The organism is Marinomonas piezotolerans (assembly GCF_003362755.1).
GTDB classification, from domain to species: domain Bacteria; phylum Pseudomonadota; class Gammaproteobacteria; order Pseudomonadales; family Marinomonadaceae; genus Marinomonas; species Marinomonas piezotolerans.
Map to the genome: position 1 here is coordinate 1 of NZ_QKRA01000012.1, position 57671 is coordinate 57671.

Below are 57671 nucleotides of genomic sequence, written 5' to 3' on the forward strand. Positions count from 1 at the left end.
ACAACCGTAAAGCGAATTGACGTGTTCACTCATCTAAGACTTCAATCTTTTTTGACCTCTAAGAGGTCTGCTGAAGTCTCCAGCGAGCGCCCACACAAATTATCTGATTATCTATTTTAAAGAGCGTTGCTAACCGCTGAGTTGTTTAAGCTTGGTCAGTTACTTCGTTGTTTTGAAGCCCTGTCCGTGTCAGCGAGGGCGTATATTAAGGATCTACAGATTTAGTGCAAGTATTTTTTGAAAAAAAACACTTATTTTTTTCTGTTGCCTTAATGCAGCGTCGATATTAATTCACTTCTACGATACGAAGCTCTTTTGGCATTGAAAACGAAACATTCTCTTCTCTGCCAGCTAACTCTCTCGGTGCTTGACCACCTTCTTGCTTTAAACGCTCTATAACTTCATTAACTAGAATCTCAGGCGCAGATGCTCCCGCTGTCACACCAACGGCTTTAGCTTCTTTTAACCAATCGCTCTCAATCTCTGATGCGTTATCAATAAGGTAGGCTTGCGTCCCCATTCTGCCAGCCAACTCACGAAGGCGATTAGAATTGGAACTATTAACTGATCCGACGACCAATACTAGATCACATTCCTGCGCTAAGGTTTTCACAGCATCTTGGCGATTCTGCGTTGCATAACAAATATCATCCTTTTTAGGACCTTGTATCTCAGGGTAGTGTTTCCGTAACGCATCGATCACAACAGAGGTATCATCCATAGACAATGTCGTCTGCGTGACAAAAGCCACTTTCGACGGATTTAGCACCTTTAGTTTGGCAACATCGGCAGGGGTTTCGACCAAGTAAATAGCGCCACCATTCGAGTCGTCATATTGCCCCATTGTCCCTTCTACCTCGGGGTGCCCATCATGACCAATCAATACACACTCCATACCATCACGTGAGTATCGAACCACCTCCATATGGACTTTAGTCACCAAAGGGCATGTAGCATCAAATACTTTGAGTCCGCGCTTCTCTGCCTCGTTACGAACCGCCTGAGAAACACCATGCGCACTAAAGATAACAATGTGATCGTCTGGCACTTGGTCCAATTCATCCACAAACACGGCACCTCGGTCTTTCAAGGCTTCCACAACAAATTTATTGTGGACGACTTCATGGCGGACATATATCGGTGCTTCGAAAATATCTAAGCAACGGTTTACAATATCAATTGCACGGTCTACCCCCGCACAAAAGCCACGCGGATTTGCCAATTGAATAGCAAATGACATTATGCCTCCTCTACCGCCACTATTTTTACGCGGTAGGTTAATGTGTGCCCAGCAAGAGGATGATTAAAATCCACTTCTACCTTACTCTCTCCGATATGCTTTATCACACCAGGTAACTCATTTTTGGCTGAATCTGCAAATGAAACAACCATACCTTCTTCAAGGTCCATCGCAAACGAGTTACGAGGTAGTGTTTGAACATTGCTTGGATTATGCGCACCAAAAGCCTTCTCAGGAGGCATTTGATAGCTCGCCTCTTCCCCTGCATTCATACCCAGCAAGGCCGCTTCAAAGTCCGGCAATAAACTACCATCGCCATATACAAACTGCGCAGGCTGACCATTAAAATTTGAGTCAACCAGCTGTCCATCTTCCAGAGCCAATTCAAAATGCAACGTGATTCGGCTTTGCTCATTAATCATCATTCTGCTTTACCTTTGGAGTCTTTATGAAAAACCCCTTCAACCAACATTAAAACGACGCCAACTGTAATTGCGCTATCCGCGACATTAAACGCTGGAAAATACCAAGTGGATTGCCAATGCACCTGAATAAAGTCGATTACATGACCATATACAAGACGATCATAGAGATTACCAATGGCACCTGACATAATCAGCGTCAGTGACAAAGCCTCTAGTTTATGACTGTGTCCAATTTTCGCCAGCCGCCAACTAATGCCCACTACAACTGCCATCGCTATAAGTGAAAAGAACCAACGTTGCCATCCGCCTGCCTCAGCCAAAAAACTGAATGCAGCACCGGAATTATAACGCAGCGTTAGGTCAAAGAAAGGCAGGAGTGGAATCTCCTGCCCATAGTGTAAATTTACTTCTATCGCTTGTTTAGTCACCCAATCTAAGGCGAAAACAGCAATAGCCAGCGCCCACCAGCGCTGGACTCGTCTGAGAGTGACTGACATATGCATTAAGCAAAGAGGCGCTCTTCGCCTTCACCCTCTGGCAAGTTTGCAATACAGCGATCACACAATTCAGGATGCGCTTCTCGTGTACCAACTTCTTCACGATGATGCCAGCAGCGAGCACACTTCGCACTGCCGCTCACTACCACTGCGACTTTCAGCCCCACAAGCTCTGTGTCAACTGCGTCGCTAGGTGCATCACCAATGGATGCAACTTTTGCTTCGGAAGAAATCAGCACAAAGCGCAATTCGTCTCCCAGTTGCGCTAACGTTGCCTGCAACTCAGCATCACAGTATAGGGTGATCTCTGCACTCAGACTTGCTTTGATCTTGCCTTCCTTACGCACGGCCTCAAGCACTTTGTTGGTGGCCATTTTGACATCTAACACTTGTTTCCAGAATTGACGCCCCAGTACTTCATCACCGTTTAACTCAAACAAGCCTTCATACCAAGTATCTAAAAACACTGATTCTGAATGCTCACCTGGCAACTCTTGCCAAATCTCGTCTGCCGTGAAGCTCAAAATTGGAGCGATCCAGCGAGTGAAGGCTTCAGCTATGTGGTACAACGCTGTTTGCGCTGAACGACGCGCCAGGCTGTCTTCTTGGGTCGTGTACTGACGATCTTTGATAACATCTAAGTAGAAGCCACCCAAATCTAGGGAACAGAAGTTTTGAATTTTCTGCACCACCGCTAGGAACTGGTACTCGTTATACGCTTCGTCGATTTCTTTTTGAAGCTGTGCTGCACGGTCTACAATCCAGCGATCTAACGCAATCATATTCGTAGGCGCTACTAAATCTTTGGCTGGGTCAAAACCAGTCAGGTTAGCAAGCATGAAACGCGCAGTATTACGAATACGGCGATAGCTATCCGCAACACGCTTTAAAATCTCATCTGAAACCGTCATTTCACCCGTGTAATCGGTCGCAGCAACCCACAATCGAATGATGTCCGCACCTAAGGTTTGCATCACTTTTTGCGGTGACACAACATTACCAAGAGACTTAGACATTTTTCGACCATCACCATCGACGGTGAAGCCGTGAGTTAAAACGCCTTTGTATGGCGGTACGCCACGGATCGCAATCGACGTTTTTAAAGATGATTGAAACCAGCCACGATGTTGGTCCGAGCCCTCAAGATACAAATCCGCTGGAAAGCTCAACTCGTCACGTTGGTCAATCACCGAATAATGCGTCACGCCAGAGTCGAACCATACGTCCAACGTATCGGTCACTTTACTGTACTTTTCAGCATCGTCACCTAACAGCTCTGCTGCATCCAACTCAAACCACGCATCCATTCCTTCTTTTTCGATACGTTGCGCGACTTCTTCTATCAGGCGAGGCGTCTCAGGATGAAGCTCTTGTGTTTCTTTGTTCATAAACAAAGCTATTGGCACCCCCCAAGTACGCTGTCGAGATACGCACCAGTCAGGGCTATTATTCAACATGCCTTCCATACGGTTTTGGCCCCATGAAGGCGTCCATTTAACACCTTTCACCGCCTCTTTCGCATCATCGAGTAAGCCTTCCTCATCCATACTCACGAACCATTGAGGTGTAGCACGGAAGATCAGCGGTGTTTTGGTGCGCCAGCAATGTGGGTAGCTGTGGAAAATTTTCGACTGGAAAACTAGGGCACTGTTACGACTCAATGCTTCCAATACCGCATCGTCAACTTTGTAAACATGCAAGCCAGCAAATTCGCCGGCGGCTTCAGAATACACACCATTATCTTGAACTAGGTTAATCGTACCAATACCGTTCGCGCGGCCGACATTAAAGTCATCAACACCATGGTCTGGTGCAGTATGGACACACCCCGTACCCGCCTCAGCCGTTACGTGATCACCAAGAAGGACCGGAATGTCACGTTCCATAAATGGATGATTTAACACCAAACCACCCAGATCTTCCCCCAATACGCGACCGACGATGCGGTACTCTTCTTGTCCGTAACGCTGCATGATGCTTTCGACCATGTCTTCAGCAAATACTAGGCGCTCTTTACCCTCGCCCATGTCGACTTCGACTAATGCGTAATTAAACTCTGGATGGATCGACACAGCTTGGCTCGCTGGCAGAGTCCAAGGCGTGGTTGTCCAAATGACAACTGACACTTTGCCCTCGCCCTCAACATCAGAGAATTTACCTAAAAACGCGGTTTCATCTTGAGGTGCGTAACGCACATCCAACGATAACGACGTTTTATCTTGGTATTCCACTTCCGCTTCAGCCAATGCCGAACCACCAACAACACTCCAATAAACTGGCTTGAAGCCTTTTACAAGATGGCCATTTTCAGCGATTTTTCCCAAAGCTCTAACAATGTTCGCTTCGGTAACAAAATTCATCGTCAGATAAGGGTTTTCCCAGTCTCCCATCACGCCAAGCCGGATAAAATCTTTCTTCTGTTCTTCGATTTGCGTGTAGGCATACTCGCGACACTTCGCACGAAAATCTTTAAAAGAGACCTTATCACCAGCTTTGCCGATCATTTGCTCAACTTTATGCTCGATTGGCAAACCATGACAATCCCAGCCTGGAATATACGGCGCATCGAATCCACTAACGGTTTTAGATTTAACAATAATATCTTTGAGGATTTTGTTTACCGCGTGACCAATGTGAATGCTGCCGTTGGCATATGGAGGGCCGTCATGAAGTATAAAAGACTTACGTCCTTTGCTCACTTCACGTACTTTGTTGTAAAGGTCCATATCTTGCCAGCGTTTTAACATCGCTGGCTCACGTTTTGCCAGATCTCCCCGCATCGGGAATGCAGTCTCCGGCAAATTCAGCGTTGATTTATATTCACTCATGGTTTTTCGATTTATCCTCAAAGATCATCGGTCACAGATTGGAAAAGAAGCGAACTGCTTCTTCTTTATCACATTGAATTTGTTTTTCCAGTTCGTCCAGGCCGCTCATCTTACGTTCTGGGCGAATAAAATGGCGAAACGTCACATCCAAATAATGGTTGTACAAGTCACCAGTAAAGTTGAATAAATGCACTTCTAAAATCGGCGTCTTTCCTTCAACCGTCGGACGCACGCCAATATTGGCCACTCCTTCATACCGCTTGCCTGAAATTGGAACGGTAACGGCATATACGCCAGACAACGCTGGTGTCACCCCTTTTAGAAATACATTTGCAGTTGGAAAGCCTAGTTTACGAGCAAGACGCTGCCCTCCCACAACTCGGCCACTCATCACCATTTCATGCCCTAGCGCGGCCTCCGCAGACACCATATCACCACGTTCTAGGTGCTGTCGCACTAAGGTGCTACTGATGCGCAAACCTTCCGCATTCAAAATAGAAGATGTATTTTCTACATCAAACCCTTGGCTTACGCCAAAAGACTCTAAAAAGTGAAAATCGCCTTGGCGATCACATCCAAAGCGAAAGTCATCCCCTACCACTAAGTGCTGAACACCAAGCCCATCGCTTAATACTTGTTGACAAAAAGCATTGGCATCCAAGTTTCTAAGTCGATTATTGAACGGCATACACAAGACATAATCGATGCCTTGCTCCTTCAGCAAAGCCACCTTGTCCCGCAGCCTAGACAAGCGACCTGGCGCCGTATCAGGCGCAAAGAACTCCCTTGGTTGAGGCTCAAAGATCATGATGCCAGCAGGCGCTTGATACAACTCTGCCAACGCTTTAGTACGCGCTAGAATTGCCTGATGTCCCAAGTGCACACCATCGAAATTGCCAATCGTCAGCACGCCGTATTTGTGCTGCTTTTGGATATTATAAATACCCCGAACCAGTTCCATATCACTCCGTACCAGCACAATCACGCACCAGCGTTGAAAAAATAACCGCGATTATATAGCACTCACTTCAGCAAAGGTAGGGATCAACTCTTGCAAAGCTAATCTTGAGCACGTAAGTGGTGGCCGCGTAGGCCGGATAGCAACAAACAGACGCCATATATAGAGACACCAATCAACACAACAACTAACATATGCTGCACTCGCATCCAATCAGTTAAACTCGTCCAATCAATGCCCTTTTGATGATAAAACCACAACCAAGCAACTAATCCTGCCACCCCTACAATAAGAACGCGTAGCAACAACCACCATTGCTGGGAAAATACGTGATAGCCACCTCGCTTTAGTCCCCACCATAGCAAACCTGCATTTAACGCTGCGGACATACTGGTCGCCAATGCTAAGCCAACATGCCCAAACGGCCACACTAAGATCAAGTTAAACACCATATTAGCAATCATTGCGATCACACCTACCTTCACAGGTGTTTTTGTATCTTGACGAGCATAATAGCCAGGAGCCAGCACCTTAATCAGCATCATAAACACCAAACCAAGAGAATATGCCTGCAAACTATTAGCGGCCATTTGAACGTCATTAACCGTAAGCTCGCCACGGTAAAATATAGTGGCGATCAAAGGCTCAGCTAACACATAGAGCGCAATAGAAGACGGAATAGCGATTAATAATAGCACTCGCAATCCCCAATCAAGAGTGTTAGCAAATCGCTCACCGCTTTGGCCTGCAAAGCTCCGGGACAGCGACGGCAAAATAACCGTACTAATAGCGATGGCAAAAATCCCCAGAGGAAGCTCATAGAGCCGATCAGACAGGTACAACCAAGTAATACTTCCAGTCTCTAAGAATGAGGCCAACACGGTATCTAACAGAAGATTAATCTGGCTCACAGATACGCCAAACAAAGCTGGGCCCATCAATATCAAAATACGCTTCACACCGGGATGTGAAAACCCAAGTCTCGGGCGAGGCAACAACTTCAAACGAGCTAGGAATGGCACCTGAAACAACAGCTGCACCACTCCTGCAAAGAAAACCCCCCAAGCCACGGCAAGTTCAGCTTGTGCCGCAGTCTGCGCAAACCCAAGTGTCGCAATGAGTAGAACAATATTTAGAAAGATCGGAGTAATCGCTGGAACACCGTATTCTCCGTGAGCATTCAAAATGCCGCCGGCTAATGCAGTAAGAGAAATGAACAACAGATACGGAAATGTCACCGTGAGTAATGTCGCCGCTAGTTGAGATTGTTCAGGGTTATCCACAAACCCTGGCGCAAATACAAATATAACCCACGGCGCTGTCGCCATAAACAGAGCGGTTACACCCAACAACACCAAAGCGAGTGAACCTGTCACCACCGAGACCAACTCACGCACCGCATCGTGCCCTTGATTCACACGATAGTCACTCAATACGGGGACAAAGGCTTGAGCAAACGCTCCCTCAGCAAATAAACGCCTAAAAAAGTTAGGAATCTTGAAAGCAACAAAAAACGCATCGGCCCCCGCACTTGCACCTAATACAAAGGCCAATGCAGAATCCCGAGCCAAACCTAAGATACGAGATAAGAACGTACAAACAGAAACCAACAGGCCTGAGCGTAAAAGTGATCGAGATTTAACCGACTGAGAGTCAGACATAACATCATGTTCTAACGAAAAATTTGTTCAAGAATAGCATTTCAAGTGCCTACAAACAGCTTAATATTTCACTTTCCCCCACTAATAATCTGTGTTTGGGGTTGTAGCGATGCTAAAAACTGGTAAAATCCGCCGCGAGATTTTCAAGTTAAACTTGACATTCACAAGCGGTAAAGCAACCTGCTATATCGTTTTAATTATCAAAGATTGAAGGAGCCAGACTGTGGCAAACTCCGCCGGTTCAAAAAAACGTGCGCGCCAGGCGATCAAGCATCGCGCTCACAACGGTAGCCTGCGCTCTATGGTGCGCACATACTTGAAAAAAGTAGATGCAGCTATTGAAGCAGGTAACAAAGAAGAAGCTCAAACAGCTTATGTTGTTGCTACGTCTAAACTAGACAAAGCAGCTGACAAAGGCCTATATCATAAAAACAAAGCTGCTCGCCATAAGAGCCGCTTGAGTGCGAAAATCAAAGCACTGGCCTAATCCCATAAAAAAACCGGCGTTAGCCGGTTTTTTTATGTATATATAATTCACGCTAACTGAACAGCAAAAAACACCACACTGTCCCTGCCAAAACCAAAGCCAGCATCACGGCCGCTGAGCCTAAATCTTTTGCCCTGCCCGACAATTCATGCTTTTCGTCACTGATTCGATCCACTACAGCCTCAATACTTGAATTGATGGTCTCTACAACCAACACCAGGCCAACAACAAAAATCATCAATGCTTTCTCAAGCGCTGTTTCACCAAGCCATAACGCGAGAGGTAGCGCCACAATAAAGAGCCACACTTCCTGACGAAATGCTGCTTCATGATGCCATTGAGCTCGTAAGCCTTGCGCTGAATATTGCATTGCATCGGAGACTCGCCCGAATCCAGTCTTTCCTGGCTTTGCCATAACAATCCCACTGCCCTAAATAATCACTAAATCATCTCGATGAATTAACTCTGGCTCACCTTCATAACCTAAAATTGCACCTCGTTCTGAGGACGGCTTACCCAATAGCTTCAGTGTTTCCGCGATACTGTAGTTAACCAAACCGCGCGCCACCAATTGACCTTTCAGGTCTACACACAACACCATATCACCACGCGCAAAAGAGCCTTCCGCATCCTTCACACCAACAGGAAGTAGACTAGTGCCAGATTTTCTCAGAGCACTAACGGCCCCATCATCTAACACTAACGCACCTCGGCTTTTTAGATGCCCCGCTAGCCACTGTTTACGTGACGCCAACCGTCCCTGCTCTGGCAGCAACCATGTACCAAGATTATCACCTCGCGCCACCCGAATGATGACACTTGCCTCTCGACCCGATGCAATCACGGTATGTGCGCCCGCACGCGCAGCCAAACGAGCCGCTCGCACTTTTGTTAGCATGCCACCACTACCCAAAATGCCTGCGCCGCCACTGACCATCGCATCCAGACTTTCATCACTCGCAGAAGCATGTTCTATTAATGTTGCATCTTTATGATCTCGTGGGTTTTTATCAAAAAGACCCTGCTGATCTGTCAAGATAATCAGGACATCAGCTTCAACCAAGTTAGCAACCAGAGCCCCCAACGTATCGTTGTCGCCAAAGCGGATCTCATCGGTTACAACCGTATCATTTTCATTCACAATGGGTACAGCGCCCAGACTCAATAGAGTTCTAAGAGAAGATCGAGCATTTAAATAGCGCCTACGGTTCGACAAGTCATCATGTGTCAGTAGGATTTGCGCTGTACATAAACCGTGTACGTCGAAGTGGCTCTCGTACACTCCCACTAACTCCATTTGACCTACCGCTGCTGCTGCTTGCAGTTCATTGACTTGTGTCGGTCGCGAAGAGAAGCCTAGACGTTTCATACCTGCTGCGATAGAGCCGGACGACACCAACACCACCTCTTTGCCCTGCGCGCGAAGTTCGGCTATCTGAGCCACCCATTCACCGATTCGCGCAACATCTAACCCTTGACCATCATTGGTCAACAGGGCGCTGCCTATTTTCACAACAATTCGTTGTGCGGCTGCTATCTTCTCTCTCGTTTCCATCTACTACTTATCCCACGACTGGTTAACGGACGTATTCGACATCCACATCATAATCATCTTCATCGAAATCATCGTCATCCACAAGCTGACCCGCTTTTCGGCGATTAGCGCGCAACTGCAGAATTCTTTCACGACCCTCTTCATCGATCAAATCACGTGTTGCACGCTCTTGTGCTTGCGCTTCAGGGTCTTCTGCCAATCGCTCTCTTTGCTCTTCTAGCGCGGTCATCAAATCTAAGCACAGAACCTCCGTTCCTTCGCCTGAGATCGCTGAAATTCGATAAGTCTTTCCTTCCCAACCTAGCGCATCGATAACTTTCTGGCAGCGCTCCTCTAACTCTTCTTCAGGCACCATGTCGATTTTATTCAACACTAGCCAACGATCCCGTTTTTCCGCTAACGCTGGCGAGAACTCCCGCAACTCATTCACCGCAATCACCGCAGCCTCATCCGGAGTTATCTCGTCCCAAGGGGCCATATCAACAATGTGCAATAAAATACGATTTCGAACTAAGTGCTTAAGAAAGCGAATACCAAGGCCAGCACCCTCTGCCGCACCTTCAATAATCCCTGGGATATCTGCAATCACGAAGCTTTGATGCTTCTTCACCTTCACGACGCCAAGATTTGGAACTAACGTGGTAAATGGGTAATCTGCCACTTTTGGTTTAGCTGATGACACAGAACGAATAAATGTCGACTTACCTGCATTAGGTAATCCGAGTAACCCGACATCTGCTAACACCTTCATTTCTAACTTTAAGTTCCGCTCTTCACCAACGGTACCTTTCGTTGTTTGGCGCGGCGCTCGGTTCGTACTCGATTTAAAGCGCGTATTACCTAACCCTTTATGGCCACCTTGTGCGACTTTCAGGCGTTGACCAACTTCAACCAGGTCACCCAGCGTCTCACCCGTATCCTCATCAATGACCGTGGTGCCTACTGGTACCTTGATTTCTAGATCTGGCGCTTTTGACCCTGTCATATCTCGACCTTGGCCACCTTGACCATTTTCGGCTATATACTTTTTAGTGAATCGAAAGTCAATCAGAGTGTTTAGCGACTCATCCGCCACCAACACAACGCTCCCACCATCACCACCATCGCCGCCATCAGGTCCGCCTTTTGCTACAAACTTTTCTCGCCAAAAGCTTAAGGCACCATTACCACCTTTACCTGCGCGTACATAAATCGTGGCTTCATCAACAAATTTCACAAAATCACCTCTTAGGTGCGTTATTAGAGTTCAATGACTCTAATTATAGAATTTTTCCAAAAAAAAAGCCCCGCATAGCGGAGCTCTTTTTGATAATTCGCTTAGCGATTAGGCAGCAACGACAGAAACTGTACGACGCTTGAACTTGCCTTTCACTTCGAATTTCACTTGACCTTCAGCAACAGCGAACAAAGTGTGGTCTTTACCAACGCGAACACCTTCACCAGCGTGGAACTGAGTACCACGTTGACGTACTAGAATGTTACCAGGGATAACGACTTGACCACCAAAACGTTTAACACCTAACCGTTTCGACTCGGAATCGCGACCGTTCTTAGTACTACCACCAGCTTTTTTGTGAGCCATGATTTACTCCTAAAATTTTGAATCTTTAAACGCTTAGTTGATGCCAGTGATTTTCACTTCTGTGAACCACTGACGGTGACCTTGACGCTTCATAGAGTGCTTACGACGACGGAATTTCAAAATCTTCACTTTGTCGCCACGGCCGTGAGCAACAACTTCAGCTGTTACTTTTACGCCTTCAACAACTGGAGCGCCAACTTTTACGTCGTCGCCGTTGCTTACAAGAAGAACGTCGTTGAACTCAACAGCTTGACCAGCTTCAATAGCTAGCTTTTCAACTTTAAGAGTTTGACCTTCTTGTACACGGTATTGCTTACCGCCTGTTTTGATCACTGCAAACATGTTTCTCTCCAAATAGATTTGCCCGGCTACTGGATTGTATTTGACCTACTTCTAGTGGCAAATAAAACTAACTCTTTCAAAGACTTAGATTTCACCATATGGTAGGGAGCAAAATGTGGGCAAATCGGACGCCGAATTGTACAAAAGAGAACCAGCAAAAACAAGCCTAATCATTATATGTGAAGGATTTTTACGGTTTTCACTTGACCCCTTATTATAGCTTACCTAGCATGGTCGCCACTTGCTGTTCGGCTTGATTATTTATTAGCTTCGGAAGTTCCATGCAACCTACTCGAATTCATGATGTGGTGGCCGATGAGTTTGGCCAAGTCAATGACTATATTCTTTCGCAATTGAAAAGCGAAATCCCTCTTATAGAGCAAATTGGCTATTATATTATCAGCAACGGCGGCAAACGTCTTAGACCTCTTATGGTCCTCTTAGCTGCCCGGGCGGCCCAGCCAAAAGCGGGATTAACGCCCTCAGCATTAGCCAATACCATAAAAATGGCATCTATCATTGAGTTTATACATACTGCCACGTTGCTTCACGACGACGTAGTCGATGAATCAGACATGCGACGGGGCAAAAAAACAGCCAATGAAGAATGGGGTAACGCACCCAGTGTGTTAGTAGGCGACTTCCTGTATACACGCTCCTTTCAGATAATGGTTGATGTAGGCAGCTTCCGCTGCATGGAAATTCTGTCAGGCACCACCAACATTATTTCGGAAGGCGAAGTCCAGCAACTCATCAACTGCGGTGACCCTGATACAAGCGAAGCCAGCTATATCAAGGTTATCCAATACAAAACGGCAAAGTTGTTCGAAGGTGCCGCCCTCTGCGGCGCGGTGGTTGCAGAAGCAAACAACGATGCACAAGAGGCACTCCGACAATACGGCATGTATGTCGGCACGGCATTTCAGCTAATTGATGACGTAATGGACTATGTTTCAACCGCAGAAGAAATGGGCAAAAGTGTTGGCGACGACTTAGCCGAAGGCAAACCCACACTCCCACTTATCTATACGATGCAACATGGCACAGATGAAGCAAAAGCGAGAGTCAGATCTGCTATTGAAACAGGCGGCTTAGAGAACCTAGAAGCGATCCTGTCGGATGTACGCCTGTGTGGTGCGATTGAGTACACTGAACAAGAGGCTCAAAAGCAATCAGAATTGGCTATTGCTGCGATTGCTCCACTCCCAGACTCCCCTTACAAACAAGCACTTATTGATCTTGCCAACGCAGCAGTCAACCGTCGTAATTAACGATAAACTCGGCATTACTGGAGTCAGTAATGCCGACCTTCCCATGATCAATAATCGATCGAACTAAGCGCGCAGCCTGCTCAGGATATTGCTGCATAAAGCAATGACCGCCCTTTACTTCTACCAAATGGATATTCGGATTCAGTTTTTGCGCCAGCAAGTAAGACTCTCGAAATGTATCGTAAGTATCGGTCCCCCATAATATGTAAGTGGGTGTCTTTAGCCGCCGAATTGTGCGCCATAACTTTTTAGGAGCGGAACCAAATACAGCAGCCTCTAACCAAGGAGGACAACATAGCTCCCGCTCTCCAGATTCCGTTTCTCGAGTGGAATGTTGAACATATTTCCATAAACCGTCGTCTTCCCAACCTGTAAAGGTTCCTCGACCTTTTAAAGCGTCAAAGGCCTCTTCAACGCTTGTCCAAGACGTTCTTCGCCTCAGAGTTTGTCTCACCATCGGCAAATGCCTACCAACCTTCGAAACAGCCATCCCTTTTAACAACCAGATCATCCGTGGCGGGTAAAGCGCCGGGTCCAGCAAAATATTGTACTCAAATAACTCAGGGTCTTTTTCACTCATTAACATTGTCATGCAGCCACCGAAACTATGACCGACACCAATCATTGGCGACAAACCATAAGCGGTACGTTGAGTCGTTAATGACGCTAAAAATCGATCAGCCGATGCATTCCAGCCAATAAATTTATCTCCTGCTGGGGACATTCCATGCCCCGCGGCATCTTGAAGCATCAAACTTTCATCTCGAACAACATTTTCAAGAAATGGTTCATAGGTGCGTACAGCAAATCCGTTACCATGCAAAAAATGCAATGCTTTATCAGCATGCGGAGAGATATGTAGATGACAAGACACTTGAGAATCAGGAGTGTCTACAAGACTTTGATGGAAGGAAAAAACACTCAAAACACAACCCCAATACGGACTGGACCAACTTTATCTATCATCCCAAACATTGCATGAGATTTACCATGAGAGATAGATAGGAATGTAAATTTTCAGTATTGTTTGCCCAAATGAACATAAAAACAACACAAATAGCGGCCTATGATTGGTTTTTTTGCGCACAAACATTCATATTAGATGCTCGAACCGATATAATCTCTTGGATTTTATACTGCTAACTGGACCACACGTTTCGCTCCTTTAGATGACTAAAGTGAGGGCGGTGGAAATAGGACTATAATGACTACAGCTTCATCGTTTGAAAAAGACGAACTTATAAAGTGCGGCTACGGCGAAATGTTTGGCGCAGGTAATGCTCAACTTCCTGTCGGCAACATGCTAATGCTTGACCGAATCACTCGCATATCAACAGAAGGCGGCGAGTTTGGTAAAGGCGAAATTATCGCCGAACTAGACATCACTCCAGATCTTTGGTTTTTCGAGTGCCACTTCCCTGGTGACCCAGTCATGCCAGGCTGCCTAGGCTTGGATGCGATGTGGCAACTTGTTGGCTTCTTCCTTGGCTGGAAGGGCAACAAAGGTCGTGGACGTGCTTTGGGCTCTGGTGAAGTAAAGTTCACTGGTCAAATCCTTCCTACTTCTAAGAAAGTTACGTTCCGTATTGACCTCAAGCGTGTTATCGAACGTAAGCTTGTAATGGGTATTGCAGACGGAAGCGTATCTGTTGATGGCCGCGAAATTTATACAGCGAAAGACCTACGCGTAGGTTTGTTCACTTCAACAGACAACTTCTAATAGATTAAGAGTATAAGAGGCACATTGATTATGCGTCGTGTAGTGGTAACTGGTTTAGGCATTGTTAGTTGTCTAGGCAATGACAAACAAACTGTTCTTGAATCTCTTCGTGAAGGTCGCTCTGGCATTCGCTTTGCGGAAGATTACAAAGAAAATGGCTTTCGTAGCCACGTATGTGGTCGCGTTGATTTAGACGACAGCGCCATTGATCGTAAAGTTCGCCGCTTCATGGGTGATGCTGCGACTTATGCGTACGTGTCTATGCAACAGGCGATTGAAGACTCAGGTCTTACAGAAGATCAAGTATCTAATATTCGCTCTGGTTTGATCGCAGGTTCAGGCGGCGCTTCAGCGCGCAATCTTGTTGAAGCAGCAGACACATTGCGTAACAAAGGTGTTAAACGTGTCGGTCCGTACCGAGTAACACAAACCATGGGCAGTACCGTATCCGCTTGTCTAGCAACACCCTTTAAAATCAAAGGTGTGAACTATTCCATTACTTCTGCGTGTTCTACTAGTGCACATTGTATCGGTAACGCAATGGAGCTTATCCAGTTAGGTAAGCAAGATATTGTGTTTGCTGGCGGTGGCGAGGAAGAGAGCTGGACTCAAACCTGTATGTTTGATGCGATGGGAGCTCTTTCTTCGAAATACAATGACACCCCAGATAAAGCATCTCGTGCGTATGACTCAAATCGTGATGGCTTTGTTATTGCTGGCGGCGGCGGCATCTTAGTTCTAGAAGAACTGGAACATGCAAAAGCGCGTGGCGCCAAAATCTATGCTGAAGTAGTCGGTTATGGGGCAACGTCCGATGGTTATGACATGGTCGCACCTTCAGGTGAAGGCGCTGTACGTTGTATGCAAATGGCGATGAGCACTATTGACGGCAAGATTGATTACATCAACACTCATGGTACCAGCACTCCAGCGGGTGACATGAAAGAGTTGCAAGCTGTGCGTGAAACATTTGGTGATGACATCCCTAAAGTTAGCTCAACCAAATCACTATCTGGCCACTCTTTGGGTGCTGCTGGTGTACACGAAGCGATTTACAGCATATTAATGATGGAAAACAAATTCATCACTGCTTCAGCCAACGTTGATGAACTTGATCCTGAAGCGGGCAATATTCCTGTCGTGACTACACGAGAAGACAATGCTGATCTTAATCTAGTAATGTCTAATAGCTTTGGATTCGGCGGCACAAACGCTAGTCTGGTATTCAAAAAATACGACGCGTAACCGAGCTGTTAATATATGCAAAAAAAGCCGCACAGTATTGCGGCTTTTTTATTATTAAATAACAACAATTAAGGGTGTTGTTGCATAGCACTTCGCATCCAAGCTTCCATTTCCTCATGTATCTCGCTAGTGCTTTTCCCTTCAACCTCAATAAGTGGACCAATCACGACGGTAATTTTCCCTGGATATCGCAACCAAGTGCGCCCGGGCCAAACATGGCCTGCGTTGTGAACCAGTGGCAAAATTGGCGCATTAGATGATGAGGCAAGCATTGCAGCACCTTTATTGAAGGCCCTTTCTGTGCCAACTGGTGTCCGAGTTCCCTCAGGAAAGATAAGTACCGACCGACCCGCTTGAATGCGCTCTTTGCCCTGTTTTAATATTTGCTTTAAAGCCCCTGCACGCTTTGAGCGATCAATCGCTATTGGTTTCACCATGCGTAACCCCCAGCCAAAAAAAGGAATGGCTAACAGCTCTTTTTTTAAAACGGTGGAAATCGGCGTTTTCAAAATTTGCAATAGATACGTTTCCCATTCACTCTGATGATTAGAAGCCAATACTACTGCACGATCAGCAGGTACATTCTCACGCCCAATCACTTCTACTTTTACACCACAGGTAACACGAAACAAAAACAACAAAGCATAATTATGCAGATTCAATAAAGGCTGGCGTAAATTCACTGGTAACAACCAGCCTATAATTGGGGCAAATAACCCAGTAAATCCTGTCAATACACCGTAAATTACAGCGAACAAACTAGAGCCAATCAACGCTCTGAGAGACACTCGCGATTTCATTCAACACTTCTCCGTATTGTGCTCAATAAGCCTAGTTAAGGCCTCTTTCCTGCTGCTGTAGCAATGGATTCGCATACATCGTCAACACGGTCTCACGCAACTCATCAGGACATTCCGCCATGTAACGTTCAAACACTTGATCTCCTGCTGGCTCGCCTTTTAGCAATCTAGCAGCAGCTTGGTTCGTTGATTGAATGGCATAATGACCGATAATCTGTCGGTCAACTTCTGCCACCATCGCGTCGGGGGTATCACAATTGTCGTCAATGACATCACCAAAGGTAACGATCACCTTGCCCTTACGCCCAACAATTCCCTTACGGATACTATCAATGTCTTCAAACTCTGCTTTCTCATAAGCGCCAGTTGTAGACTTCTGATGCAGCTCTTTTGCTTTATCAAACGCACACGGATCATATTCATACGAGATAGAAACCGGGACGATTTTTAAATGCTTCATCGCTTCAGGAAACGCAATTTTTTGTTTCTTCTGACTCATAAAGAACATCTTGATAATGGCAGGGTCTGTCTGATCCAATCCGTCTTTCGCACGCCCCTCTTTTTGCGCAATCCAGATATTACTGTGCTCTTGGGTCAGAGAATGCGTAATATAATCTGACAACTGGCCGAACGCCGCCATCATTTCACGAATACCATTAGCCGAGCGTTTCACTATGAAACTTTTATTTAAGCGCATCAGATCTGAGACAAAAGGGCGACGCAGTAAATTGTCGCCAATTGCAATGCGCACTGTGTCCAAACCATTGAGGTACAAACCGTAGTTCACAAACGCTGGATCCATGGCAATATCACGGTGGTTTGACAAAAACAAATAACCTTCATTCTTTGCCAGCTTTTCAATGCCACGATATTCAACATCGGTCGTCGTCGTTTTGATCATACGCTCCATGTAGCTAGCCACTTGCATTTGAAATGAACGCACATCGCTTATTTTGCCCACTTCCTTGCGTAGAACTCGCTTCACCAGCACCGCCAGCATACCGCGAGTCCATTTTGGCCATTTAGCAAACTTAAACCCGACAATTGTGTCTATAAAGTCTGGCGTGTTCACCAAATTCTCTAACACCCCGGCGACTTCATCGTCGTTGTAAGGGCGTATATCATGAAACTGATCCATTGAATTTTCCATTCAGATTTATTTTCGTTATAAAGTACAAATTTCAAAACCCGCTTGGCTCAGCAACTCTTTATTAGAGCCCGCCGTCACCATAGCCGTATTTTCGTTCTCTTTCGTTAGATAAAGCGTTGCAACTCGCTTCAGGTCATCCAAGGTTACTGACAATACCCTTGCACGAAATTCTTCGCGATAGGCTTTGGTGCGCCCATGCAATTGTAGGAAGAAGTCGCTTTGCGCTTCCCCTGCTGGAGAGCCTGGTTTGTCCATCGCGCCAATCACACCTAAAACTGCCTCTTCAAGCGCGTCTTCAGAATGGTCATTAGTTAATAGCCACTCAATCGATGCATCAAAGTCAGATAACGTTTCCAATAAGCGAGGGTCACGATAAGAAAAGAACCGGAAAGCTCCTGAGCTACCGTCAAATGTTGCTCCGCCACCATAAGCGCCGCCCTGCTCTCGAATTGCGCGGTGAAGAAAACCATTGCGTAAAAAGCCTCCCAAGACCGTTAACGGCGCAACGTCTGGGTGCTCTCCTGCAACTGCTTTAAATGCTTTAGAACAGAAGTTAACCTGGGTTGCTGTAACCCAAGCTTGCTTAACCGTGTCATCTACAGCAGGCAAAGAAAATGTCGTCACCTGCTCATGGTTCTCAACTGCTGTCCAAACCGGTGCAACAACGGTTAACAAGCTTTCTTTATGATGAGGCTCTGCGACTAATAATAGTCGCTTAGATGTCGCTTGCATTTTAGCGTGTATCGATTCAAGCGTCTGACGCAGTGTTTCTAGCGCTTCATCTCCTTGCTTTAACGCATCATCTAAAGCAATTAAGCTACGAATCCCCGTCATACCACCCCATGCTTCTTGTTGGGCAGCTAGGCCTGACATACCGCTGGTCGCAGCACTCATCGCCAGTACATGTCCTTGACCAGTAATCGAACTTTCACGTCGTGCGCGGCGCTGTGCCACCAGCTCTTTAATACGACTGATTTCATCAAACCGTGCCGCGACGAACGTATCAGCCATCAGTTGTGTCATGTCCTGTGCATTCGGCACAAGTGCCTTAGAGCTCAGAACAAAATATCCATTCACTCTTTGTTTATCAATAATCTCTGTGCGGATAGAGGAGTACGCGGAGATTCCACCGCATACTTGTGCCTGACGTGACTGAACAGCTAAGTAATCGTGCTCGCCAACGCCAAGCTCAGTCAACAAAGACGTATAAAACGGTAATACACGTGTTTCTTCATCAGTCAGTTTAGGGAGATCTACAACAAGCTGTTGGTATACCAATCCATTGGTTCCCTGAGGGTAGAATGTGACAGGAAGAGATGCTTCCAAAACCTCAGAGTCATACTCAGGAATCTTTGCCGGCACATCTTCCATACCAACTTTTGGCAGTAGACTCATATCATCTACTTGCTCCTGACGAGCCTTTAACGCTTGGCTACGCTCAACAATGTACTGTTTTTGCTCATCAGACAGGGCGGCCTTGATCGTGCTCAAACGGTCTTTCTCAGCCTGATTTCGTAAACTTTCTAATGCTTCATCTGGACTCAAGGTCAAAGTAATGCGGTGAGCATTGCTCAGCAACAAACCTTTGACCAGATTTGGAATGTAATCTGGCTCACGTACTTTATTTCTCATTCGCTCAATAACAGGGTCCAGATCAAGCTGCGCAATCACATCACCACTGTGTACCGCCGTAGACAAGGCACTGAGAATCAACTGCAAACCATAGGGGTAACTATCACCGCCGATCTCACGCTGGCTTAGCTCAAGCTGGTGCAGCATTGCTTCGACCATGTCTTGATCAACACCCTGTTCGGCGACATTTTCCAATGTGGATAAAATCAGAGCCTCAACCTGAGGCGCGTTTTCGCGACGCACACCTTCTAAGCCACACATAAAGCTCATTTCTTTGTTACTGTCCTCAAGACCACACAAAGGGGAAGGCGATGCCCCTAGGTCAGAGTTTTCTAATGCACGACGTAAAGGTGACGCAGAATTATCAAGCAACACACTAGACAACAAAGACGCCTCGAATTGCTGGGATAAATCAATGCTTTCACCCAACAACCACCCCATCACAACATGACTGCCATCTTCTTTAGCTTCATCCGCTGCATAGCCTTCTTCTACTCGTACAGGAGAAAAGTAGCGCTTCGCATTAGGTACACTGACGCGATCTTTATCTTCAAGGCGATCAAAGCGGCTTAACACCTTCGTCTCAAATTCAGCTTGCAGCTCTTCAGCAGGTATATCACCAAAGGTCATAAACACCGCATTAGACGGATGGTAATGTTTACGATAAAACGCCATCAAATCGTCATATGATAAATCAGGAATATCCGTCGGCTCACCACCAGAGTTGAAGTGATAGGTATTACTAGGGAAGAGATACTTCGTCACTGCCTGCCAAAGCACAGATGTCGTCGAACTCATCGCACCTTTCATCTCATTGAACACAACCCCTTTGTAAGTCAGCTCTGATTCTGGATTATTAGGCTCGGCGAACTCAAGACGGTGACCTTCTTGGGAAAAATCCAAAGGATCCAGACGTGAGAAAAATACAGCATCTAAATACACATCCAGTAAATTACGAAAGTCTTTTTTGTTTTTACTTGCGAATGGGTACGCCGTCCAATCGGATGACGTGAACGCATTCATAAAAGTATTGAGAGAGCGTCGAATCATCATGAAGAATGGATCACGCACCGGAAAACGCTCTGATCCGCATAAGACGGTATGCTCTAATATATGTGCCACACCACAAGAGTCAGTGGGTACGGTTTTAAGCCCCACTAAAAAAACATTTTCATCGTTTTCAGAGGCAATGTGAAAATGCTTGGCGCCTGTGACGACATGCTCATATTCTTGTACCGTAACATTAAGCGCATCAACGAACTCACTACGGATGGCTCTAAATGCTGGGTGGTGTGCATTATTCACTGTCATGGTGTACCCCTATAAAAATCTTGTTCTACTTCTCAAATCATTGGGAATGCTTCGCCCAATCTCAAGAAATAAACACGTGTAAATTGTATCAATAATGTGACTATTTCTGCACAAAATACGATGGCTGGTGTTAGCGTTTTTGATGGCGTTCCCAATTTTCTAAACGCGCTTGTTCGCTTTTACGCATTAATACGTAAACAGCTCCTAACCCGCCATGATGACGCTGCGCGCTGTGAAATGCCATCACATTATCTAAATCACGCAGCCACTTATTGATAAAGCTTTTAATGGTTGCTTGGTTGGTGGGATCTGGAGTGCGATCGCCCTTACCGTGGACAATAATGCCGACTCGTATATCATTGCGCATGCAATCTTCTACAAATTGAAACACTTCTCTACGGGCATGCTCTACTGTTTTACGATGCAAGTCCAACCGAGCTTCCACACCATATTTACCTTGGCGCAAGCGCTTGAACACACCATCCTGCACACCTGGCCGCTTGTATTCCAACATATCATTAGGGTCAACGCGCTCGACGTAATCTTGGGATAAATGATTCCGGTCTTCTACTTTAGCAATTAAGGCAGCCTTTTGACGCTCGACAAAGTCAACGTCACCCTGTTTTTTGCCAAGGTAAACCTCGTTTTTTTCCAACGGCCGAATACCTTGAACCTCTTGTGCGAACAAAGAGAAATCGTTGTCGTCCTCTTGCATATCCACCTCAATATCCTCTGCGCTATCACTGCTGCCAAAGACAAAAAAGGCTCCCTAAGGAACCTCAGCAAGCAAGGCGAAAGGAAAGAGCAAACGAAACCCATCCAAACGCTCTAATGACTGTTCTAAAATATACCACCCATTATACCAGTTTCGAGCGCCAACAACGAACACACTTCACGCGCAGCTCTTTAACTGAATAGCGCTTAACCGTTCCGGAAAACTGGAATATGTAATAAACAATAAGGGCGCGATCTCATCAAGACTGTAAACTACAGATACACAAATGGCGTCGGAGTCTCAATTGCCCGCCGCGGTGGCCATACTAGATATCGAACCCCCACTTTAACAACTCCTCCAATGCATCCGCCACCACTGGATCACTCATGTTGTACCAGTTCTGCATTAAAGTAAATGCGAGGCATTGTAACGAGAGAGTATGAACGCAGAGCACAGTCAGCTTTTGGTTTGCACGGTTTCGCTTAACCTTCAAGTGACGACTATAAGATCAGCTCACTCTTCTGGCGAAAAGAGTTAGCTCATGGCGGATTGGAGTTCGTAACCGTACCAAGTTAGCAAAATTGGCTGACTAACCCATTTCACCAAGAGAACGGCAACACTGTCAGTGAAGACCTTTCTGCCTATTTCAATGAGAACTCCTCACCGCTCACACTTTGTTTCAAAGCAAGTATTCGTTTTCTTACCAACGGTACGCTAGGCCGACGTGTAAACCCAGTCCGTCAACTTGATTCGTCGAGTTCTCTAGCGAAATATCGGCATTTGTATATTTAATTTTTACCGACATATCAAGCTGTTGATTTATCGGTGTAGCGATGCCAGTCATTGCCCACCAACCTGAACCATCTCCTTTCTGTTCATCGGAAGAATCAGAATTTTTAACTGATGTAACAGTTAATGCGGTTCGCCCAAAGCCAACCGTAAGTGACGTGAGAGGTGTCAAAGGAAAATATCCTCTAAGTCCTATATCGAGCCCCATCATCCCACTCGCTCTTTCATTCGATTGGTTAACAGAAATAGAGGAGTCAATCGCAAGAGAAATTGGCAGTGCTTCGATAGGAAACCAGTCAGACTCAACACCAAGTACTAACTGATGCCGCTGACCTCCCCAATCAGGGCCGCGATCCACTCCGCCAATATTAAACCCAATTGAGTGCGCAGCTTGCGCAGGATTAAAAACAATACCCAGTAGCAGTGGGCTGAAAAGAACGAGCTTATTCATAGTATGTTTCTCCATTTGTCGTTGGAATCTTATGACGAGACTGTTTAGATAAGTTGCGAATAACGAGTTCGGCGATCACCAAATTAATAGCCCATGCGCTGAGCATACTGATCGTCCTAGTTGTTTCATTAAGCAGGGATGGCATGATGAACCAAGGGATGTGCGTAATAATTTGCGTGCCTGCTCCCATTGCAAGAGCATAGCAGCGGAGCATTGACTGCCAATGAGTGCCATAGCGCCGATAGCAAATAGACACGACTGCTCTGGTAAGAAAAAATATCATTAGCAAGCTAATACCAAAGCGAATATATTCAAGTAACACGGAGTCAAATGGGTTAGTTGTTACATTATCAGTTAGTATTAATGCTGTAATGGTAATTACGTAACCTGATGCAATACTGAAAAAACCAATAATTTTATGAATTATGATTTTTTTATGCGCAGTCATAAACACACACTGCAATAGCATTAACCACATAAAAATAAACGAAGATGAGATGTGTGCATTCCAAACAGCACTATGTTTTTGGAACAGAAGCTCACTTAAGATAATAAGTGAAAGCAGTGAACTAAAAATGATACATATGATGATAAGCGGTTGGTAACGAGACATTTAATTGATCACTATGGTTGTCTTAGTTTTGAACTGAGTGCTAAGTATTACGTCGGTTGTATTTTTGGGGAATAGAAAAGATTGAACGGGGCTTATTTATATATGAATAGCAATATGTTGTTCGATTGGCATTACGCTTACTGTTTTCTGATCGTTGCAGAGACAGGTAGCTTATCATCAGCAGCAAAGCGAATCGGAATATCCCAACCTACACTTGGCCGCAATATTTCGAATTTAGAAGAACAGCTTTCTATGACGCTATTCCATCGTTCTACACAAGGTTTATCCTTAACTCAATCTGGGCGTCAATTACTTATTCATGTAAAAGAGATGCATGAAAGCGCGAACAAGGCTTCATTGCTTGCAGCGGGAACGAGTAAAGATTTCCATGGTAGGGTTTGCATATCTGCAACAGAATGGTTTGCAACCACCTATTTACCCAAATTTATCAAAAAGATGAGAGGCCTTTACTCAAATTTATGTATCGAAGTGGTATCCACAAATGAGTTAACAGACTTGCGAAAACAAGATGCAGATATTGCTATTCGAAACGGCCGCCCTACTGAACCAGACCTTATTGCGAGGAAGGTAGGTATTGAATACTATGGGTTTTATGCAAGCCAAGATTATCTTGAATCTATAGAGTTTTCTGACGAAAGTGTGAACTGGAAATCTATTGATTTTATTGGCTTTCATAAATTTGAACAGTTAGCTTCATTCCTTTCTTCTGAAAGCACTATGTTTAATAATGTTAACATTAGCGCAATGGCTAATAATACTTTAGCCAATTGTGCTTTAATTAAGCAAGGTATCGGTGTTGGCATAGTATCTAACTCTCACGCTAAAAATCATCCAGATTTAATTAAAATTTTAGATAAACATCCTTTACCAAAATCAGAAATATGGTTGGTATCACACCAAGCATTACAAACGAGTGTAAAATTTAAAGCTATCTACGATCATTTGGCCCAATTTTTAATCGAAAATATGCACAATAACTGAACCTGAAAAATTTATGATCTCCGACCTCAGTCAAGTAAATGTGATCTAAGAAACATTCACACAAGTTATTCTACTCCGCTGCGGTGAGTAAAAGCAGTGAAGCTCGTCTATTTCCTGGTTGATGGATGAAATGACGTTTTATAACGGCGTTTTTAAAGTGCAAACATGTTTACGGCTAGGCTCCACTGATACGCTTCAAGACGTGCTTACTACAGGTTCCCAAATCAGAGCAATCCAAAGGAATCAAATGCGTAAACATCAGACCCTTTTACCCAAAAAAGAAGGCCGCTATTTAGCGGCCTTACAAGAGAATTTTTTACATCTTTGATTTTATCTTTGATCAGAACGGTATGTCGTCATCAAAGTCATCAAAGTTTGGTGCTGGCTGTTGCGGCTTAGCTGGCTGCTCTGGCGCTTTAGGTTGAGCAGGCTGCTGTGCCGGAGCGGGTTGCTGCGGCTGGTTGCCCCAGCTACCGAATGACTGCGGTTGAGCGGCTGGAGCTGGCTGCTGCGGCTGACCGTAACCTCCTTGTGCTGGAGGCTGTTGTGGTTGACCGTAGCCTCCTTGATGCGCTGGCTGTGCTGGTTGCTGCGGTGCTGCACCGTATCCGCCTTGCTGTGGCGCGGATTGTTGTGGCTGACCACCGTAACCTCCCCCCATATTATTATCATATCCGCCTTGCTGTCCGTCCGAACGCCCATCAAGCAATTGCATTTCATTCGCAACAATCTCTGTGGTGTAGCGCTTAACGCCATCTTTTTCCCACTCACGAGTACGCAATGAGCCTTCAACGTAAACCTTGGAGCCTTTCTTGATGAAATCCCCCGCGATTTGACCTAGACGGTAGTTACCTCGATCCATAAAAGCGACACGATGCCACTCTGTGCGCTCTTGCATCTGCCCAGTTTGACGGTCACGCCAACTCTCGGTCGTTGCCAAGTTAACATTCGCTACAGCCGCGCCAGATGGCATAAAACGAACTTCGGCATCGCTACCCGCATTACCGATCAAGATTACTTTATTGATTCCACGTGCCATTTGGTCACTCCAATTCTTTTAATCTAAAAATTCTTATCACTGTATGTGCGGCGCTATTTTCTGTAGCGCCGCTTTATCTAGTTGTTTCTTATCTACCTTCAAATAAGCCGTTTGCTCATCTATAAAAATCTGCATCTCTTCCACTCCTTGGATTTGCGTTAATTGTTGCTTTAATCGCTTAACATCTTGCTCGCTATGTGCGGCGATGCTAAAAGCGATACTTCCTAATTGTCGTGGCGCTGGCTGCATCATACTGATCAAAGCCCAACATAACCACAACGCACCGATGACTGAGAACAAAACGGTAACTGAGGTATGCTGAAGTAGCCAGCCTCCTCCTGCACCGCCAATAAATGTCCCCATAAATTGATGCGTAGAGAACACACCCATCGCGGTACCGCGATAACCAACGGGAGCTTGTTTACTAATAACAGAAGGTAAAGTTGCTTCGAGAGTATTGAACGCCACAAAGAACAAGCATACCGTAATTGCGAACATCCACAACTGACCAACCCACTCCATTAGCAGAGTTGTCCCACCCATAACGGCAATAACCAAGGTTAGCACTTGCTTCATCTTGCCTTTACCTTCGGCGGCAATCACTAATGGCAACATAGCCAAAAATGCAAACGCCATCACGATTAAGTACAAGATACTATGCTGCCCCAATGATAAACCGTAACGATTAACTAACATACTAGGGATGGCGACAAATAGAGCAGTTAAACTACCGTGTAGAAGTAGCACACTTACATTGAGAAAGCGCAATCTGGAATCCGCCAATACGCTTCCAAGAGCGACCATATTCGGGGTGGTGTCGCGACGAAACGAATGCTGAGTGGCATTAGGAACCCCCCAAACGACCAGCACAATCCCTACTAGCGAAAACACAAAGGAAAGGTAAAACAAACCTGATAATCCGATCCAACCAAAGAGAACTGGTCCCAATATCAATGACACCATAAATGAGGCACCGATACTGATCCCTACCATCGCCATAGCTTTGGTTCGGCTTTGCTCTTTTGTGACATCGCTAAGCAATGCCATTAGCGTGCTAGCAATGGCTCCAGCACCTTGGATTGCTCGGCCGAAGATCAAGGTCGTAATACTGTCAGCATTGGCGCAAATCACACTCCCCATTGCAAACAACAGCAAACCAAACACGATAACCTTTTTGCGCCCAACCTTATCAGACATCATTCCCATTGGGATCTGTAACACCGCCTGTGTGAAGCCATAAATCCCGATAGCGGCACCTATCAGTGCTGCGTCCGCTCCTTGGAGCCCATCAGCAGCGACGCTTATCACGGGCATAACTAAAAATAAGCCGAGCATACGGAATAGATATACCGTTGCGAGTGCAAGCACAGAACGACGTTCGATGACATCCATAGTAGTTACTACTTACGTATTTGGAGACAATTATAGAAAGAACCGGGATTTTACTAAAAATACCGTTGAAGCTCTATTTCAAGTACTGTAAAAATAGACAGTTATTCTATTTTGAATGATTTTTTCCTTGGTTGCATTTATTTTGGAGACACATGGATACCATTACTATTCGCGGTGCGCGGACTCATAATCTAAAAAATATCGATTTAGACATCCCACGCGACAAGTTGGTAGTGATTACCGGACTATCTGGTTCAGGCAAGTCATCATTAGCTTTTGACACTCTCTACGCTGAGGGTCAACGTCGTTACGTAGAATCGCTCTCGACTTATGCTCGCCAGTTTCTATCCATGATGGACAAGCCCGATATCGACCATATCGAAGGCCTATCTCCCGCAATCTCTATTGAGCAAAAGTCAACATCCCATAACCCGCGCTCTACAGTTGGCACGATTACAGAAATTTATGACTACTTGCGCTTACTGTTTGCACGTGCAGGTCAACCTCGCTGCCCTGACCACGGTGAACCGCTCGAAGCACAAACCATTAGCCAAATGGTGGACAAGGTACTCTCTCTGCCTGAAGACAGCAAGATGATGATGCTAGCTCCTATCATCAAAGATCGCAAAGGTGAGCACTTACACACCATTAGTGAACTACTATCAAAGGGCTTTGTCCGAGCACGCATTGATGGGATAGTGGTCGATTTAGACGATGCGCCTACACTAGAAAAGAACAAAAAACATACCATTGAAGTAGTAATTGACCGCTTTAAAGTTCGTTCGGATCTTCAGCTACGCTTGGCAGAATCATTCGAGACATGTCTCTCTCTATCAGATGGTATTGCTAAGATCATCAACATGGATGATGAAACTGATGAGCATGTTTTCTCCAGTAAGTTCGCCTGTCCTGTGTGCGGATACGCTATTACTGAACTTGAACCGAGAATGTTCTCCTTCAACAACCCTAATGGCGCATGCCAAACCTGTGATGGATTGGGCACTCATCAAGTCTTTGATCCCGATCGAGTTATTCAAAACAGCAGCCTCACGCTCGGAGAAGGTGCAATTCGTGGCTGGGGACGCCGCAGTATATTCTACTTCCAACAACTCAACGCTCTTGCTAATTTCTACGGTTTTGACATCAACCTGAAGTTTCAAGATATCCCTGAGAAATTCCAAGATAAGATTCTTAATGGGTCGGGGAAAGACAAAATAGACTTTGTCTACATTAACGAACGCGGCGACAAAATGACTCGCTCCCATGTCTTTGAAGGCGTACTACCAAATTTAAACCGACGTTATCATGAGACAGAATCCGACAGCGTTCGTGAAGACCTCTCTCAATACATTAGTGTACAGCCCTGCCCTACGTGTCAGGGCACTCGCCTAAACCGATCAGCTCGAAATGTTTTCATTTCTCAGGAAACCTTACCTGACATTGTTAAGAAACCAATCGCTGAATGTTTGCAATACTTTGAAACGCTACAGCTGACGGGTTCCCGTGGCGAAATAGCTTCTAAAATTTTAAAAGAGATCCGAGATCGCCTGACCTTTCTCGTGAATGTCGGCCTCGATTATTTAACACTCGACCGCAAAGCAGACTCCTTGTCAGGTGGCGAAGCACAACGTATCCGCCTTGCCAGCCAAATCGGTGCTGGCCTTGTAGGCGTAATGTATATCCTAGACGAACCATCAATCGGCCTACATCAACGAGACAACGAGCGCCTTATAGCTACCCTAACGCGACTACGTGATTTAGGTAATACCGTGATCGTTGTAGAACACGATGAAGATGCAATTCGAATTGCAGACCACGTCGTCGACATCGGCCCAGGAGCAGGTGTACATGGCGGACAAATAATCGCATCTGGCACACCAGAAGATATCATGGCATGTAAGAGCTCTATAACAGGACAGTTTTTAACTGGTCAACGCAAAATAGAGATACCAGCATTGCGTCATCAAGCGATAGAAGGAAAACAATTAACGCTCCACGGCGCCCACGGCAACAACTTGAACGATGTCACTCTGAATATACCAGTTGGCGTTATGACTTGTGTAACAGGTGTATCAGGGTCAGGGAAATCAACATTAATCAACGGCACATTGTTCCCTTTAGCTGCAACGGCGCTCAATGGAGCAACGACTCTCAAAGCAGCGGGCTATGAAAAAATAGAAGGCCTTGATCACTTCGATAAGTGTGTAGACATCGATCAAAGCCCAATCGGGCGAACACCAAGATCCAACCCAGCGACTTATACGGGTATCTTCACCCCCATGCGGGAGCTTTTCGCAGCAACACAGGAAGCTCGATCGAGAGGATATAAACCTGGGCGCTTTTCATTCAATGTCAAAGGGGGCCGATGTGAAGCGTGTCAAGGAGACGGCGTCATCAAAGTGGAGATGCACTTTCTGCCGGATGTATACGTTCCTTGTGACGTTTGTAAAGGCCATCGTTACAATCGAGAAACCCTTGAAGTCACCTACAAAGGAAAGAACATTCATGAATGCTTATCAATGACTATTGAAGATGCACGCGAATTTTTCGATCCTGTGCCGTCTATTGCTCGAAAGTTACAGACGCTAATGGACGTTGGACTTGGTTACATTCGCCTAGGTCAAGCCGCCACAACGCTATCGGGCGGTGAAGCACAACGCGTTAAACTGGCAAAAGAGCTTTCCAAACGGGACACTGGGAAAACACTGTATATACTTGATGAACCTACTACTGGATTACATTTTGCAGATATAGAATTACTTCTCGATGTACTTCATCGATTGCGTGACCATGGCAATACTGTCGTTGTTATCGAACACAACTTAGATGTCATTAAAACTGCAGATTGGATTATAGACCTAGGACCAGAGGGCGGCAGTGGCGGAGGCTATATTATTGCCGAAGGCACTCCCGAAACGGTTGCGACGTCGAGCACTTCCCATACTGCTCGCTTCCTTAAAGATATGCTGTAAGTACAATGCTCAACATCCCCATGCCTTAACAACAAAAAAAGGGACTGCAATGCAGTCCCTTTTTAGTATTAGATCTGAACTATTTCGAACCGAATACTGAAACGAAAAAGGCCGAGTATTAACTCGGCCTTTTTACGCAAATGCTAATTACTCAGCGTCTGCAGCTTCCGCAACTGGACGATCGACCAGTTCAACGTAAGCCATAGGTGCATTGTCACCTGCACGGAATCCACATTTTAGAATGCGAACATAACCGCCAGGACGACCTTGGTAACGAGGACCAAGCTCAGAGAACAATTTACCTACTGCATCTTTGCTACGAGTATGTGCAAAGGCTAGGCGACGATTCGCAACGGAATCTTCTTTCGCCAATGTGATCAAAGGCTCAGCAACGCGACGAAGTTCTTTGGCTTTCGGCAACGTAGTTTTGATAACTTCGTGCTCGAATAAAGAAGCAGCCATGTTTTTGAACATCGCTTTACGATGTGAGCTAGTACGGTTTAAGTGACGTCCACTCTTACGATGACGCATTTTACATTCCTTACCAAACTACGGTGGTCAGGGAACAATGATCTAGCGAGCTAGAACTTTGCTATCGTCTTTTAAGCTAGCCGGTGGCCAGTTTTCAAGACGCATTCCCAAAGACAGACCGCGCTGTGCTAAAACATCTTTAATTTCAGTTAATGATTTCTTACCTAGGTTTGGCGTTTTAAGTAGCTCAACCTCTGTACGTTGAATCAAATCACCAATGTAATAGATGTTCTCCGCTTTCAGACAGTTAGCACTGCGAACGGTTAGCTCAAGATCATCAACCGGGCGTAGCAAAATCGGATCAATCTCATCCTCTTCTTCTTCAACAACTGCTTCGCTTTCGCTCTCAAGCGCAACGAATACTGCAATTTGCTGTTGTAGAATCGTCGCTGCACGGCGGATAGCTTCTTCAGGGTCGATAGTACCATTAGACTCGATGTCAATGACAAGCTTGTCTAGGTCGGTACGCTGCTCAACACGAGCATTCTCAACACTGTAAGCCACACGACGAACAGGACTAAAAGAGGCATCCAGCTGCAAGCGACCAATAGGACGAGTCTCATCGTCGCCAGCAACACGAGCGTCAGCAGGCTCATAACCGCGACCACGAGACACTTTGATCTGCATATTTAGCTCTGCAGTATCATCCAAGTGACAAATTACGTGATCAGGATTAGAGATCTCAGAATCAGTCACTAGCTGAATGTCTCCAGCAGTTACGACACCAGGACCTTTCTTACTAAGTGTTAGAGTTGCTTCATCTTGCCCGTGTAGAGCGATCGCAACTCCTTTTAGGTTAAGAAGAATTTCAATAACGTCTTCTTTTACCCCTTCAATCGCACTGTACTCATGCAATACACCGTCGATTTCGACTTCGACAATTGCACAACCAGGCATAGAAGACAAAAGAATGCGGCGCAACGCGTTGCCCAATGTATGTCCGAAGCCACGTTCTAGCGGCTGCAGGGTCACTTTGGCGCGAGTTTGCCCTAACTCTTGTACTTCGATGTTGCGTGGGGTTAACAATTCGCTCACTGAACGCTGCATAGATCCACCTATTTCTTAATCCTAACCATTTAGCTATTACTTAGAGTAAAGCTCGACGATTAGGTTCTCATTAATTTCAGCTGACAAATCGGCACGCTCTGGCGCAGCTTTGTAAGTTGCTTCCAGTTTAGTTGCATCAACCTCGATCCAATGGATCGGCGAGCGATTCTTAGATAGCTCTACTGCGTTTTGTACACGCAACTGCTTCTTAGCTTTTTCACGGATAGCTACCACATCACCAGCTTTTACTTGGTAAGAAGCGATATTAACCGTTTCGCCGTTCACTAGGATGGCTTTGTGGCCAACTAGCTGACGAGCTTCCGCACGTGTAGAGCCGAAGCCTGCACGGTAAACAACATTATCTAGACGTGATTCCAAAAGTTGCAGAAGGTTTTCACCTGTTGCACCTTTGATTCGAGCAGCGTCTTTGTAGTAGTTGCGGAATTGTTTCTCTAGAACGCCGTACATACGACGAACTTTTTGTTTTTCACGAAGCTGTAGACCGTAATCAGAAAGACGACCACGACGTGCACCGTGCACACCTGGAACTGTTTCTGCTTTACATTTTGATTCTAGAGCGCGTGAACCACTTTTAAGTTGTAAGTCTGTGCCTTCACGACGAGACAATTTACAAGTTGGACCTAAATAACGAGCCATGTGTCTGTCTCCTCTTAAACGCGACGTTTCTTAGGCGGACGGCAACCATTGTGCGGGATTGGCGTCACGTCTGTGATGTTGTTGATGCGCAGACCCAATGCATTTAATGCACGAACTGCGGATTCACGACCAGGACCAGGGCCCTTGATCATAACGTCAACGTTCTTTAGGCCGAACTCTTGAGCAGCAGCTCCGGCACGTTCTGCAGCTACTTGAGCCGCAAATGGTGTACTTTTACGAGAACCGCGGAAACCAGAACCACCTGCTGTAGCCCAAGACAAAGCGTTGCCTTGGCGGTCGGTGATAGTCACGATCGTATTGTTAAAAGACGCGTGTACATGAGCAACACCGTCGACGACCGTCTTTTTGACTTTTTTCTTGGTACTGCGCGTTGCTGGCTTAGCCATATTGCACTTTTCCTATATCTAATGCTCAGCTCTAGCAGACTTAATGCACTAGAGCGAAACGCGTTGAATTACTTACGAATAGGCTTACGAGGACCTTTTCGTGTACGAGCGTTCGTTTTGGTACGTTGACCACGAACTGGTAAGCTGCGGCGGTGACGGATGCCACGGTTACAGCCTAAGTCCATCAGACGTTTGATAGACATACTGACTTCACGGCGGAGGTCACCTTCTACAGTAAACTTAGCAACTTCGCCACGTAGACGGTCGAGTACTTCATCGCTCAAAGAACCGATTTTAGCGGTTTCTTCGATATCTGCTGCTTGGCAGATAGCTTGAGAGCGAGTGCGACCGATCCCGAAGATGTAAGTTAGAGAAATGACCGCATGTTTATTGTCAGGAATATTGACACCGGCTATACGGGCCATTCACTTTACTCCGTTGTTATGGATGAATAATTCATCACTTTGCTTTCATGAGGGCGGCTGATTATGCCAGCAACGCGGACAAAAATCAACCACCCTCCCATCATAGAATAATCTAGCTATTAGCCTTGACGCTGTTTGTGTCGTGGCTCAGAGCAGATCACTCGAACTGAGCCGTTACGACGAACGACTTTACAGTTACGACAGATTTTCTTTACAGATGCACGTACTTTCATGTTCAACTCCAACCTATGCTTAACGCATTAGGCCATTTGGACCATAACCAGTCAGATTAGACTTCTTCATTAATGATTCGTATTGATGACTCATCAAATGACTTTGCACTTGTGACATGAAGTCCATTACTACAACCACTACGATTAACATCGAAGTACCACCGAAGTAGAAAGGGACATTCCACGCAACGACAAAGAATTGAGGCATCAATGACACTAGAGTGATATACAAGGCACCAAATAGCGTCAAACGAGTCATAACACCGTCAATATATCGAGCGGTATGGTCGCCTGGACGAATGCCCGGCAGGAACGCACCGGACTTTTTCAAGTTATCTGCCACATCTTTAGGGTTGAACACCAGTGCTGTATAAAAGAAGCAAAAGAATACAATTGCTATCGCAAACAACAGCACATAGAGCGGTTGCCCAGGAGCTAGAGCCAGAGAAATATTCTGCAGCCATTCCATGCCCTCACCTTGACCGAACCATTGGCCGATCGAAGCTGGGAACAAAAGAATACTAGAAGCAAAGATTGGCGGTATAACACCTGCCATGTTCACTTTTAGTGGCAAATGACTCTTTTGTGCGGCAAACACCTTTTTACCTTGCTGACGCTTGGCATAATTAACCGTAATACGGCGCTGTCCACGTTCGATGAAAACAACGAATGCGACAGTCGCTATAGCGAGTACACCAATCAACAACAAAGCAAGGATATTGATATCACCTTGACGGGCCGATTCAAAAGAACGTCCTAGAGCAGATGGCAAGCCCGCAACGATACCAGCAAAGATAAGGATCGAAATACCATTACCTATACCTTTCTCGGTTACTTGCTCACCCAGCCACATTAGGAATACCGTACCAGCAACAAGCGTTACCACTGCAACAGCGTAAAACTCGATACCGGAACTGAAGGAAATTCCTTGGCTAGCAAGACCTACGGCCATACTAGCGGACTGAACCAAAGCAAGAAGAACGGTGCCGTAACGCGTATACTGCGTAATCTTACGACGACCAGCTTCACCTTCTTTCTTTAGCTGCTCTAGCTGCGGGCTCACCACTGTCAACAACTGCATAATGATCGAGGCAGAAATGTAGGGCAGGATACCCAGAGCAAAAATACTCATACGTTCCAATGCCCCGCCTGAGAATACATTAAATAGACTCAGGATTGTGCCTTCATTCTGGTCGAACAGGGCAGACAAACGATCCGGATTGATACCGGGAACCGGAATGTGTGCACCAATTCGATATACAATAATTGCTATAAAAACAAAACGAATACGAGACCAAAGTTCACCTAGTCCGTTCTGCATTCCAGCTGGTAGTGAGCCACGCTTTGACATCTATTCCTCGACTTTTCCGCCAGCTGCTTCAATGGCAGCACGAGCACCTTTAGTAACCTTAAGACCACGTACCGTCACTGCCTTGTCGATAGAACCTGACAAGATAACGCGAGCAGACTTAATTTTGTCACCTAAGATGTCGGCACCTTTAAGAGCAGCCAAATCTACAACTTCTGCATTCACTGCGGCGAGTTCGTTAAGACGAACTTCAGCTACATACTTAGCCTGACGTGAAGTGAAACCAAATTTTGGCAGACGACGCTGCAAAGGCATTTGACCGCCCTCAAAACCAGGTTTTACCGAGCCACCTGAGCGAGACTTAAGACCTTTATGGCCACGTCCACCCGTTTTGCCCAGACCGCTACCGATACCGCGGCCAACACGTTTAGGAGCATGCTTGCTACCTTCGCCAGGACGAATGGTATTTAGGAACATGTTATTCTCCTACCACTTTAACCATGTAATAAACTTTATTGATCATGCCACGAACAGAAGGAGTATCTTCTAGTTCACGACGTTGACCAATCTTTTTAAGACCCAAGCCTTTAACTGTTTCACGGTGCTTTGGAAGACGACCGATAGGGCTACGAGTCAATTCTACTGTGATGGTATTGTTAGCCATTTCACATTACCCCAAAATTTGATCGACAGACTTACCGCGTTTCGCAGCAATTTGCTCTGGTGCACGCATGTCAGCCAAACCTTTAATCGTTGCTTGAACAACGTTAATAGGGTTAGTTGAGCCGTAACACTTAGCCAATACGTTGTGCACACCAGCGATTTCTAGAACCGCACGCATTGCACCACCCGCGATAATACCAGTACCTTGAGAAGCCGGTTGCATGTACACTTTAGATGCACCGTGAACCGCTTTAACTGGGTACTGTAGTGTGTCGCCATTCAGAGCAACAGACACCATATTGCGACGCGCTTGCTCCATCGCTTTCTGGATTGCTTGAGGCACTTCACGTGCTTTACCACGTCCGTAACCTACTTTACCGTTACCATCACCTACGACTGTCAAAGCAGTGAAAGAGAAGATACGACCACCCTTCACAACTTTAGCAACGCGGTTTACTTGTACTAGCTTCTCTTGAAGATCGCTAGTTTGTTGTTCGTTAACTGCCATTTGCTACCCCTTAGAACTCTAGACCGGCTTCACGTGCTGCATCTGCAAGCACCTGAACGCGACCGTGGTATTTAAAGCCTGAACGGTCAAACGCTACGGTGCTCACACCAGCTTCTTTTGCACGCTCAGCGATCAGAGCACCCACTTTAGCTGCTGCGTCTTTATTGCCAGTCGCAGAAGAACGTAGGCACGCATCTAGAGTAGAAGCGCTTGCTAGCACTTTGCTACCGCATGGCGAAATAACTTGTGCATACATGTGACGTGGGGTGCGATTTACAGTAAGGCGATTCGCACCTAGGTCACGAATATGCAAACGTGCGCGGCGCGCACGACGAATCCGAGATTGTTTCTTAGTGTTCATGAATGCTTACCTACTATTTTTTCTTAGCTTCTTTACGACGAACAACTTCATCAGCATAACGAACACCTTTACCTTTATATGGCTCTGGTGGACGGAAACCGCGAACTTCAGCCGCTGCTTGCCCTAGGGCTTGCTTGTCGATGCCACGAAGAATGACTTCAGTTTGAGATGCACACTCGGCAGTAATACCTGACGGCAACTCGTAATCTACAGGGTGTGAGAAACCTAAAGATAGGTTAAGAACATTACCTTTTACCGCAGCACGGTAACCAACACCTTGTAATAGTAGACGCTTCTCAAAGCCCTGAGTCACACCAACAACCATGTTGTTAACAAGTGCGCGCGTTGTACCCGCTAGGGCACGGCTTTGTTTTGCACCATCACGTGGTGCAAAAGTTAGAACGTTATCTTCTTTACTTACTTCAACGCTTGTGTGTACGTTAAGCTCTAGTGAACCTTTGCCACCTTTTACAGCAACAGCTTGGCCATTTAGAGTAACTTCTACACCACTAGGAAGCGTCACGGGACTTTTAGCAACTCGAGACATACTAACTCCTAGAATACTGTGCAGATTACTTCGCCACCGATGCCGGCAGCGCGAGCAGCGCGGTCAGTCATCACACCTTTAGAAGTAGAGATAATTGCGACCCCTAGGCCGGCCTCTACTTTTGGTAGCTCAGCTGTTGCTTTATAAGAGCGTAAGCTTGGGCGTGAAGCGCGTTTAATTTCTTCGATAACTGGCTTACCGTCGAAGTATTTCAACTCAATCGTAAGAGTTGGTTTGACACCTTCTTCAACACTCACGCCAGTTACGTAACCTTCTTCGCAAAGAACGTTAGCAACAGACACCTTCATTTTTGATGAAGGCATTGAAACAGATGTCTTTGCAGCCATCTGTCCGTTACGAATACGAGTGATCATATCCGCAATAGTATCTTGCATACTCATTTAAGAGCTCCTAATAGAAAAAACCATTGTGCAGCAAATAGAGCTCGCGCATAGTACACAGCAGCGAACGGAATGTCCAGCTTTTGGACACCCGCTCACTGCAATGTATTATGATCGCGCTCTACTTGCTTACCAACTAGCTTTCTTCAAGCCTGGTACATCACCACGCATCGCTGCTTCACGTAGCTTGATACGAGACAAGCCGAAGCGGCGGTATACGCCATGAGGACGACCAGTAACCTGACAACGGTTACGTTGGCGAGAAGAAGATGAATCGCGTGGAAGCGCTTGTAATTTAAGCGTTGCTTCCCACTTTTCATCGTCCGATGCATTAACGTCGTTAATGATCGCTTTTAGAGCAGCACGCTTCTCAGCATACTTAGCTACTAATTTTGCGCGCTTAGCTTCGCGTTGAATCATTGAGATTTTAGCCATGATTCCTACCTCTTATTTCTTGAAAGGGAAACTAAAGGCGGCTAGCAAAGCACGACCTTCTTCGTCGGTACGAGCAGTAGTAGTAATGGTAATATCCATACCGCGTACACGGTCTACTTTATCGTAATCGATCTCTGGGAAGATGATCTGCTCTTTAACACCCATACTGTAGTTACCACGACCATCGAATGACTTCGGGTTTAAACCACGGAAGTCACGGATACGAGGGATAGCAACGTCAACCAAACGGTCGAAGAAATCCCACATACGGTCGCCGCGTAGAGTAACTTTACAACCGATCGGATAACCGTCACGGATTTTAAAGCCTGCAACTGATTTGCGAGCTTTCGTTACTACCACTTTCTGGCCGCTCAGTGCTGTAAGATCATTTACCGCATTTTCAAGAAGTTTCTTGTCTGCGATAGCTTCACCAACACCCATGTTCAACGTGATTTTAGTGATTTTAGGCACTTCCATTACGTTTTTGTAGTCAAACTGTTCAGTCAGCTTTGCGACTACTTGATCTTTATATACTTGCTTAAGTCTCGCCATGGCTATAATTCTCGCTCTTAGGCGTCGATCGCTTCACTGTTAGACTTGAAAACACGCACTTTTGTGCCGTCTTCATTCACTTTAAAGCCGACGCGATCCGCTTTACCTGTAGCATTGTTAAAAATGGCTACGTTAGAAACCTGGATAGGTGCTTCTTTTTCAACGATACCGCCAGTCGTGCCCTTCATAGGGTTTGGCTTCTCGTGTTTCTTGATCATATTGATACCTGAAACAACGACGCGATTCTCGTCTACTACTTTAACAACTTTGCCGCGTTTGCCTTTATCTTTACCAGCAATTACTACGACTTCGTCGTCACGTTTGATTTTGCGCATTTTTGGTCCCCTCCCTCTTACAGCACTTCTGGTGCAAGAGAAACAATTTTCATGAATTGCTCTGTACGCAACTCACGTGTCACAGGGCCAAAGATACGAGTACCAATTGGTTGCCCTGAAGCATTCAGTAGAACCGCAGAGTTTACATCAAAGCGGATCACGGAGCCATCTGGACGACGCACACCTTTCTTCGTTCTAACGACAACAGCATTTAGAACTTGGCCTTTCTTAACACGACCACGAGGGATCGCTTCTTTAACTGTGACCTTGATAATGTCACCGATAGCAGCATAACGACGATGAGAGCCACCCAGTACTTTAATACACTGAACGCGCTTTGCGCCGCTGTTATCTGCTACATCAAGCATCGATTCTGTTTGAATCATTACTGCTCTCCAATCAAATTAGATAACAAGTCTCATGAAGGAAGAAGCTGCTTATACAGCAGCTGCTTTCTCAACAACCTGAACCAGTTTCCAAGTTTTAGTCTTGGAATAAGGACGTGTTTCCACAACCTTAACTGTATCGCCTACTTGGCACTCGTTGTTTTCATCATGAGCGTGCAGTTTAGATGAACGACGAACGAATTTACCGTATAAAGGGTGACGTTCCGTACGCTCAACTAGTACCACGATGGACTTATCCATCTTATCGCTAACTACTTTACCAGTAGCTGTACGAGCTTGAGTTTCAACACTTGCCATCTTAGTTACCTGCCTTATCGTTTAGCACGGTTTTAACACGTGCGATATTGCGGCGAACTTGCGAGAGCAAATGAGTTTGAGCCAACTGACCAGTGGCCTTCTGCATGCGCAGAGTAAATTGCTCACGTAGCAGTTCGATCAAGGTCTGCTGTAGCTCAGCTACAGACTTTTCTTGCAATTCTTTTGCTTTCATCTACATCACCGTACGCGTTACGAAAGTTGTGGATAGAGGAAGCTTAGCAGCTGCCAACGCGAAAGCTTCGCGTGCTAGCTGTTCGGAAACGCCCTCAACTTCATAAAGCATCTTGCCAGGTTGAATCTGAGCAACCCAGTATTCTACGCTACCCTTACCTTTACCCTGACGAACCTCTAGAGGCTTCTGGGTAATCGGCTTATCAGGGAATACACGAATCCAGATTTTACCACCACGTTTGATGTGACGAGTCATTGCACGACGCGCCGCTTCAATTTGACGAGCAGTAATACGACCACGTTCGGTCGATTTCAATCCGAATTCACCAAAGCTAACTTGGTTACCGCGAAGAGCTAGACCGCGGTTACGGCCTTTTTGCATCTTACGGAACTTAGTACGTTTCGGCTGTAACATGACTTACCCCCTACTTAGACTTCTTCTTTTGTGCGCCTTTCTCAGCACGCACTTGTTCAATACCGCCCAAGATTTCGCCTTTGAAGATCCACGTCTTAACGCCAATAATGCCGTAAGTCGTGCTTGCTTCATAAGTAGCGTAGTCAATGTCAGCGCGTAGAGTGTGTAGAGGCACACGACCTTCGCGGTACCACTCTGCACGTGCAATCTCTGCACCGCCCAGACGACCACTTACCTGAACCTTGATACCTTTCGCACCAGCACGCATTGCATTTTGCACTGCACGCTTCATAGCGCGACGGAACATCACGCGACGCTCTAGTTGGCCCGCAATGTTTTGCGCTACCAATTTAGCATCTAGTTCTGGCTTACGAATTTCCTCGATGTTGATGTGAACAGGTACGCCCATCATCCCAGAAACTGCATTACGTAGTTTCTCAACATCTTCGCCCTTCTTACCAATCACAATGCCCGGACGAGCTGTGTGAATAGTAATTCGTGCAGTTTGTGCAGGACGCTGAATCTCAATGCGAGAAACAGAAGCCTGTACTAATTTTTCTTCTAGGTACTTACGAACCTGAAGATCGTTTAATAATTGCTTAGAGTAGTTTTGGTTGTTCGCATACCAAGTAGAAGTATGATCTTTAACTATCCCTAGGCGAATTCCAGTTGGATGAACCTTCTGACCCATTGGGTTTCTCCTAATTAGTCAGCGACTTTAACTGTAATATGGCAACCGCGTTTAAGAATACGGTCAGCACGGCCTTTAGCTCGAGCTTTAATACGTTTCAGAGTCATTGCCTCATCAACGAATACCGTAGACACACGCAAGTCATCGATATCAGCACCTTCGTTATGCTCAGCGTTTGCTACAGCAGACTCCAGTACTTTCTTGACAATTGCTGCCGCCTTTTTAGGACTGAACGCCAAAATGTTCAGTGCTTCGCTTACAGATTTGCCGCGGATTTGATCTGCTACCAAACGGGCCTTCTGCGCTGAGAGGCGAGCACCCTTCAATGAAGCGCTTACTTCACTCATGTTAATACCCCTTAATTACCGTTTGGCCTTTTTGTCCGCAGCATGACCCTTATACGTACGGGTCGGAGCGAACTCACCCAATTTATGACCGACCATGTCTTCAGATACTAGAACTGGGACATGTTGGCGACCATTATGGACTGCGATTGTCAACCCTACGAATTCAGGGAAGATTGTAGAACGGCGCGACCAAGTTTTAATTGGACGACGGTCATTCTTTTCTGCCGCAGCCTCTACCTTTTTCAACAAATGAAGGTCGATAAAAGGACCTTTTTTTAGTGAACGTGGCACAGTCGTTTCCTCTTATTACTTAGTACGACGACGTACAATAAGTTTATCAGTACGCTTGTTCTTGCGTGTTTTGTAACCCTTAGTAGGGACACCCCAAGGTGTAACTGGGTGACGACCACCAGAGCTACGACCTTCACCACCACCGTGAGGGTGATCTACCGGGTTCATAGCTGCACCACGAACCGTAGGACGAACACCACGCCAGCGCTTAGCACCAGCTTTACCCAAAACACGTAGAATGTGTTCAGAGTTGGATACTTCACCTAACGTTGCGCGACATTCAGTTAGAACCTTACGCATTTCACCTGAACGTAGGCGAAGAGTTACGTAACGACCTTCACGGGCAACAAGCTGAGCAGAAGCACCAGCAGAACGTGCGATTTGCGCACCTTTACCTGGCTTAAGCTCGATACAGTGAACCACACTACCAACTGGAATATTTTGCAAAGGCAAGCTATTACCAGCTTTGATTGGAGCACCTGCACCGTTGGAAACAACAGAACCAGCTTCCATACCTTTGGAAGCGATAATGTAACGACGTTCACCATCAGCATACTTAACTAATGCAATATTCGCAGAACGGTTTGGATCATATTCCAAACGCTCAACTACCGCAGGGATACCATCTTTGTTACGACGGAAATCTACGATACGGTAATGCTGCTTATGACCACCACCTACGTGACGCGTAGTGATGCGTCCGTTGTTGTTACGACCACCTGATTTGCTCTTTTTGTCTAGCAAAGGAGCGTATGGCGCGCCTTTATGCAAATCATTGTTAACAACTTTAACAACGTGACGACGGCCTGCAGACGTTGGCTTACTTTTTACAACAGCCATTGACCTATCTCCCCTTATTCAGCGCCCAAGAAATCAATTTCTTGGCCTTCTGCCAAACGTACGTACGCTTTTTTAACGTCACTACGCTTGCCTAGACCACGAACTGTACGCTTTGTTTTACCTTTTTGGTTCAACGTACGAACAGACTCTACTTTGACTTCAAACAACGCTTCGATTGCTTGTTTAATCTCTGGTTTAGTTGCGTCATTCGTTACGCGGAAAACGTACTGACCATTGCCTTCGGCAACGATAGTCGCTTTCTCAGAGATATGTGGACCTAACAACACTTTATATATGCGTTCGCCGATCATGCTAGTGCCTCCTCAACTTGTTTCAGAGCACCAACTGTCACCAACACTTTGTCGTAAGCAATCAAGCTAACAGGGTCAACAGACGCTGCATCAAGAACGTCAACGTTTGGAATGTTACGCGCAGCTAGGAACAAGTTATCGTCCAGCTCGTGCGCAACTACAAGCGCGTTATCAACATTCAATTCAGCCATTTTAGCTTTGAAAAGCTTAGTTTTTGGAGCTTCGATAGAAAGCTCTTCAACTACAACAAGACGGTCTTGACGAGCTAGCTCGGACCAGATGGTGCGCATTGCTGCACGATACATCTTCTTGTTTACTTTCTGAGAGTGATCTTGTGTTTTCGCAGCGAACGTAACGCCACCAGAACGCCATAGCGGACTACGGATCGTACCGGCACGAGCTCGACCAGAACCTTTTTGTTTCCAAGGTTTGCGACCACCACCAGCCACTTCAGAGCGAGTTTTCTGAGCACGAGTACCTTGACGAGCACCAGCCAGGTAAGAAGTAACAACCTGGTGAACTAGCGCTTCGTTGTATTCACGCGCGAAGGTTACATCAGAAACTTCTACAGTTCCCTCAGCACCTGTTAGATTCAAGTTCATTGTCTACCCCTCTTAGCGAGCTTTAACTGCTGGTTGAACGATTACGTCACCATTAACAGCGCCAGGAACCGCACCTTTTACAAGGATAAGGTTACGCTCAGCATCAACACGAACAACTTCAAGCGATTGAGTCGTTACTTGAGCTGCGCCCATGTGACCAGCCATCTTTTTGCCTTTCCAAACACGGCCAGGTGTTTGACATTGACCGATGGAACCAGGAGCACGGTGAGACAATGAGTTACCGTGAGTAGCATCTTGTGTGCTGAAGTTGTGACGTTTAACGCCACCTTGGAAGCCTTTACCTTTTGATTGACCAGTAACATCAACCTTAGTTAGAGCTTCGAAATCCGCAACTGTTAGCTCATCGCCAACATTGATTTCTTTTTCGTCACCAGACAAGCGGAACTCCCACAAACCACGACCTGCCTCAACACTAGCTTTTGCAAAGTGACCTGCTGCAGCTTTTGTTACTCGGCTTGCACGGCGAGTACCAACAGTAACTTGAACAGCTGAATAGCCGTCAGTGTCTGCAGTTTTCACCTGTGTTACGCGGTTCGGTTCAACCTCGATGACGGTTACTGGCACGGATACACCGTCTTCATTGAAGATACGTGTCATTCCGGCTTTACGTCCGACTAATTGAATAGCCATTTTATACCTCAATTGCCAGTTGTGTACGGGGCTATCACCCGCTACGGCTGACCATTCCAGATCATTCCACTAATGTGCTTAGGCCAACAGATACCTGTTGGTTATCGCACCCCTAAAACTTTGAGCATTAACCCAAAGAAATTTGTACTTCCACGCCTGCCGCAAGATCTAGTTTCATCAAGGCATCAACTGTTTTTTCAGTTGGTTCAACGATGTCTAGAACACGTTTGTGAGTACGGATTTCATATTGATCACGCGCATCTTTGTTTACGTGAGGAGAAACCAATACTGTGTAACGTTCTTTGCGAGTAGGAAGTGGAATTGGACCACGTACTTGAGCGCCTGTGCGCTTAGCAGTGTCCACAATCTCTTGCGTTGAAGCATCAATCAAACGATGATCGAAAGCTTTCAAGCGAATACGGATTTTTTGGCTTTGCATTTCCAACTCCAAATACTATGTTCGATAGGCCGATTGTATAAAACTTAACCTACCATCCTTATTTAAGGACGGCGAATGTTAGCCGCTTACAAATTGGTTGTCAAGTAACCAATTAAAACAGCACATACAAAAAAGGCCGCCCTACGAGCGACCTTTTTGACTAACAGTTCTTAATGCGTAAAAGCAAAATTACTTAAGAACTTTTGCTACAACACCAGCACCAACTGTACGACCACCTTCACGAATCGCGAAACGAAGACCTTCGTCCATTGCGATTGGGTGAATTAGAGTAACAGTCATTTGGATGTTGTCGCCAGGCATTACCATTTCTACGCCTTCTGGAAGCTCACAAGCACCAGTTACGTCAGTTGTACGGAAGTAGAACTGTGGGCGGTAACCTTTAAAGAATGGCGTGTGACGACCACCTTCATCTTTAGACAGAACGTAAACTTCTGCTTCAAACTCAGTGTGAGGAGTGATAGAACCAGGCTTCGCTAGTACTTGACCACGCTGAACGTCGTCACGCTTAGTACCACGCAATAGTACACCACAGTTCTCACCTGCACGGCCTTCGTCTAGAAGCTTACGGAACATCTCAACACCAGTACAAGTTGTTTTCGTAGTATCTTTGATACCAACGATTTCAACTTCTTCACCAACTTTGATGATACCGCGCTCAACACGACCTGTAACAACCGTACCACGACCTTGGATAGAGAATACGTCCTCGATAGGCATGATGAATGCACCGTCGATTGCACGCTCTGGCTCTGGGATGTAGTTATCTAGAGCTTCAACTAGTTTAGTTACAGCTGTAGTTCCCATTTCATTGTCGTCTTGACCGTTAAGAGCCATTAGAGCAGAACCTGGGATGATTGGAGTGTCATCACCTGGGAAGTCGTACTCAGATAGAAGATCACGTAGTTCCATTTCTACAAGCTCTTGCATCTCTGCGTATTCTTCAGTATCCGCACCGCCACAGTCTTCAGCAAGAAGGTCTGCTTTGTTTAGGAATACTACGATGTATGGTACACCTACTTGACGAGAAAGAAGGATGTGCTCACGAGTTTGAGGCATTGGACCGTCAGTCGCACCACAAACAAGGATCGCGCCGTCCATTTGAGCCGCACCAGTGATCATGTTTTTAACATAATCGGCGTGTCCAGGACAGTCTACGTGTGCATAGTGACGAGTTGGAGAATCGTACTCAACGTGAGACGTTGCGATTGTGATACCACGCTCACGCTCTTCTGGAGCATTATCGATACCGTCAAATGCTACAGCTGTACCGCCAAATACTTCAGCACATACACGAGTAAGTGCTGCTGTTAGGGTAGTTTTACCGTGGTCAACGTGACCGATTGTACCAACGTTAACGTGTGGTTTACTACGTTCGAACTTTGCTTTTGCCATGATACATACACCTTATGATTAGTAAGTATGATGATTAAATTTCATTTTTGATGATCGCGTCTGCCACACTAGCTGGCGCTTCAGCGTACTTTAGGAATTCCATCGCATAACTTGCACGCCCTTGCGACAAACTACGCACATCCGTTGCGTATCCAAACATTTCGCCTAATGGCACTTCCGCTCGAATAACTTTTCCGGACATGGAATCTTCCATACCCTGAACAAGTCCGCGGCGACGATTCAAGTCTCCCATCACGTCACCCATGTACTCTTCAGGGGTTACAACTTCTACTTTCATCATGGGCTCAAGAACACAAGGATCAGCATCAACCGCTCCTTTCTTTAAGCCCTGAGAAGCTGCAATTTTAAAGGCCATTTCATTAGAGTCAACATCATGGAATGAACCATCGAACAACACCACTTTTAACCCAAGTAATGGGTAGCCAGCGATAACGCCATTCTTCATTTGCTCTGAAACGCCTCGTTCAACTGCTGGGATGTATTCCTTCGGAATAGCACCTCCGACAATCTCATTGACAAACTCTAACCCTTCCTTTTCAGTTGGGATCAGTTTCATCACAACATGACCGTATTGACCACGACCACCGGATTGCCGCACAAACTTGTGGTTAATTTCCACTTCTTTGCGAATTTTCTCTCGGTATGATACTTGAGGCTTACCAATGTTTGCCTCAACCTTGAATTCACGTTTCATTCGATCAACAAGAATATCAAGGTGCAATTCACCCATACCAGAGATAATAGTTTGACCTGTCTCTTCGTGAGTTTCTACGCGGAAAGATGGATCTTCCTGCGCAAGCTTACCAAGAGCCACTGCCATTTTATCTTGATCTGCTTGAGACTTCGGCTCTACTGCCACAGAGATAACGGGCTCAGGAAACTCCATACGCTCTAACACGACAACATCTTTGCCGTCACACAGCGTATCCCCTGTCGTGACATCCTTCATACCAATCAAAGCTGCGATATCACCCGCTCTTACTTCTTTGATCTCTTCTCGATTATTAGCATGCATTTGAACCATACGGCCAACACGCTCTTTCTTATGTTTAACAGAGTTAAACACCGAGTCTCCGGAATTCAAAACCCCAGAGTATACACGTACGAAGGTCAACGTCCCCACAAATGGGTCGGTTGCAATCTTGAACGCTAAAGCCGAGAACGGAGCATCATCGTCTGCCTCTCGAGTTACAGGCGTTTCAGCATCTTCTAAAGTGCCTTCTATCGCTTTCACTTCTAATGGTGATGGCAGATACTCAATCACCGCATCAAGCACAGCTTGAACACCTTTGTTCTTAAATGCAGAACCACAGGTGACCAATACTATTTCGTTAGCAAGCGTGCGAGCTCGCAGACCTCGCTTGATTTCCTCAATGGATAACTCACCTTCTTCAAGGTATTTATCCATCAATTCCTCGTTGGCTTCAGCTGCAGCCTCAACTAACTTCTCACGCCACTCTTCCGCAGTTGACAACAAATCCGCAGGAATTTCTTCTAGCGTATACGTCATCCCCTGATCTGCCTCATTCCACATAATGGCTTTCATAAGCAGCAAATCCACAACACCAGCGAAGTCTTCTTCTGCTCCGATGTTGATTTGGATTGGAATTGCGTTGGCATTCAAGCGATTTTCCAATTGTTCTACAACACTGAAAAAATCCGCACCTGTACGATCCATCTTATTGACAAATACCATACGAGGCACTGCATACTTGTTAGCCTGACGCCAGACAGTTTCTGTTTGAGGCTGAACACCAGACGACCCACATAACACAACAACCGCTGCGTCTAGCACTCGTAGTGAACGTTCTACTTCAATAGTAAAATCTACGTGCCCAGGAGTATCAATGATATTAATACGATGTTGGTCGAACTGCTGATTCATACCACCCCAGAAGCAAGTTGTTGCCGCTGAAGTGATCGTAATGCCACGCTCTTGCTCCTGCTCCATCCAGTCCATGGTGGCTGCACCATCATGGACTTCACCGATCTTATGAGAAAGACCGGTGTAGAATAGAACACGCTCAGTAGTTGTCGTTTTACCCGCATCAACGTGCGCACAAATACCGATGTTGCGATAACGATTGATGGGTGTTTTACGTGCCACTTAAGCTTCTCCGGATTAGAAACGGTAGTGAGAGAACGCTTTGTTAGCGTCAGCCATACGATGAACGTCTTCACGTTTCTTAACAGCTGAGCCTTTGTTCTCAGATGCATCTAGAATTTCACCAGCTAAACGTAATGCCATGGACTTTTCACCACGCTTACGAGCAGCTTCTACCAACCAACGCATAGATAGCGCTGAGCGACGAGCTGGGCGAACTTCTACAGGCACTTGGTACGTTGCACCACCTACACGGCGAGATTTAACCTCAACCATTGGCTGGATAGATTCTAGAGCTTTTTCAAAGACAGCCATTGGCTCATCAGTCTTTGTGCGTTGCGCTACAGTTTCTAGCGCATTGTAGACGATGCTTTCAGCTACAGATTTTTTGCCACTAACCATTACGTGGTTAATGAACTTAGCAAGAAGTTGGCTTCCGTGTTTAGGATCTGGAAGTACTTCACGCTTAGCGACTACGCGTCTTCTAGGCATGGATTATATCCTCTTCAGGTGAGTCCGAGACATCTCTGCGCTCGGCCTTACTGTATTAAAAAATTATGTCTAAACGATTAAAGTAGCTTGAAAGCTTACTTAGGACGTTTAGTACCGTATTTAGAACGGCCTTGCTTACGATTTTGTACGCCTGAAGTATCCAAGCTACCACGAACTGTGTGGTAACGAACACCTGGAAGGTCTTTTACACGACCGCCACGAATCAGCACTACGCTGTGTTCTTGTAGGTTGTGACCTTCACCACCGATGTAGGAAGTTACTTCAAAGCCGTTCGTCAAGCGAACACGACATACTTTACGCAAAGCCGAGTTCGGCTTCTTAGGCGTAGTAGTGTATACACGTGTGCAGACGCCGCGGCGTTGCGGACAAGCTTGTAACGCAGGAACGTCACTTTTTGCCACTTTACGTTTACGTGGTTTACGAACCAACTGGTTAACGGTTGCCATTTAACAAGCTCCACATCCAATCTTTATGGCGGAAATCGCCAAAATTAAGGAGGCGCAAGTGTAATTTGCGCCTATAAAACAGTCAATAGGGAGGCGAACAAAAATTCACCTCCCATGCATATACAATGACTTCTAGTCTTTCAATGCCGCACTTAATGCTTCTTCTACATCCGAAGCACTCACTGTTGCATGACTTTCAGTCGTTGCTTGTTGCGCACGCTCTTTTTTCAGCTTGCGCTCACTGTGATATGCCAGACCTGTACCCGCAGGGATAAGGCGACCAACCACAACGTTTTCTTTCAGACCACGCAAATGGTCTTTCTTACCAGTTACCGCACCTTCAGTTAGCACTCGAGTCGTCTCTTGGAACGATGCCGCAGAGATAAATGACTCAGTGGCCAATGAAGCCTTAGTAATACCTAGTAAAACACGCTCATATTTAGCAGGGAAACGACCTTCAGCTTCAGCAGCTTCGTTCGCTTCTTGCATTTGAGTGTATTCAACTTGGTCACCCTGAATCAGGTTAGTATCACCTGAGTCAGTGATATCTACTTTGCGTAGCATCTGACGAACAATCACTTCGATATGTTTGTCGTTGATACCTACACCCTGTAGACGGTAAACCTCTTGAATTTCATTAGTGATGTAGTCTGTTAATGCCACCACACCCTTGAGACGTAAAATGTCATGAGGGTTTAATGGTCCATCAGCAATGATCTCACCCTTAGCGACTTCCTCACCATCAAAAATGTTGATTTGACGCCACTTTGGAATCAAGGTTTCGATTGGATCTCCACCATCTTGAGGTGTGATAACCAAGCGAATCTTACCTTTCGTTTCCTTACCAAAGCTAACCACACCTGTCGCTTCCGCCATAACAGCAGGATCTTTCGGGCGTCGAGCTTCGAACAAGTCAGCAACGCGCGGTAGACCACCCGTGATGTCCTTGTTACCTTGAGATTCTTGCGGAATACGAGCCAGTACTTCACCAGTCTTGATGGTTGCACCATGATCCAGACTCAACAAGGCCTTCTCAGGCAACATGTATTGTACTGGCATCTCAGTACCAGGGATCATTACTGGAGCACCCTTCTCATCTACTACAGAAATAGTAGGACGTAAATCTTTTCCAGAAGAAGGGCGATCCCTCATTTCAAGCACTTCAATCGTTGTCAGGCCTGTCAACTCATCGGATTGACGACGAATTGTGACACCCTCTTCCATACCAGAAAACTCTAGTATACCTTCCATCTCAGAGACGATTGGGTGTGTATGTGGATCCCAGTTTGCTACGACTTGACCAGCCTCAACTGAGTCACCTTCGCGGATACTTAAGACCGCACCATACGGTAATTTATAGCGCTCTTTTTCACGACCAGCATTATCAGCAATCGCCAATTCAGAGGATCGCGACGCGACCACTAATTGACCACCTTCACGCTCAATGCTCTTCATTTTATGGAAACGAACGGTACCAGCACTCTTAACCTGCACACTATCAACAGCAGACGCTCTAGAGGCCGCACCACCAATGTGGAAAGTACGCATCGTAAGCTGTGTACCTGGCTCACCGATAGACTGTGCAGCCACTACACCGATGGCCTCACCAATGTTAGTTAGGTGACCACGAGCCAAATCACGACCGTAACACTTACCACAAACACCGTGCTTGGTTTCACATGAGATAACGGAACGAACAAGCATTTCATCGACACCTGCTGCCTCGATTGCTCGCACATTGTGCTCATCAATCAAAACACCCGCCTCGACAACAAGCTCACCTTTCGCGTCCATAACATCTTGCGCTACAACACGACCTAGTACCCGCTGACCAAGTGGCACTACAACGTCACCACCTTCAATCAGAGCACTTACAACAAGACCTTTATCTGTTCCACAGTCAACTTCTGTGATAACCAAATCTTGCGCGACATCCACTAGACGACGTGTCAGGTAACCAGAGTTCGCTGTTTTCAACGCTGTGTCAGCAAGACCTTTACGCGCACCGTGTGTCGATGTGAAGTACTGAAGTACTGATAGACCTTCACGGAAGTTCGCAGTGATTGGAGTCTCGATGATGGAACCATCTGGTTTCGCCATCAAACCACGCATACCACCGAGCTGACGCATCTGAGCAACACTACCACGGGCACCGGAGTCCGCCATCATGTAAACAGAGTTAAATGACTGCTGCTCTACTTCGTTGCCATCTTTATCGATTACCGTTTCTTTCGCCAAGTTTTTCATCATGGCTTCTGTGACGGTTTCGTTAGTACGAGACCATAAGTCGATAACCTTGTTGTACTTCTCGCCTTGCGTTACAAGGCCGTCGGCGAACTGGTATTCAATTTCTTTAACTTCTTCTTCTGCCTGAGCAATGATCGCCGTTTTCTCTGGTGGAATAACGAAATCATCAACACCAACAGAAGAACCAGAAGCCGTTGCATAAGCAAACCCTGTATACATCAACTGGTCGGCAAAGATACAAGTCTCTTTTAGGCCTACTTTGCGGTAACACTCGTTGATAAGGTTAGAGATTGCCTTTTTCTTCATCGGCTGGTTGATGACAGAGAATGGGAGGCCATCTGGCACAATATCAAACAACAAGGCACGACCTACAGTAGTATCAACGATGAAAGTAGAAGGAATTTTCTCGCCTTCTAGAGTCGTATCAACTTGATCCACTCGAACCTTGATTTTCGCGTGCAAATCTACTTGTTTGCCGCCATAAGCACGATGTACTTCTTTGATATCAGCAAAGGCCATGCCTTCACCTTTCGCGTTGATCTTCTCACGCGTCATGTAGTACAAGCCCAATACAACGTCTTGAGACGGTACGATAATCGGCTCACCGTTTGCTGGCGATAGGATGTTGTTGGTAGACATCATTAACGCACGTGCTTCAAGCTGAGCTTCGATCGTCAACGGTACGTGTACCGCCATTTGGTCTCCATCAAAGTCGGCGTTGTATGCCGCACACACAAGTGGGTGCAACTGGATCGCTTTACCTTCGATCAGGATTGGCTCAAACGCTTGAATACCCAAACGGTGAAGTGTTGGGGCACGGTTAAGCATTACTGGATGTTCGCGGATAACTTCATCAAGAATATCCCAAACTTCCGGTGTTTCACGCTCGACCATTTTCTTCGCTGCTTTGATGGTTGTAGCCATGCCGCGAAGCTCTAACTTAGAGAAGATGAACGGCTTGAACAATTCAAGAGCCATCTTCTTAGGAAGACCACACTGGTGCAAACGTAGAGACGGACCTACTGTGATTACAGAACGACCGGAGTAGTCTACACGCTTACCCAAAAGGTTCTGACGAAAACGACCTTGCTTACCTTTGATCATATCAGCCAAAGATTTAAGCGGGCGCTTGTTAGATCCCGTGATCGCACGACCACGACGACCGTTATCTAGTAACGCATCCACAGACTCTTGCAGCATACGCTTTTCGTTACGTACGATGATGTCCGGAGCAGATAGCTCTAGTAGGCGTTTTAAACGGTTGTTACGGTTGATCACTCGACGATATAGGTCGTTCAAATCAGATGTCGCAAAACGACCACCTTCTAGTGGAACTAGCGGGCGAAGGTCTGGCGGCAACACTGGCAAAACGTCCAACACCATCCACTCTGGGTTGTTACCAGAATGATGGAACGCTTCAATCAACTTCAGACGCTTAGAAAGTTTTTTGATTCGTGTTTCGGAGTTCGTTGCATTCAACTCTTCACGCATTGTGCTGATTTCTTCTGGCAAATCCATGTCACGTAGTAACATTTGAATCGCTTCAGCACCCATGCGAGCGTCGAATTCATCACCAAACTCTTCTAATGCTTCAAAATATTGTTCATCGTTCAACAACTGACCTTTTTCCAGCGTTGTCATGCCTGGATCAATGACGATGAAAGATTCGAAGTAAAGCACACGCTCAATATCACGTAGGGTCATATCCATGATAAGACCGATACGAGATGGAAGAGATTTTAGGAACCAAATGTGAGCAACAGGCGAAGCAAGCTCAATGTGCCCCATGCGTTCACGACGCACTTTAGACAGCGCAACTTCTACACCACACTTCTCACAAATAACACCACGGTGTTTTAAACGCTTGTACTTACCACACAAGCACTCGTAGTCCTTGATAGGACCAAAAATTTTGGCACAGAACAGACCGTCACGTTCTGGTTTGAACGTACGGTAGTTGATGGTTTCTGGCTTTTTAACTTCACCAAAAGACCATGAACGAATCATATCTGGAGAAGCTAAGCCAATGCGAATCGCATCAAACTCTTCTGATTGTCCCTGTGTTTTTAGAAGACCTAATAAGTCTTTCATGTATATTCGCCCCACTCGTAAGGCTGGGGAAGTTCACTTCCCCAGCAGGTCAAATGTGATTCGTGCCTATTCGTTTTCTAGCTCGATATCGATACCAAGAGAACGGATTTCTTTCACCAGTACGTTAAAGGACTCAGGCATGCCTGGTTCCATACGGTGATCGCCGTCTACGATGTTTTTGTACATCTTAGTACGACCGTTCACGTCGTCCGATTTCACGGTTAGCATTTCTTGTAACGTGTAGGCAGCACCGTATGCTTCAAGTGCCCATACCTCCATCTCACCGAAACGCTGACCACCGAACTGAGCTTTACCACCCAGCGGCTGCTGAGTAACCAAGCTGTAAGAGCCAGTAGAACGAGCGTGCATCTTATCATCTACCAAGTGGTTCAACTTAAGCATGTACATGTAACCTACGGTCACAGGACGCTCAAATGCCTCACCAGTACGGCCGTTAAACAATTTAATCTGACCGCTTTCATTGATGCCAGCAAGACGCAACATACGCTTAATTTCTGCTTCTTTCGCACCATCGAATGCACCAGATGCCATTGGCACGCCCTGTTTAAGGTTAGATGCCAAAACAAGAATTTCATCATCTGAGAAGCTATCTAGATCTTCGGTACGAGCTGGGCGCAAGTCACCTTCATAACCGTTATAAACTTCGCCTAAGAACTCTCGAAGCTCTTTAACCGTTTCGGCTTTCTCACGCTCGACTTGGATCATCTCGTTAATCTTACGACCCAAACCTTTCGCTGCTGCACCTAAGTGAGTTTCTAGCACCTGACCGACGTTCATCCGAGACGGCACACCTAAAGGGTTAAGCACAATATCTACCGGATCACCGTTTTCATCGTACGGCATATCTTCAACAGGCATTATCTTAGAGATCACACCCTTGTTACCGTGACGACCGGCCATTTTATCACCAGGCTGGATACGACGTTTAATCGCAACATACACTTTAACGATTTTCAGCACACCTGGTGCTAAGTCATCGCCAGTCTGCAACTTGCGCTTTTTGTCTTCAAATTTCGCATCAAGATCCTTGCGGCGTTCGATCAAGGCTGCTTGCGCTTTTTCAAGCTGCTCACTTGCCTCTTCGTTTGCGACGCGAATTTTGAACCACTCAGGGTGATCAAGGCCAGCCAAATACTCTTCGGTAATAATAGCGTTACGAGCCAAGCCTGGACCGCCTTCTGCTTGCTGCCCAACCAACGCTTCAGCTAAACGCTCAAACGTTGCCTTCTCAACAATGCGGAACTCTTCGTTAAGATCCTTACGCACTTGATCTAATTGAGATTTCTCAATGGATTTAGCACGTTCGTCTTTTTCAATACCGTCACGTGTAAAGACTTGAACGTCGATAACAGTACCGCGAGTACCTGTTTTAACACGTTGAGAAGTATCTTTAACGTCAGACGCTTTTTCACCGAAGATAGCGCGCAAAAGTTTTTCTTCTGGTGTTAGTTGTGTTTCGCCTTTCGGCGTTACTTTACCAACTAGGATATCACCAGGCTCCACTTCTGCACCGATGTAAACAACACCAGAGCTATCTAGTTTAGATAGAGCCCCTTCACCGACATTCGGAATATCAGCAGTAATCTCTTCAGGCCCAAGCTTCGTATCACGAGCCACACAGGTTAGCTCTTGGATATGGATAGAAGTGAATCGATCTTCTTCTACCACCCGCTCAGATACTAGGATCGAATCCTCGAAGTTGAAGCCGTTCCAAGGCATGAACGCAATACGCATGTTTTGACCAAGCGCTAGATCACCCATGTCGACTGATGGACCGTCGGCCATGATGTCACCACGAGCTACTTTGTCACCTTTCAGCACCAAAGTACGTTGGTTAATACAGGTATTTTGGTTGGAGCGAACGTATTTTGTTAGGTTGTAGATATCTACACCCGCTTCGCCAGCCTCTGTTTCTTCAGAGTTAACACGTACCACGATGCGACTTGCATCAACCGACTCTATTTCACCACCACGACGTGCTACGATACATACACCAGAGTCTTTCGCTACGTTTTTCTCCATACCGGTACCAACCACTGGTTTCTCAGCAATTAGCGTTGGCACAGCCTGACGTTGCATGTTTGACCCCATCAAGGCACGGTTAGCATCATCGTGCTCAAGGAATGGAATCAGCGATGCTGCGACCGATACAACCTGACGTGGCGACACGTCCATCAGGTTTACTTTTTCTTTCGGAATCAGAGTGGTTTCGTGCATGTGACGCACCTGAACCAGATCATCAACCAAACGCCCTTCTTCATCAACATTTGCCGATGCTTGAGCGATGACATATTTTGCTTCATCGATAGCCGAAACATATACTGTTTCGTCTGTCATCTTGCCATCAATAACCTTACGGTACGGAGTCTCTAGGAAACCATAGCTATTTGTACGTGCGTAAGTCGATAGCGAGTTGATCAAACCGATGTTTGGTCCTTCCGGCGTCTCGATCGGACATACCCGACCGTAATGAGTCGCGTGTACGTCACGCACCTCAAAGCCAGCACGTTCACGAGTCAAACCACCAGGCCCCAATGCCGAAACACGACGCTTATGCGTCACTTCTGACAAAGGATTGTTCTGATCCATAAACTGTGACAATTGACTAGATCCAAAGAACTCTTTGATTGCAGCCGCAACCGGCTTCGCGTTCAATAGATCTTGTGGCATTAGGCCATCCGCTTCTGCCATAGACAGACGCTCTTTCACAGCACGTTCAACACGCACTAGACCAACACGGAATTGGTTTTCAGCCATTTCACCAACTGAACGGATACGGCGGTTACCAAGATGGTCGATATCGTCGACCATGCCGTTACCATTTCGAATGTCCAGCAATGTTTTAAGAACAGCAATGATATCGTCGTTATCTAGAATACCTGCGCCTTCATCCTCATCGCGACCTAGGCGACGATTGAACTTCATACGTCCAACATTTGAAAGGTCATAACGATCTTCTGAGAAGAACAACCCTTGGAACAAAGACTCAGCAGATTCTTTAGTTGGCGGCTCACCAGGACGCATCATGCGGTAGATTTCTACCAACGCTTCCAACTGATTGTTAGTTGGATCAATACGCAGCGTATCGGAGATGAATGGGCCGCTATCGAGGTCATTGGTGTACAACACATCGATATCTTTAATGCCTGCTGCAACCAGCGCCTCCAACAGGTCTACCGACATTTCGGTGTTTGCTTCAGCAATCAGCTCACCCGTGCTCGGGTGCACTAAATTTTTAGCAGTCACCTTACCCAACAGGTACTCAAGAGGTACAGAGAGACGCTCTAGACCTACTTTTTCCATCTGACGGATATGTTTCGCAGTGATACGACGACCTTCTTCGACGATCTGATTGCCATCTTGGTCTGCGATATTAAATAACGCAGTTTCACCACGTAGACGATTAGCAATTAGCTCCATCTCAACACCATCGCGACTCAAGTAGAAACGAGTAGTGTCAAAGAAAGTATCTAGAATTTCTTCAGTACCGAAACCCAGTGCGCGTAACAAAATAGTTACAGGCAGCTTACGACGACGGTCGATACGAACGAAAACGCAGTCTTTTGGATCAAACTCGAAGTCCAACCAGGAACCACGGTATGGGATTACGCGAGCAGAGTGTAGTAGTTTACCAGATGAGTGTGTTTTACCACGATCATGATCGAAAAATACACCTGGTGAACGGTGTAACTGAGACACGATTACACGCTCAGTACCGTTAATTACAAACGTACCGTTTTCTGTCATGAGCGGAATCTCGCCCATGTATACTTCTTGCTCACGAATGTCTTTGATCGCCTTGTTCGCAGACTCTTTATCATAAATGATAAGTCGCACACGAACACGTAAAGGAGCGGCATACGTAACACCACGTAGCTGACACTCTTTTACGTCAAATACAGGCTTGCCTAATCGGTAATCGACGTATTCTAGCGCCGCATTGCCGGAAAAGCTGACCATTGGAAAGACAGATTTAAAGGCCCCATGCAGACCTAGTTCCCCACGCTCCGCAGGATTTTTACCTTCCTGCAAGAAGTTACGGTAGGATTCAAGCTGAATTGCCAGCAAGTATGGCACATCCAAAACGGGCGGCAGTTTACCGAAATCCTTACGGATACGTTTTTTCTCAGTGTATGAGTAAGCCATCAGCATTCCCCAGCTTGTGCACATTGACGCAAAAGGCCTTCTTATCAGGCCTTACCGAAATGAGAGAAAAGTCTCTCACATAAAATCTTAAAGTTTTATCTAGGTTTTACAAACCCAAAAAGGCCGGTGGCAAAAACCACCAGCCGTTCCGACTAAATGTCGAATTTTCGCAAAGCAAGTATCATTACTTAACTTCGACAGAAGCACCTGCTTCTTCAAGAGCTTTCTTAAGCTCTTCTGCTTCATCTTTAGTAACGCCTTCTTTAACAGTCGCTGGAGCGCCGTCAACCATGCCTTTCGCTTCTTTCAAGCCAAGACCAGTTGCTGCACGAACTGCTTTGATTACGTTTACTTTCTTATCGCCAGCGGCAGTAAGAACAACGTCAAATTCAGTTTGCTCAGCGGCAGCTGCACCAGCATCGCCAGCAGCTGGACCAGCTGCCGCAGCAACTGCTGCAGTTACACCGAATTTTTCTTCCATTGCTTCGATCAGTTCAACAACGTCCATTACAGACATTTCTGCTACTGCATTGATGATATCTTCTTTAGTTAGAGCCATGACTCAGATTTCCTAACATTTTGTAGTTGCCATAAGCGGCAACAAAAACCAATTGAATTCAAGTAAGCGCGTTTTAAAGTTACGCTGCTTCTTGTTCTTTCTGATCGCGAATCGCCGCAAGAGTACGAGCAAGTTTGCTTGTTGCACCTTGAATAACGCTCATTAGTTTCGCGATTGCTTCGTCGTATGTTGGCAAAGTTGCCAAACGATCAATGTCGCCAGCTGGGATCAACTCTCCGTTGAACGCCAATGCTTTAACTTCAAATTTGTCGTTCTCTTTTGCAAAAGTCTTCAACAAACGAGCAGCCGCACCTGGATGTTCGTTTGAGAATGCAATAAGAGTTGGACCTACGAAGCTTTCTTGTAAGCATTCGAAGTCTGTACCTTCAACTGCGCGGCGAGCCAATGTGTTACGTACTACACGTACGTACACACCTGCTTCACGTGCTTGCTTGCGAAGAGCAGTCATGTCAGTCACGGTTACACCGCGAGAGTCAGCTACTACAGCAGACAAGGCGCCTTGAGCGACTTCGCTAACT

Annotated in this window: 62 protein-coding genes (1 of these 62 running past the window's edge); 6 read left to right on the forward strand and 56 right to left on the reverse strand. The window is 46.0% G+C overall.

Translation table 11 applies throughout. The annotated features are described in order from the left end of the window. Window positions 1–286 precede the first annotated feature (286 nt). The 6 genes from ispH to murJ form a co-directional block, all read right to left on the reverse strand. Window positions 287–1240 (reverse strand): 4-hydroxy-3-methylbut-2-enyl diphosphate reductase, encoded by a 954-nt coding sequence (ispH, locus tag DN730_RS16920; protein ID WP_115469331.1) that lies wholly within the window; start codon window positions 1238–1240, stop codon window positions 287–289. Next, window positions 1240–1665, reverse strand: a complete 426-nt coding sequence (locus DN730_RS16925) for an FKBP-type peptidyl-prolyl cis-trans isomerase (RefSeq protein ID WP_115469332.1) — start codon at window positions 1663–1665, stop codon at window positions 1240–1242. The genes ispH and DN730_RS16925 overlap by 1 nt, the downstream gene beginning before the upstream one ends. Then, window positions 1662–2168: a signal peptidase II gene (gene lspA, locus DN730_RS16930; protein WP_211313900.1), complete on the reverse strand. Its 507-nt coding sequence runs from the start codon at window positions 2166–2168 to the stop codon at window positions 1662–1664. The genes DN730_RS16925 and lspA overlap by 4 nt, the downstream gene beginning before the upstream one ends. Beyond that, window positions 2168–4990: an isoleucine--tRNA ligase gene (gene ileS / locus DN730_RS16935; protein ID WP_115469333.1), complete on the reverse strand. Its 2823-nt coding sequence runs from the start codon at window positions 4988–4990 to the stop codon at window positions 2168–2170. The genes lspA and ileS overlap by 1 nt, the downstream gene beginning before the upstream one ends. A 31-nt stretch (window positions 4991–5021) precedes the next feature. Then, a complete protein-coding gene (ribF, locus tag DN730_RS16940; protein WP_115469334.1) occupies window positions 5022–5951 on the reverse strand; it encodes a bifunctional riboflavin kinase/FAD synthetase in 930 nt (309 codons plus the stop codon). A gap of 98 nt (window positions 5952–6049) precedes the next feature. Beyond that, on the reverse strand, window positions 6050–7609 hold the full coding sequence (gene murJ, locus DN730_RS16945; RefSeq protein ID WP_115469335.1) for a murein biosynthesis integral membrane protein MurJ: 1560 nt from the start codon (window positions 7607–7609) through the stop codon (window positions 6050–6052). A gap of 223 nt (window positions 7610–7832) precedes the next feature. Here murJ and rpsT point away from each other — a divergent pair, with 223 nt between their 5' ends. Then, window positions 7833–8096: a 30S ribosomal protein S20 gene (gene rpsT, locus DN730_RS16950; RefSeq protein WP_115469336.1), complete on the forward strand. Its 264-nt coding sequence runs from the start codon at window positions 7833–7835 to the stop codon at window positions 8094–8096. Window positions 8097–8148: 52 nt separating this feature from the next. Here rpsT and DN730_RS16955 read toward each other — a convergent pair whose 3' ends face one another. From DN730_RS16955 to rplU, 5 genes are all read right to left on the reverse strand, one after another. Then, the gene (locus DN730_RS16955; protein ID WP_115469337.1) at window positions 8149–8511 is read right to left on the reverse strand and encodes a diacylglycerol kinase; all 363 of its coding nucleotides are present in this window, start codon (window positions 8509–8511) and stop codon (window positions 8149–8151) included. Between the two features lie 15 nt (window positions 8512–8526). Then, on the reverse strand, window positions 8527–9651 hold the full coding sequence (proB, locus tag DN730_RS16960; protein ID WP_115469338.1) for a glutamate 5-kinase: 1125 nt from the start codon (window positions 9649–9651) through the stop codon (window positions 8527–8529). Between the two features lie 22 nt (window positions 9652–9673). Beyond that, complete coding sequence (gene cgtA / locus DN730_RS16965; RefSeq protein WP_115469339.1) at window positions 9674–10867, reverse strand: Obg family GTPase CgtA; 1194 nt, start codon at window positions 10865–10867, stop codon at window positions 9674–9676. 108 nt (window positions 10868–10975) lie between these two features. Further along, window positions 10976–11233, reverse strand: coding sequence for a 50S ribosomal protein L27 (gene rpmA, locus DN730_RS16970; RefSeq protein ID WP_115469340.1), 258 nt, complete (start codon window positions 11231–11233; stop codon window positions 10976–10978). Window positions 11234–11266: 33 nt separating this feature from the next. Continuing rightward, complete coding sequence (gene rplU / locus DN730_RS16975; RefSeq protein ID WP_115469341.1) at window positions 11267–11575, reverse strand: 50S ribosomal protein L21; 309 nt, start codon at window positions 11573–11575, stop codon at window positions 11267–11269. Between the two features lie 281 nt (window positions 11576–11856). Between rplU and ispB the strand changes: the two genes are divergently transcribed. Beyond that, window positions 11857–12846 carry an octaprenyl diphosphate synthase gene (gene ispB, locus DN730_RS16980; RefSeq protein WP_115469342.1) on the forward strand — a complete coding sequence of 330 codons (990 nt, stop codon included), beginning with the start codon at window positions 11857–11859 and terminating at the stop codon, window positions 12844–12846. Here ispB and DN730_RS16985 read toward each other — a convergent pair. Next, window positions 12830–13771, reverse strand: coding sequence for an alpha/beta fold hydrolase (locus DN730_RS16985; protein WP_115469343.1), 942 nt, complete (start codon window positions 13769–13771; stop codon window positions 12830–12832). The two genes, ispB and DN730_RS16985, sit on opposite strands and share 17 nt — an antisense overlap. Before the next feature lie 279 nt (window positions 13772–14050). Here DN730_RS16985 and fabA point away from each other — a divergent pair, with 279 nt between their 5' ends. Both fabA and fabB read left to right on the forward strand, forming a co-directional pair. Further along, window positions 14051–14566: a bifunctional 3-hydroxydecanoyl-ACP dehydratase/trans-2-decenoyl-ACP isomerase gene (gene fabA, locus DN730_RS16990; protein WP_115469344.1), complete on the forward strand. Its 516-nt coding sequence runs from the start codon at window positions 14051–14053 to the stop codon at window positions 14564–14566. A 30-nt stretch (window positions 14567–14596) separates the two neighbouring features. After that, the gene (gene fabB / locus DN730_RS16995) at window positions 14597–15811 is read left to right on the forward strand and encodes a beta-ketoacyl-ACP synthase I (RefSeq protein ID WP_115469345.1); all 1215 of its coding nucleotides are present in this window, start codon (window positions 14597–14599) and stop codon (window positions 15809–15811) included. A 68-nt stretch (window positions 15812–15879) separates the two neighbouring features. Here fabB and DN730_RS17000 read toward each other — a convergent pair whose 3' ends face one another. The 6 genes from DN730_RS17000 to DN730_RS17025 form a co-directional block, all read right to left on the reverse strand. Continuing rightward, the gene (locus DN730_RS17000; protein WP_115469346.1) at window positions 15880–16611 is read right to left on the reverse strand and encodes a lysophospholipid acyltransferase family protein; all 732 of its coding nucleotides are present in this window, start codon (window positions 16609–16611) and stop codon (window positions 15880–15882) included. Between the two features lie 31 nt (window positions 16612–16642). Then, a complete protein-coding gene (locus DN730_RS17005; protein WP_115469347.1) occupies window positions 16643–17749 on the reverse strand; it encodes a 1-acyl-sn-glycerol-3-phosphate acyltransferase in 1107 nt (368 codons plus the stop codon). Between the two features lie 27 nt (window positions 17750–17776). Continuing rightward, entirely contained in the window at window positions 17777–20704 is a 2928-nt protein-coding gene (locus tag DN730_RS17010; RefSeq protein ID WP_115469348.1) for an insulinase family protein, read from the reverse strand. 130 nt (window positions 20705–20834) lie between these two features. Further along, window positions 20835–21419: a DNA endonuclease SmrA gene (smrA, locus tag DN730_RS17015; protein WP_115469349.1), complete on the reverse strand. Its 585-nt coding sequence runs from the start codon at window positions 21417–21419 to the stop codon at window positions 20835–20837. Between the two features lie 700 nt (window positions 21420–22119). Further along, window positions 22120–22659, reverse strand: a complete 540-nt coding sequence (locus DN730_RS17020; RefSeq protein WP_115469350.1) for an outer membrane beta-barrel protein — start codon at window positions 22657–22659, stop codon at window positions 22120–22122. Next, a complete protein-coding gene (locus tag DN730_RS17025; protein ID WP_115469351.1) occupies window positions 22652–23272 on the reverse strand; it encodes a DUF2306 domain-containing protein in 621 nt (206 codons plus the stop codon). The genes DN730_RS17020 and DN730_RS17025 overlap by 8 nt, the downstream gene beginning before the upstream one ends. A 114-nt stretch (window positions 23273–23386) precedes the next feature. On the opposite strand from DN730_RS17025, the gene DN730_RS17030 reads away from it, so the two are divergent. After that, window positions 23387–24274: a LysR family transcriptional regulator gene (locus tag DN730_RS17030; protein WP_158541234.1), complete on the forward strand. Its 888-nt coding sequence runs from the start codon at window positions 23387–23389 to the stop codon at window positions 24272–24274. Window positions 24275–24614: 340 nt separating this feature from the next. On the opposite strand, the gene ssb is transcribed toward DN730_RS17030, so the two are convergent. Continuing rightward, window positions 24615–25313: a single-stranded DNA-binding protein gene (gene ssb, locus DN730_RS17040; RefSeq protein WP_115469354.1), complete on the reverse strand. Its 699-nt coding sequence runs from the start codon at window positions 25311–25313 to the stop codon at window positions 24615–24617. A gap of 36 nt (window positions 25314–25349) precedes the next feature. Further along, complete coding sequence (locus DN730_RS17045) at window positions 25350–26705, reverse strand: MFS transporter (RefSeq protein WP_115469355.1); 1356 nt, start codon at window positions 26703–26705, stop codon at window positions 25350–25352. A 152-nt stretch (window positions 26706–26857) separates the two neighbouring features. Here DN730_RS17045 and uvrA point away from each other — a divergent pair, with 152 nt between their 5' ends. Further along, window positions 26858–29677, forward strand: a complete 2820-nt coding sequence (uvrA, locus tag DN730_RS17050) for an excinuclease ABC subunit UvrA (protein ID WP_115469356.1) — start codon at window positions 26858–26860, stop codon at window positions 29675–29677. Between the two features lie 147 nt (window positions 29678–29824). Here the strand turns inward: uvrA and rplQ are convergent, their stop codons facing one another. From rplQ to rplJ, 36 genes are all read right to left on the reverse strand, one after another. Then, entirely contained in the window at window positions 29825–30208 is a 384-nt protein-coding gene (gene rplQ, locus DN730_RS17055; RefSeq protein ID WP_115469357.1) for a 50S ribosomal protein L17, read from the reverse strand. 42 nt (window positions 30209–30250) lie between these two features. Then, complete coding sequence (locus tag DN730_RS17060; RefSeq protein WP_115469358.1) at window positions 30251–31255, reverse strand: DNA-directed RNA polymerase subunit alpha; 1005 nt, start codon at window positions 31253–31255, stop codon at window positions 30251–30253. Between the two features lie 36 nt (window positions 31256–31291). Then, window positions 31292–31912, reverse strand: coding sequence for a 30S ribosomal protein S4 (gene rpsD / locus DN730_RS17065; RefSeq protein ID WP_115469359.1), 621 nt, complete (start codon window positions 31910–31912; stop codon window positions 31292–31294). A 14-nt stretch (window positions 31913–31926) separates the two neighbouring features. After that, complete coding sequence (gene rpsK, locus DN730_RS17070; protein WP_115469360.1) at window positions 31927–32319, reverse strand: 30S ribosomal protein S11; 393 nt, start codon at window positions 32317–32319, stop codon at window positions 31927–31929. A gap of 68 nt (window positions 32320–32387) precedes the next feature. After that, window positions 32388–32744, reverse strand: coding sequence for a 30S ribosomal protein S13 (rpsM, locus tag DN730_RS17075; RefSeq protein WP_115469361.1), 357 nt, complete (start codon window positions 32742–32744; stop codon window positions 32388–32390). Window positions 32745–32863: 119 nt separating this feature from the next. Further along, window positions 32864–32977 carry a 50S ribosomal protein L36 gene (gene rpmJ / locus DN730_RS17080; RefSeq protein ID WP_087611427.1) on the reverse strand — a complete coding sequence of 38 codons (114 nt, stop codon included), beginning with the start codon at window positions 32975–32977 and terminating at the stop codon, window positions 32864–32866. A 19-nt stretch (window positions 32978–32996) separates the two neighbouring features. Next, window positions 32997–34328: a preprotein translocase subunit SecY gene (gene secY, locus DN730_RS17085; protein WP_115469362.1), complete on the reverse strand. Its 1332-nt coding sequence runs from the start codon at window positions 34326–34328 to the stop codon at window positions 32997–32999. After that, window positions 34329–34763, reverse strand: a complete 435-nt coding sequence (gene rplO / locus DN730_RS17090; RefSeq protein ID WP_115469363.1) for a 50S ribosomal protein L15 — start codon at window positions 34761–34763, stop codon at window positions 34329–34331. It abuts the gene before it with no gap. 1 nt (window position 34764) lies between these two features. After that, a complete protein-coding gene (gene rpmD / locus DN730_RS17095; RefSeq protein ID WP_067223468.1) occupies window positions 34765–34950 on the reverse strand; it encodes a 50S ribosomal protein L30 in 186 nt (61 codons plus the stop codon). A gap of 6 nt (window positions 34951–34956) precedes the next feature. Beyond that, the gene (gene rpsE / locus DN730_RS17100) at window positions 34957–35457 is read right to left on the reverse strand and encodes a 30S ribosomal protein S5 (RefSeq protein WP_115469364.1); all 501 of its coding nucleotides are present in this window, start codon (window positions 35455–35457) and stop codon (window positions 34957–34959) included. A gap of 10 nt (window positions 35458–35467) precedes the next feature. Further along, entirely contained in the window at window positions 35468–35818 is a 351-nt protein-coding gene (gene rplR, locus DN730_RS17105; RefSeq protein ID WP_115469365.1) for a 50S ribosomal protein L18, read from the reverse strand. A gap of 13 nt (window positions 35819–35831) precedes the next feature. Next, window positions 35832–36365: a 50S ribosomal protein L6 gene (gene rplF / locus DN730_RS17110; RefSeq protein WP_115469366.1), complete on the reverse strand. Its 534-nt coding sequence runs from the start codon at window positions 36363–36365 to the stop codon at window positions 35832–35834. Window positions 36366–36373: 8 nt separating this feature from the next. Further along, window positions 36374–36766, reverse strand: a complete 393-nt coding sequence (gene rpsH, locus DN730_RS17115) for a 30S ribosomal protein S8 (protein ID WP_115469367.1) — start codon at window positions 36764–36766, stop codon at window positions 36374–36376. 129 nt (window positions 36767–36895) lie between these two features. Next, a complete protein-coding gene (gene rpsN, locus DN730_RS17120) occupies window positions 36896–37201 on the reverse strand; it encodes a 30S ribosomal protein S14 (protein WP_115469368.1) in 306 nt (101 codons plus the stop codon). Window positions 37202–37213: 12 nt separating this feature from the next. After that, on the reverse strand, window positions 37214–37753 hold the full coding sequence (gene rplE / locus DN730_RS17125; protein WP_055462814.1) for a 50S ribosomal protein L5: 540 nt from the start codon (window positions 37751–37753) through the stop codon (window positions 37214–37216). A gap of 17 nt (window positions 37754–37770) precedes the next feature. Next, window positions 37771–38088 (reverse strand): 50S ribosomal protein L24, encoded by a 318-nt coding sequence (rplX, locus tag DN730_RS17130; RefSeq protein ID WP_115469369.1) that lies wholly within the window; start codon window positions 38086–38088, stop codon window positions 37771–37773. Window positions 38089–38105: 17 nt separating this feature from the next. After that, window positions 38106–38474: a 50S ribosomal protein L14 gene (gene rplN / locus DN730_RS17135; protein ID WP_113875592.1), complete on the reverse strand. Its 369-nt coding sequence runs from the start codon at window positions 38472–38474 to the stop codon at window positions 38106–38108. A 51-nt stretch (window positions 38475–38525) separates the two neighbouring features. Continuing rightward, window positions 38526–38792 (reverse strand): 30S ribosomal protein S17, encoded by a 267-nt coding sequence (rpsQ, locus tag DN730_RS17140; RefSeq protein WP_055462811.1) that lies wholly within the window; start codon window positions 38790–38792, stop codon window positions 38526–38528. A 1-nt stretch (window position 38793) separates the two neighbouring features. Continuing rightward, window positions 38794–38985 carry a 50S ribosomal protein L29 gene (gene rpmC, locus DN730_RS17145; RefSeq protein ID WP_055462810.1) on the reverse strand — a complete coding sequence of 64 codons (192 nt, stop codon included), beginning with the start codon at window positions 38983–38985 and terminating at the stop codon, window positions 38794–38796. Continuing rightward, the gene (gene rplP / locus DN730_RS17150) at window positions 38986–39399 is read right to left on the reverse strand and encodes a 50S ribosomal protein L16 (protein ID WP_013797835.1); all 414 of its coding nucleotides are present in this window, start codon (window positions 39397–39399) and stop codon (window positions 38986–38988) included. It abuts the gene before it with no gap. A gap of 10 nt (window positions 39400–39409) precedes the next feature. Continuing rightward, on the reverse strand, window positions 39410–40090 hold the full coding sequence (gene rpsC / locus DN730_RS17155; protein WP_115469370.1) for a 30S ribosomal protein S3: 681 nt from the start codon (window positions 40088–40090) through the stop codon (window positions 39410–39412). 14 nt (window positions 40091–40104) lie between these two features. Beyond that, entirely contained in the window at window positions 40105–40437 is a 333-nt protein-coding gene (rplV, locus tag DN730_RS17160) for a 50S ribosomal protein L22 (RefSeq protein WP_115469371.1), read from the reverse strand. Between the two features lie 15 nt (window positions 40438–40452). Then, entirely contained in the window at window positions 40453–40728 is a 276-nt protein-coding gene (rpsS, locus tag DN730_RS17165; RefSeq protein ID WP_115469372.1) for a 30S ribosomal protein S19, read from the reverse strand. A gap of 15 nt (window positions 40729–40743) precedes the next feature. Then, on the reverse strand, window positions 40744–41568 hold the full coding sequence (rplB, locus tag DN730_RS17170) for a 50S ribosomal protein L2 (protein ID WP_115469373.1): 825 nt from the start codon (window positions 41566–41568) through the stop codon (window positions 40744–40746). A gap of 14 nt (window positions 41569–41582) precedes the next feature. Further along, the gene (gene rplW / locus DN730_RS17175) at window positions 41583–41879 is read right to left on the reverse strand and encodes a 50S ribosomal protein L23 (RefSeq protein WP_115469374.1); all 297 of its coding nucleotides are present in this window, start codon (window positions 41877–41879) and stop codon (window positions 41583–41585) included. Continuing rightward, the gene (rplD, locus tag DN730_RS17180; protein ID WP_115469375.1) at window positions 41876–42481 is read right to left on the reverse strand and encodes a 50S ribosomal protein L4; all 606 of its coding nucleotides are present in this window, start codon (window positions 42479–42481) and stop codon (window positions 41876–41878) included. The genes rplW and rplD overlap by 4 nt, the downstream gene beginning before the upstream one ends. A 12-nt stretch (window positions 42482–42493) precedes the next feature. Then, a complete protein-coding gene (gene rplC, locus DN730_RS17185; RefSeq protein ID WP_115469376.1) occupies window positions 42494–43132 on the reverse strand; it encodes a 50S ribosomal protein L3 in 639 nt (212 codons plus the stop codon). Window positions 43133–43259: 127 nt separating this feature from the next. Beyond that, window positions 43260–43571 (reverse strand): 30S ribosomal protein S10, encoded by a 312-nt coding sequence (gene rpsJ / locus DN730_RS17190; RefSeq protein ID WP_067207662.1) that lies wholly within the window; start codon window positions 43569–43571, stop codon window positions 43260–43262. A 189-nt stretch (window positions 43572–43760) separates the two neighbouring features. Further along, window positions 43761–44984 carry an elongation factor Tu gene (gene tuf / locus DN730_RS17195; protein ID WP_115469377.1) on the reverse strand — a complete coding sequence of 408 codons (1224 nt, stop codon included), beginning with the start codon at window positions 44982–44984 and terminating at the stop codon, window positions 43761–43763. Window positions 44985–45018: 34 nt separating this feature from the next. Then, window positions 45019–47112 carry an elongation factor G gene (gene fusA / locus DN730_RS17200; protein ID WP_115469378.1) on the reverse strand — a complete coding sequence of 698 codons (2094 nt, stop codon included), beginning with the start codon at window positions 47110–47112 and terminating at the stop codon, window positions 45019–45021. Between the two features lie 15 nt (window positions 47113–47127). Next, window positions 47128–47601, reverse strand: a complete 474-nt coding sequence (gene rpsG / locus DN730_RS17205) for a 30S ribosomal protein S7 (RefSeq protein ID WP_115469379.1) — start codon at window positions 47599–47601, stop codon at window positions 47128–47130. Window positions 47602–47696: 95 nt separating this feature from the next. After that, window positions 47697–48068, reverse strand: a complete 372-nt coding sequence (rpsL, locus tag DN730_RS17210) for a 30S ribosomal protein S12 (protein WP_013659444.1) — start codon at window positions 48066–48068, stop codon at window positions 47697–47699. 132 nt (window positions 48069–48200) lie between these two features. Further along, window positions 48201–52406 carry a DNA-directed RNA polymerase subunit beta' gene (gene rpoC / locus DN730_RS17215; RefSeq protein WP_115469380.1) on the reverse strand — a complete coding sequence of 1402 codons (4206 nt, stop codon included), beginning with the start codon at window positions 52404–52406 and terminating at the stop codon, window positions 48201–48203. A 66-nt stretch (window positions 52407–52472) separates the two neighbouring features. After that, entirely contained in the window at window positions 52473–56573 is a 4101-nt protein-coding gene (rpoB, locus tag DN730_RS17220; protein WP_115469381.1) for a DNA-directed RNA polymerase subunit beta, read from the reverse strand. Window positions 56574–56757: 184 nt separating this feature from the next. After that, entirely contained in the window at window positions 56758–57132 is a 375-nt protein-coding gene (gene rplL, locus DN730_RS17225) for a 50S ribosomal protein L7/L12 (protein ID WP_115469382.1), read from the reverse strand. Between the two features lie 79 nt (window positions 57133–57211). Further along, window positions 57212–57671 carry the 3' portion of a 50S ribosomal protein L10 gene (gene rplJ / locus DN730_RS17230; RefSeq protein ID WP_115469383.1) on the reverse strand. The gene runs 41 nt beyond the window's last position, so 460 of the gene's 501 nt are visible here — the last part of the coding sequence; its start codon lies off the right edge, out of view; the stop codon is at window positions 57212–57214.

What these genes read in the sequence shown, in the direction of transcription:
- ispH (WP_115469331.1), bottom strand. Translation starts at nt 1,240, where the DNA reads ATGTCATTTGCTATTCAATTGGCAAATCCGCGTGGCTTTTGTGCGGGG.
- DN730_RS16925 (WP_115469332.1), bottom strand. Translation starts at nt 1,665, where the DNA reads ATGATGATTAATGAGCAAAGCCGAATCACGTTGCATTTTGAATTGGCT.
- lspA (WP_211313900.1), bottom strand. Translation starts at nt 2,168, where the DNA reads ATGCATATGTCAGTCACTCTCAGACGAGTCCAGCGCTGGTGGGCGCTG.
- ileS (WP_115469333.1), bottom strand. Translation starts at nt 4,990, where the DNA reads ATGAGTGAATATAAATCAACGCTGAATTTGCCGGAGACTGCATTCCCG.
- ribF (WP_115469334.1), bottom strand. Translation starts at nt 5,951, where the DNA reads ATGGAACTGGTTCGGGGTATTTATAATATCCAAAAGCAGCACAAATAC.
- murJ (WP_115469335.1), bottom strand. Translation starts at nt 7,609, where the DNA reads ATGTCTGACTCTCAGTCGGTTAAATCTCGATCACTTTTACGCTCAGGC.
- DN730_RS16955 (WP_115469337.1), bottom strand. Translation starts at nt 8,511, where the DNA reads ATGGCAAAGCCAGGAAAGACTGGATTCGGGCGAGTCTCCGATGCAATG.
- proB (WP_115469338.1), bottom strand. Translation starts at nt 9,651, where the DNA reads ATGGAAACGAGAGAGAAGATAGCAGCCGCACAACGAATTGTTGTGAAA.
- rpmA (WP_115469340.1), bottom strand. Translation starts at nt 11,233, where the DNA reads ATGGCTCACAAAAAAGCTGGTGGTAGTACTAAGAACGGTCGCGATTCC.
- rplU (WP_115469341.1), bottom strand. Translation starts at nt 11,575, where the DNA reads ATGTTTGCAGTGATCAAAACAGGCGGTAAGCAATACCGTGTACAAGAA.
- ispB (WP_115469342.1), top strand. Translation starts at nt 11,857, where the DNA reads ATGCAACCTACTCGAATTCATGATGTGGTGGCCGATGAGTTTGGCCAA.
- fabA (WP_115469344.1), top strand. Translation starts at nt 14,051, where the DNA reads ATGACTACAGCTTCATCGTTTGAAAAAGACGAACTTATAAAGTGCGGC.
- fabB (WP_115469345.1), top strand. Translation starts at nt 14,597, where the DNA reads ATGCGTCGTGTAGTGGTAACTGGTTTAGGCATTGTTAGTTGTCTAGGC.
- DN730_RS17000 (WP_115469346.1), bottom strand. Translation starts at nt 16,611, where the DNA reads ATGAAATCGCGAGTGTCTCTCAGAGCGTTGATTGGCTCTAGTTTGTTC.
- DN730_RS17005 (WP_115469347.1), bottom strand. Translation starts at nt 17,749, where the DNA reads ATGGATCAGTTTCATGATATACGCCCTTACAACGACGATGAAGTCGCC.
- DN730_RS17010 (WP_115469348.1), bottom strand. Translation starts at nt 20,704, where the DNA reads ATGACAGTGAATAATGCACACCACCCAGCATTTAGAGCCATCCGTAGT.
- smrA (WP_115469349.1), bottom strand. Translation starts at nt 21,419, where the DNA reads ATGCAAGAGGACGACAACGATTTCTCTTTGTTCGCACAAGAGGTTCAA.
- DN730_RS17020 (WP_115469350.1), bottom strand. Translation starts at nt 22,659, where the DNA reads ATGAATAAGCTCGTTCTTTTCAGCCCACTGCTACTGGGTATTGTTTTT.
- DN730_RS17025 (WP_115469351.1), bottom strand. Translation starts at nt 23,272, where the DNA reads ATGTCTCGTTACCAACCGCTTATCATCATATGTATCATTTTTAGTTCA.
- DN730_RS17030 (WP_158541234.1), top strand. Translation starts at nt 23,387, where the DNA reads ATGTTGTTCGATTGGCATTACGCTTACTGTTTTCTGATCGTTGCAGAG.
- ssb (WP_115469354.1), bottom strand. Translation starts at nt 25,313, where the DNA reads ATGGCACGTGGAATCAATAAAGTAATCTTGATCGGTAATGCGGGTAGC.
- DN730_RS17045 (WP_115469355.1), bottom strand. Translation starts at nt 26,705, where the DNA reads ATGGATGTCATCGAACGTCGTTCTGTGCTTGCACTCGCAACGGTATAT.
- uvrA (WP_115469356.1), top strand. Translation starts at nt 26,858, where the DNA reads ATGGATACCATTACTATTCGCGGTGCGCGGACTCATAATCTAAAAAAT.
- rplQ (WP_115469357.1), bottom strand. Translation starts at nt 30,208, where the DNA reads ATGCGTCATCGTAAGAGTGGACGTCACTTAAACCGTACTAGCTCACAT.
- DN730_RS17060 (WP_115469358.1), bottom strand. Translation starts at nt 31,255, where the DNA reads ATGCAGCGTTCAGTGAGCGAATTGTTAACCCCACGCAACATCGAAGTA.
- rpsD (WP_115469359.1), bottom strand. Translation starts at nt 31,912, where the DNA reads ATGGCTCGTTATTTAGGTCCAACTTGTAAATTGTCTCGTCGTGAAGGC.
- rpsK (WP_115469360.1), bottom strand. Translation starts at nt 32,319, where the DNA reads ATGGCTAAGCCAGCAACGCGCAGTACCAAGAAAAAAGTCAAAAAGACG.
- rpsM (WP_115469361.1), bottom strand. Translation starts at nt 32,744, where the DNA reads ATGGCCCGTATAGCCGGTGTCAATATTCCTGACAATAAACATGCGGTC.
- rpmJ (WP_087611427.1), bottom strand. Translation starts at nt 32,977, where the DNA reads ATGAAAGTACGTGCATCTGTAAAGAAAATCTGTCGTAACTGTAAAGTC.
- secY (WP_115469362.1), bottom strand. Translation starts at nt 34,328, where the DNA reads ATGTCAAAGCGTGGCTCACTACCAGCTGGAATGCAGAACGGACTAGGT.
- rplO (WP_115469363.1), bottom strand. Translation starts at nt 34,763, where the DNA reads ATGTTCCTAAATACCATTCGTCCTGGCGAAGGTAGCAAGCATGCTCCT.
- rpmD (WP_067223468.1), bottom strand. Translation starts at nt 34,950, where the DNA reads ATGGCTAACAATACCATCACAGTAGAATTGACTCGTAGCCCTATCGGT.
- rpsE (WP_115469364.1), bottom strand. Translation starts at nt 35,457, where the DNA reads ATGGCAGTTAACGAACAACAAACTAGCGATCTTCAAGAGAAGCTAGTA.
- rplR (WP_115469365.1), bottom strand. Translation starts at nt 35,818, where the DNA reads ATGAACACTAAGAAACAATCTCGGATTCGTCGTGCGCGCCGCGCACGT.
- rplF (WP_115469366.1), bottom strand. Translation starts at nt 36,365, where the DNA reads ATGTCTCGAGTTGCTAAAAGTCCCGTGACGCTTCCTAGTGGTGTAGAA.
- rpsH (WP_115469367.1), bottom strand. Translation starts at nt 36,766, where the DNA reads ATGAGTATGCAAGATACTATTGCGGATATGATCACTCGTATTCGTAAC.
- rpsN (WP_115469368.1), bottom strand. Translation starts at nt 37,201, where the DNA reads ATGGCTAAAATCTCAATGATTCAACGCGAAGCTAAGCGCGCAAAATTA.
- rplE (WP_055462814.1), bottom strand. Translation starts at nt 37,753, where the DNA reads ATGGCGAGACTTAAGCAAGTATATAAAGATCAAGTAGTCGCAAAGCTG.
- rplX (WP_115469369.1), bottom strand. Translation starts at nt 38,088, where the DNA reads ATGCGCAAAATCAAACGTGACGACGAAGTCGTAGTAATTGCTGGTAAA.
- rplN (WP_113875592.1), bottom strand. Translation starts at nt 38,474, where the DNA reads ATGATTCAAACAGAATCGATGCTTGATGTAGCAGATAACAGCGGCGCA.
- rpsQ (WP_055462811.1), bottom strand. Translation starts at nt 38,792, where the DNA reads ATGGCAAGTGTTGAAACTCAAGCTCGTACAGCTACTGGTAAAGTAGTT.
- rpmC (WP_055462810.1), bottom strand. Translation starts at nt 38,985, where the DNA reads ATGAAAGCAAAAGAATTGCAAGAAAAGTCTGTAGCTGAGCTACAGCAG.
- rplP (WP_013797835.1), bottom strand. Translation starts at nt 39,399, where the DNA reads ATGTTACAGCCGAAACGTACTAAGTTCCGTAAGATGCAAAAAGGCCGT.
- rpsC (WP_115469370.1), bottom strand. Translation starts at nt 40,090, where the DNA reads ATGGGTCAGAAGGTTCATCCAACTGGAATTCGCCTAGGGATAGTTAAA.
- rplV (WP_115469371.1), bottom strand. Translation starts at nt 40,437, where the DNA reads ATGAGTGAAGTAAGCGCTTCATTGAAGGGTGCTCGCCTCTCAGCGCAG.
- rplB (WP_115469373.1), bottom strand. Translation starts at nt 41,568, where the DNA reads ATGGCTGTTGTAAAAAGTAAGCCAACGTCTGCAGGCCGTCGTCACGTT.
- rplW (WP_115469374.1), bottom strand. Translation starts at nt 41,879, where the DNA reads ATGATCGGCGAACGCATATATAAAGTGTTGTTAGGTCCACATATCTCT.
- rplD (WP_115469375.1), bottom strand. Translation starts at nt 42,481, where the DNA reads ATGAACTTGAATCTAACAGGTGCTGAGGGAACTGTAGAAGTTTCTGAT.
- rplC (WP_115469376.1), bottom strand. Translation starts at nt 43,132, where the DNA reads ATGGCTATTCAATTAGTCGGACGTAAAGCCGGAATGACACGTATCTTC.
- rpsJ (WP_067207662.1), bottom strand. Translation starts at nt 43,571, where the DNA reads ATGCAAAGCCAAAAAATCCGTATTCGCTTGAAAGCTTTCGATCATCGT.
- tuf (WP_115469377.1), bottom strand. Translation starts at nt 44,984, where the DNA reads ATGGCAAAAGCAAAGTTCGAACGTAGTAAACCACACGTTAACGTTGGT.
- rpsG (WP_115469379.1), bottom strand. Translation starts at nt 47,601, where the DNA reads ATGCCTAGAAGACGCGTAGTCGCTAAGCGTGAAGTACTTCCAGATCCT.
- rpsL (WP_013659444.1), bottom strand. Translation starts at nt 48,068, where the DNA reads ATGGCAACCGTTAACCAGTTGGTTCGTAAACCACGTAAACGTAAAGTG.
- rpoC (WP_115469380.1), bottom strand. Translation starts at nt 52,406, where the DNA reads ATGAAAGACTTATTAGGTCTTCTAAAAACACAGGGACAATCAGAAGAG.
- rpoB (WP_115469381.1), bottom strand. Translation starts at nt 56,573, where the DNA reads ATGGCTTACTCATACACTGAGAAAAAACGTATCCGTAAGGATTTCGGT.
- rplL (WP_115469382.1), bottom strand. Translation starts at nt 57,132, where the DNA reads ATGGCTCTAACTAAAGAAGATATCATCAATGCAGTAGCAGAAATGTCT.